Genomic DNA, 55417 nt, shown 5'->3' with positions numbered 1-55417 from the left:
GTGGACTCACCGGTCAACCAGAGTGAGACGTCCACCCCGGCCGCGACCGCCGTCGCGGCGACGGTGAATGCCTGTGCGCACCGCTCCGGGGCGTCAGCCCCCGCGGTGGCCTTGACGACGAGAGTGCGGGCCATGTGGCCCAGCATAGGATGGCCGGGATGGTTACCGAGATCGGGTTTGTCAGCCTGCTGGTCGCTGGCCTGGGCGGGCTCGCCGGTGGCCTGGTTTACCTTGCCGTACGCATTTCGAGAGGACGCTGGTGACGCTGGTGAGCGACGAGAATCCGCTGCAGCCGCCGTGGCTGAACGCGCCGCCGGTCGAGGAGTACCCGTTCGAGGAGAGCCACGACCTGCGGGTCGGGCCGAAGCTGCACCCCGCGCTCGACGCCCTGCTGCCGTACATCGGGCTGTGGCGTGGCCGGGGCAAGGGCGGCTTCCCCACCATCGAGGATTTCGACTACGCGCAGGAGATCCGGATCAGCCACGACGGCCGGCCGTTCCTGCACTACGAGTCCCGTGCCTGGATCCTCGACGAGCAGAGCAGGCCGGTCCGTCCGGCCGGTCGCGAGGTCGGCTGGTGGCGTCCGGTGCTGGTGGACGGGCGGGCGACCGACGAGCTGGAGGCGCTGCTGACCACCCCGACCGGGGTGATGGAGCTGCACCTGGGAAAGCGCACCGGCACGCAGGTCGAGTTCGCCACCGACGCGGTGATCCGGACTCCGACCGCCAAGGAGGTCACCGGCGGCCACCGGCTCTTCGGCATCGTCGAGGGTGCGTTGCTCTACGCCCAGGAGATGGCCGCCATGGGCCACGGGCTCAGCCCGCACCTCTCCGCCCGGCTGGTCCGGGTCGGCGGCTGACGCTCAGTCGACGGGGAAACCGAGCAGGGCGTGCAGGGCGGGGGTGCGCGGGCAGGGCTCCCGGCGCACCCCGTCCAGCATCCGCACCTCGGCGAGCCCGCGCACCGATGAGCTGAACCAGACCCCGTCGGCGGCGTGCAGCTCGGCCGGCGTGACCATCCGTTCGGAACCGTCCAGGCCCAGCTCGTCGGCGTGGGCGAGCAGCCAGGCGGCGGTGGTGCCGGGCAGGATGCCGGTGGTGGCGGCGGGCACGGTGCAGAGCGTGTCGCCGGTGAGCCACACCACGTTGGCGATGGGTCCCTCCAGCGCGTACCCGTCGGACGAGACCCAGAGCACGTCGTCCACGCCGGCCCGGCGGGCCCAGCGGCGGGCGGCGCTGTTGACCGCGTACGAGGTGGATTTGATTCCGGCCGGTAGCCAGTCGAGCCCGGTGCGCGCGCCGGCGGGCACCCCCAGCGGCAGGATCGCCACGGTGATCCCGTTGCGTCGAGCCGCCTGGGAGGACGCCGGCACCGGGTTCACTGTGGCGTAGACGGTCGGCGGGCCGCCGGCTTCCGAGCCTCGGGTGCAGACCAGCCGTAGCGCGCCCTCCACCGTCGCCGGCCAGCCCGCGCGCACGGTGTCGAGCAGGTCGATGAGCGCGTCGACGGGGGGCAGCTCAAGGTCGACGGCGGCTGCCGCCGTGGCCAGCCGGGCCAGGTGCTCGTCGCGCAGCCACGGCCGGCCCTGGCGCAGGTGCATTGACTCGAAGAGGCCGTCGCCGTGCAGGACACCCAGGTCGTCGGCGCGCAGGACGGGTTCGTCGGCCGGGACGAGACCCCGGCCGAGAACAGCGATCCGGGCACTCGCTGCGGTCGGGGCCGTGCCGACGGGTGGCGTCACCATGACCGTCGAGCGTAGCGGCGGGCCGTCGCAGGCAGGAGCGGCCGCGATTGCCGAACTATGATCGGACGGTGTCCGAATCCTCCCTCGCGGAAATGCTGCGGTCCCGTGGACTGCGGCTGACGGCCCAGCGGCAGCTCGTCCTCCAGGCGGTGCTCGATCTGGGCCACGCCACCCCGGAGCAGGTGCACACCGCGGTGCGGGAGGTCGCCGCCGGCGTCAACATCACCACCATCTACCGCACGCTTGAGCTGCTGGAACGGCTCGGCCTGGTCACCCACACGCACCTGTCGCACGGCTCGCCGACCTATCACGCGGCCGGTGAGCACCAACACGTCCATCTGGTCTGCCGGGAGTGTGGCGCGATCGACGAGATCGATCCGGAGCTGCTGCGCCCCCTCGCCGACCAGTTGGCCGCGCAACGGGGGTTCCGGGTGGACATCGGGCACGTGTCACTCTTCGGCGTCTGCGTACGCTGCGAGAACGGGGACGACAAATGATCGACATCGCGGGCGCGGTGGCCGTCGAGAGCATCGACGAGGCCAGCCGCGACCAGCCGGATCCGGCGCACGTCGCGGCCGGCGTGCGGGGAGTGGCCGCGCACTACGGTGACCCGCTGCGTGAGCAGCGCACCCTCGACACCGCTGTCGGTCTGGTCGACCGGTCGCATCGAGGGGCCATCGCGGTGCCCGGGGAGGACCGGGCCGGCTGGCTGCACACGATCACCTCGCAGCACCTGAGCGCCCTCTCCGCCGGTGAGGGCACCGAGTTGCTGGTGCTGTCGCCGCACGGCCACGTCGAGCAGCACGCCATGGTCGCCGAGGACGGCGAGACCACCTGGCTGGACACCGAGCCCGGCGCCACCGAGGGCCTGCTGACCTACCTGGAGAAGATGCGGTTCTTCAGCAAGGTCGAACCACGCGACGCGACGGCCGAGCGGGCGCTGTTGTCGCTGGTCGGGCCGGCGGCTATGGAGGCGCTTGGCACGTTGGGCGTGGCCGGGCTGGCCGCGCCGGACGTGGTCGCGGTGCCGGGTCCGAAGTTCCCGCACGGTGCGGTGCCACAGCGGGCCGGCGCTCGGTACGACGTGAAACCGCTGCCGATCGGCGGCTGGGCCCGACGTGGCCCGCTCGGGGTGGACCTGCTGGTGCCCCGGTCGGCGATGGACCAGGTGGTGGCGGAGTTGCGCGGCGCCGGCGTGCCGGTCGCGGGGCTCTGGGCGTACGAGGCGATCCGGGTGGCCGCCCGGCAGCCGCGGGTCGGGGTGGACACCGACCATCGGACCATCCCGGCCGAGGTCGACCTGATCGCCCCGGCGGTGCACCTGGACAAGGGTTGTTACCGGGGGCAGGAGACGGTGGCGCGGGTGCACAATTTGGGTCGGCCGCCGCGTCGCCTCGTACTGCTACATCTGGACGGGGTGACCACCGATCAGCCGCCGGTGGCCGGTACGCCGGTGACCCTCGACGGCCGGGCCGTCGGCTTCGTCGGCACCGCCGTGCTGCACCACGAGCTGGGTCAGGTCGCCCTCGCGGTGCTGAAGCGCAACGTGCCGGACGACGCCGCGTTGCTGATCGGCGAGACGGCGGCGGCGATCGACCCGTCCTGACCGGGCCGTCTAGGATCGCCGGCATGACAACAGGGACGTTGATCACGGTGGCCCCGACCGGCGCTGAGTCGGCCAAGGCGGAGGTGCCGGCGCTGCCGGTGACCCTCGACGAGTTGCTGCTCACCGCCAAGGAGTGCGAGGCGCTCGGCGCCGCCGTGATCCACGTCCACATCCGCGACGACGAGGCCCGGCCGACGCTGGACCCGGTGCGGCTGGCCGACACGGTGGCGGCGCTGCGGGAGGGCACCGACCTGATCGTGCAGCTCTCCACCGGCGGTGCGGTGACCGACCCGGAGGCCGCCCGGCTCGCCGTCCTCGACGCCCGTCCGGACATGGCCTCCTGCACCATGGGCACTGTCAACTTCGGCGACGACGTCTTCCTCAACCGCTGGGAGTTCATCGTCGACCTGCACACCCGGATGCAGGAACGCGGGATCGTGCCGGAGTACGAGATCTTCGACCTCGGCCACCTGTCGGCGTTGCAGCGGTTGCTCGGCAAGTACGGGCTGCCGGCCGGCGGGCACGTGCACGTCGACTTCGTGATGGGTGTGCCGGGTGGCATGCCGGGCACCACGGAAACCCTGGTCGCGGCCCACCGGATGCTGCGGGACCTGCCCGAGGGCACCACCTTCTCGGCCACCGGTGTCGGCCGGAGCACACTTGCGGTCCTGCTGGCCTCGCTGTCGGCGGGCGGGCACCTGCGGGTCGGTATGGAGGACACCGTGACGTACGCGAAGGGTCGCCCGGTGGAGTCCAACATGCAGCTGGTCGCCCGCGCGGTGGGTTTCGCCCAGCTCGCCCAGCGTCCGCCGCTGACCACCACCGAGGCCCGCGAGCTGCTCGGGCTGTAAGGCCGGGTCTGTCCCGCGCCCCTGTCACCCGGGCGGTGGATGTCCTGGTCACCCCGGTGCCGGGCACCCCCGAACCGTCGGTACCGTCCACCGCGTGACGAAGACGTACGAGGGCGGCGCGCCGCTCGCCGAGGTGGTCCGGTCCGGGTTCGTGGAGGGTGCGCACCGCGGCTCGGTGGTGGTGCTGGACGCCGCCGGTGTCGCGGTGGCGTCCGCCGGGGACGTGGTCTCGCCGATCTTTCCCCGTTCGGCCAGCAAGCCGATGCAGGCGATCGGGATGCTCCGGGCCGGCCTGGCGTTGAGCGACCCGGCCGACGTGGCGCTGGTCTCGGCGAGTCACGCGGGCGAGGAATTCCACCTGGCGCGGGTCGGTGCGCTGCTGGAGCGCGCGGGGCTGGACGAGTCGGCGCTGCACTGCCCGCCCGACCTGCCGGTGGGCGCCGCGGCCCGGGAGGCGGTGCTGCGCGCCGGTGGCGGCCCGAGTCGGGTGCAGATGAACTGCTCCGGCAAGCACAGCGGGATGCTGCTGGCCTGTGAGGCGGCCGGTTGGCCGCGGGACGGCTACTGGCGGCCGGAGCACCCGCTGCAGCAGCGGTTGCGGGCCGCCATCGAGGAGTTCACCGGCGAGCAGGCGGCGGCGGTGGGGGTCGACGGCTGCGGCGCTCCGGTGCTCGCGGTGTCGCTGACCGGCCTGGCCGGGGCGTACCTGCGGCTGGTCGACGCCGAGCCGGGCTCGGTGCCGCGCGCCGTGGCCGACGCGATGCGGGCGTACCCGGAGATCGTGGGTGGCACCCAGGCCGACGACACCCGGCTGATGCGTGGTGTTCCGGGACTGCTGGCCAAGGTCGGCGCGGAGGGTGTGATCGCCGTGGCGGTGCCGGGTGTCGGCGCCGTCGCGTTGAAGATCGACGACGGCGCCGACCGGGCGCGGATGCCGGTGCTGGTCTCCGCGCTGCGCCGACTCGGCGTGGACGCCCCGGTGCTGGCCGAGTACGAAGAGGTGCCGCTCTTCGGCGGCGGGGTGCCGGTCGGAGCGGTCCGCCCGCTCTGGTGAGCGGCACTCCGGCATCGGTGGGGACGGCCGGCGTGGCTCACCGTCGGTGACCGTGCCGGCTGGCGGTGGCCCGAACATCGTGATGCCACAGCGGCATCACGATGCCGCTGTGGCATCACGCTCATTCGCGGGTCGGGCTCCGAACGGCCCGGTGTGCGTGCGGCCCGGCCTGCGTGCGGGGTTGATCAGCTCAGGAAGTCGAGCAGTGCGGCGTTGACCGGCTCCGGACGCTCCAGCGGCAGCAGGTGCGCGGCGTTCGGCACGTCGGGTAGGCGCACCGCGCCGGGGACCTCGGCGGCGATCCGGTCGGCGAGTCGGCTGATGTCCGGTACGTCCGCGGCGCCGGCGGTGACCAGGACGGGGATCGCCAGCTCGCCGAGACGGCCGATCGCCGGCGGGGTCAGCTCGCCCACCTCGACCGCGCCGAGCGCCAGCTCGGCGGCGAGGGCCCGCTGGTCCATCTCCTGCGCGAACGCGACCAGCTCGCTGTCGACGTCCTCCGGCTGCCGTCCCGGGCCGACCACCCAGAAGCGCACCTCACCGGCCGCGCCCGCGACGAAGTCGTCGGGGTCGACCTCGCCGACCAGGTTGTCCCACAGGTCGTTCGCCTCGTCGGACCACTCGTTGCCGGAGACCGCCGTGTCGAACAGCGCGAGCGCGCTCACCCGGTCGGGGTGGGCCAGCGCGGTGTCGATGGCGACCGCTCCGCCGAACGAGCAGCCGACCAGGGCCGCCCGGGGCAGGTCGAGCGCGTCCAGCAGCCCGGCCACGTCGTCGTGGTGCGTGAACGGGGCCGGGGGGAGCTCCGAGTCGCCGTAGCCGCGCAGGTCAGGGACGATCACCCGGTGTCGGGTGGCGAGCGCGGACACCTGCCCCCGCCACATCCGCCGGTCGGCGATGCCGGCGTGCAGCAGGACGACGGGTGAACCGGTGCCGGCCTCGTCGTACGCGATGCTTGCTCCATTGACTGTGATCTTGTGCACGGTCGGACCGTACGGATCGACGGAGCGGCGCGCAAACGGGATGTTGAGACCTTGCTAACTATGGTTAGCATTTTGCTTGCAGGAGCTAGCGCCAGCGATTAGCGTCGCGGTCATGGCCACACCCAAGGACCTTCCCGACGTCGGCGGGTTCATCCGCGATCTGCGGCGCAACGCCAAGATCTCGCTACGGCAGCTCGCCGAGCAGGCCGGGGTCAGCAACCCGTACCTCAGCCAGATCGAGCGCGGCCTGCGCAAGCCCAGCGCCGAGGTGCTCCAGCAACTGGCGAGCGCGCTGCGGGTCTCCACGCCGGCGATGTACCTGCGCGCCGGTCTGCTGGACGACAAGGAGGGCCACGGGGTGCTCGCCGCCATCGCCGTGGACGCAGACCTGACGATGGCGCAGAAGCAGTCGCTCAGTCAGATCTACGAGACGTTCCGCCGGGAGAACACCCGGCTGGCCGAGGCCCAGGCCGAAGCCGACGCGGTCCAGGCCGGAGCCGGGGCGGCCCAGGCCGACCAGGCCGCCGACCAGCCCGCCAGTCAGGCCGCCGATCTGGCCAATGTGGCCGCCACCGGCCCCACCACCGTGGGCGGCACCCCGACCGAGGCCGTGCTCGAGTCGGTCGCCGTCACCGAGGCGGGCACCGCCCCCGCCCCGGGCAGCACCAGCATCCCCCAGAAGAAGAAGGCCGCCGAGGCGGCCGAAGAGGAGACGTCATGAGCGAGCCGAAGACCAACCGCATCCCCGCCCCGATCTACGCCGCAGCCGGTGCCGGCGAGCTGGCCATCGAGCAGCTGCGCAAGCTGCCGGCCGTGGTCGGCGTGCTCAGCACCCGGGTCGTCGCCGACCTGGGTGGTCGGGCTGTGCTGACCGGGTTCGAGCTGAAGCAGAAGGCCACCGAGACGCTGCGTACCGCCAACGAGAGCGCCGACCTGGCCAAGCTGCGCGAGGTGGCCGACATCGACAAGCTGCGCGCCGCCGCGACCCGCAACGCCGCCCTGGTGGTCGCGAGCGCCCAGGTCGCCCAGGAGCGGGCGTTCGCCGCGTACGGCGCGCTGGTCGCCCGGGGCGAGCGGGTCGTCGGCGCCGGCGTGCTGGAGGCAGCCGAGACTGTCAACGCCGACATCGAGGCCACCGAGGCCGTGACGCCGACCGCCACCGCCGCGACCGCCACCGCCACCGCCGCCACCACCACCGCCCCGGCCGCGGCCCCCGTCGACACGCCGACCCCGGCCGACGTGGCCGAGATCGCCGAGGCCAAGCCGGCCGCGGTCAAGAAGGTCGCCCGCGCCCCGAAGGCCGTCAAGCAGGCCGAGACCCCGTCGGCGAAGCTGCCCCGGGCCACCAAGCGGACCCGCCCGGCGGCCGAGTAGCTCATCGGGTCGACGACCCCGGCGGCGTCCTTGTCGGACGTAGCCGGGGTCGTGGACATAAACTTGCCGACATGGCCAACGCCGCGCCGATCTTCGCGTTCGAAGTCCGCTACGTGATCGAGCTGATTCTGCTCGTCTTCGCGCTGATCATCCAGGGTGTCGCGCTGGTGCACGCCGTCACGCAGCGCTCCGACGCGTTCCCCGCTATCGGCACGCTGCCCAAGGGCGGCTGGATCGCCATCCTGGCGGTCTGCCTCGTGCTCACCCTGCTCGGCTTCGGTCCGATCAGCCTCTTCGGACTGATCGGCATCGCCGCCGCGCTCATCTACCTGCTCGACGTCCGGGTCGGTCTGCGCGACCTGAGCGACGGCAAAGGGTTCTGGTGAGAGGTTTTCGCTGGCCGCCCCCACCCGACAGCGGTCCCCGCACCTGGGGGCCGGGGCCGGGTGGGCCGCGTACCGGCCGGCCGGCGCTGCCGGAGCCGGAGACCGAGCTGGTCACCACCCCGCACGGCGTACGGCTGGAGCGGCTGGTCACCGGCACCGGTGACCCGGTCACCGTGTTCGCACACGGTCTGGGCAACGGCATCGCCACCACCCGCCCGTTCGGCAGCGGGGTGAACGGCCGCAAGGTGTTCTTCCAGTTCCGCGGTCACGGCCGTTCCGATTCCCCGGACGGTCCGTGGGACTACCTGGACCTGGCCCGGGATCTGCGGGCGATCGCCGACCTCGGGCGGGCCAGCCGGGCGTTCGGCGCGAGCCTCGGTGCGGGTGCCCTCTGCCGGCTCCTCGCGGAGAGCCCGGAGCGTTTCGACAGGCTGGTCTTCTTCCTGCCGGCGGTCCTCGACGAGCCACGCGGGCCGGCCGCCCGGGAACGCATCACCGACCTGCTGGAGGCGGTGGAGAGCGGGGACGCCTCGGCGGTCGCCGACATCGTCACGCTGGAGTTGCCCCCGGCGGTGCGCAACACCCCGGCCGGCTGGGCGTACCTGCGGCAACGGCTCGACCAACTGCTCCGTGACGGTCTGGCCGACGGTCTGGCCACGCTCACCGATCAGACGCCGCTGCGCCGGATCAGTGACCTGGCGGTCACCGCGCCGGCGCTGGTGATCGGTTGTGCGGGCGACGACCTGCACCCGGTCGAGGTCGCCGAGCGGCTCGCCGCCGCGCTGCCCCAGGCCACCCTGCACGTGTACGACCGGCCCGGGGTGCTCTGGTCGGAGCGCGCCGACCTGCGCGAGCGCATCTCCGGCTTCCTGAACGAGTAACCTGCCCTGTCATGGGCGTCACACAGCATGGCCGTACGCACCGGCTGGATCTTGCCGACCCGACACTGCGCGAATGGACCTGCACGGTGCTGCACGCCGATGCGGAGCAGGGCATCGTGCTGGACCGTTCCGCGTTCTACCCGGGCGGCGGGGGTCAACCACCCGACCACGGCGTGCTGCTCTGGCAGGGCGTGCAGACCCGGATCGTCGGCACCCGCAAGGGCGACGACCCGTACCTGATCCCCGCCGAGGGTGACCCGTTGCCGCCGGTCGGCACCGCTGTCGTGGGCGCTGTGGAGGACGAGCGCCGCACCCGTCTCATGCGCACCCACTCCGGGCTGCACGTGCTCTGCGGTGTGGTGTTCCGCGACTTCGGCGCGCTGGTCACCGGCGGGAACATGGAGCCGGGCGAGGCCCGGATGGACTTCAACCTGCCCGAGGTGCCCCCGGACTTCAAGGCCCGCATCGAGGAGCTGGTCAACGCCGAGGTGGCCGCCGACCGCTCGGTCGCCACGCGGGTGCTGCCGCGCACCGAGGCGCTGGCCCTGCCGGACATCATCCGCACCCAGTCCAACCTCATCCCGCCGGACGAGCAGGAGGTCCGCATCGTCGACATCGTCGGGCTGGACGTGCAGGCCGACGGCGGCACCCATGTCGCCTCCACCGCCCAGATCGGCAAGGTGCAGGTGGTCAAGGTGGAGAGCAAGGGCCGCGCCAACCGTCGGGTCCGCGTCCGGCTCGTTGATTAGACCGGGTAACCGAATTCGGACGTCGGCTGTCAGGTATTCCTGACACCGTCGCAGGCATGACGCAACCGCTAACCGGAAAGATCGCGCTCGTCGCCGGTGCCACCCGGGGTGCCGGGCGGCAGATCGCCGTTCAGCTCGGCGCGGCCGGTGCCACTGTCTACGCCACCGGTCGCAGCACCCGGGCCGGCCGCTCCGAGATGGGCCGACCGGAGACCATCGAGGAGACAGCCGAGCTGGTCAGCGCGGCCGGCGGCACCGGCATCGCCGTTCAGGTCGATCACCTGGTGCCCGAGCAGGTCCGCGACCTGGTCGCCCGGATCGACGCCGACCACGGCCAACTCGACGTGCTGGTGAACGACATCTGGGGCGGTGACCCCCTGGTCACCTGGGACAAGCCGGTCTGGGAGCAGCCGCTCGACGCCGGCTTCCGCACCCTGCGACTGGCCGTCGACACGCACATCATCACCAGCCACTTCGCCCTCCCGCTGCTGATCCGCAAGCCCGGCGGGCTGGTGGTGGAGATGGGCGACGGGACCAAGGCGTACAACGACGAGAACTACCGGCTGTCGGTCTTCTACGACCTGGCCAAGGTCTCGGTCAACCGGCTCGCCTTCAGCCAGGCGCACGAGCTGAAACCGTACGGCTGCACCGCCGTCGCGCTCACCCCCGGCTGGATCCGCTCCGAGGCGATGCTGGAGCACTTCGGCGTGACCGAGGAGAACTGGCGTGACGGCGCCGCCACCGACCCGAATTTCCTCATCTCGGAGACCCCTGCCTTTGTCGGCCGGGCGGTGGCCGCGCTCGCCGCCGACGACGACAAGGCCCGCTGGAGCGGCAGGTCCGTCGACGCCGGCAGCCTGTCCAAGGTGTACGGGTTCACCGACCTCGACGGCAGCCAACCCGAGGGTTTCCGCTACATCACCGAGGTGGTCGACGCGGGCAAACCGGCGGACGTGACCGGCTACCGGTAGAGCGCGGCGAGCCGGTCGGCGCTCTGCGCGAACAACTGCCGCAGCTCGGGTGGGTCGAGGACCTCCACCTCGGGGCCGAGCCCCAGCAGTTGGTGGTACGCCACCGGGACCGACTCGACGGGCAACCGGGCCACCACCCACCCCTGCCCGTCGGGTTCGCTGGCGGTGGCGACCAGTTCGTCGTACACGAAGGGGGCATCGACCAGCTGCCGGAGCTGGCGCAGGCCGGCGGGGCTCAGCCGGACGACGACCTCGGCCCGCAGCATGGTCCGCAGGAACGACCCGGCCTGCTCGCGCCAGTGCCCGGCCAGGTCGAAGCCCTCGTCGCGGCCGAAGTGCTCGTCGCCCACCTCGACCCCGGTGACCCGGTCCACCCGGTAGGTGCGCACGTTCTCGCCGACCCGGCCGACCAGATACCAGACCCCGCTCTTGAGCACCAGGCCGTACGGCTCCACGCGGCGGGTCACCTCCCGGTCGCCGCGTCGGTAGCGCAGCTCCACCACCCGGTCCGCCCAGACCGCCCGGGCCAGCTCGGGCAACCACTGCGGTGCCGCGGTCTCCCGGAACCAGCCCGGCACGTCCAGGTGGAACCGCTGCCCGGCGCGGGCCGGCGCGTCGCGCAGCGCGGGTGGCAGCGCGGCGAGCACCTTCAGCTCGGCGGACGCCACCGCGTCGGCGAGTCCCATCTCGCCCGCCGGCCCGGGCAGCCCGGCGAGGAACAGCGCCTCCGCCTCGTCCCTGGTCAGCCCGGTCAACCGGGTGCGGTACCCACCGAGCAGACGGTAACCGCCGGCCCGCCCCCGGTCGGCGTAGACCGGCACGCCGGCGGCGGAGAGCGCCAGCACGTCCCGGTAGACGGTCCGCTCGGAGACCTCCAACTCCCGGGCCAGCTCGCTCGCGGTCATCGACCCGCGCGCCTGCAGCAGCAACAACAACGAGATCAGTCGGGACGCGCGCACCCGCCCATCCTGCCCGGCCCCGCTCACCGCCCGCCGGGGGTCAGCAACCCCCTGTCGTACGCGGTGGCCACCGCGGCGGCCCGGTCGTTGACCCCGAGCTTGGCGTACACGTGCAGCAGGTGGGTCTTGACGGTGGCCTCGCTGATGAACAGGCGAGCCGCAGCCTCCCGGTTGGAGGCACCGCGCGCCACCATCGTGAGCACCTCCAGCTCACGCTGGCTCAGCGGCTCCTCCACCGGCGCGCGCAGCCGGCCCATCAGCCGGCCGGCGACGCTCGGCGCGAGCACCGAATCACCCCGGGCGGCGGCCCGTACCGCGCGAACCAGTTCCTCGCGAGGCGTGTCCTTGAGCAGGTAGCCGGTGGCACCGGCCTCGATCGCCGGCAGCACGTCCGCGTCCGTGTCGTAGGTGGTGAGCACCAGCACCCGGGCGGTGCTGCCGGCGCGGGTCAGGCGACCGATGGCGGTCACCCCGTCCATCCCGGGCATCCGCAGGTCCATCAGCACCACGTCCGGTAGCAGCGTCGCGACCAGTGCCAACGCCTCCGAGCCGTCCGCGGCCTCGCCGACCACCTCGAAATCGGGGTCGCCGGTGAACATTCCCCGCAGGCCGTCCCGTACCACCGGATGGTCGTCGACGATCAGCAGCCGGATCGAGGTGGTCACCCGGCACCTCCGGGTAGCGCGGGAACGGACGCCGAGATGGCGGTGCCGCCGCCCGGTTCGGACTCGACCGCCAACTCGCCGCCGACCCGGGTGACCCGTTGCCGCATGACGGTCAGCCCGTACCCGCCAGTCGGCTCCCGGGACGTCGGTTGGTCGGTGACCTCGAAGCCGGCCCCGTCGTCGCGCACGTCCAGGGTCACCACGTCGGCCATGTACGACAGGGTCAGCCCGACCCGTGAGGCGGCGGCGTGCCGGGCCACGTTGGCCAGCGCCTCCTGGGCGGCCCGCAGCAGGGTCACCTCGATCTCCGGGTGCAGTGGACGGGGCGTACCGGTGGTGGCGACCTCGGCCCGTATCCCGTGCAGGTCCGACCAGCGCCCGCCCAGCTCGACCAGGGCGTCTGGCAGCCGGGCCGTCTCCAGCGATTCCGGGCGGACCGCCCGCACCGAGCGGCGGGCCTCGGTGAGGCTCTCCCGGGCCAGCGCGAGCCCGTTGTCGACGTGCCGGCGCCAGTCGGCGGACCGGTCGCGGGTCTGCTCGGCCGCCTCCAGTTGGGTGATGATGCCGGCCAACCCCTGGGCGAGGGTGTCGTGGATCTCCCGCGCCATCCGTTGGCGCTCGTCCAGCACGCCGGCCTCCCGTGCCTGGATGAGCAGTTGGGCGTGCAGCCCGGCGTTCTCCCGGACCGTCTCGGTGAGTTGCCGGTTGGCTTCGCCGAGTTCCGCCATCAGTCGTCGGCGTTTGGCGTCCTCCTGTTCGGCGATGATGGCGAACCAGCTCACCGAGCCGGCCACGATCAGGTTGAAGAGCACCAGCAGCAGCCAGAGCGGCCAGTGCGACATCGCTATCACCAGGCCACCGCCCTGAGAGGTGGCGATGATGGCGGCGGTGGCTGTCACCCCGGCGATCCGCCAGCGCCTGGGCAGGACCGGAAAGGCGTGGATGTAACCGATCCAGGCGAAGAAGCCGTACCACGGACTGGCGGCTACCAGTGCGGCGCCGAAGGTGAGCAACCCGGCGTAGTAGACCGCCATCAGCCCGCGCCGGCTCTGCCAGCCGGGGTGCACTGTGACGAACCAGGCGACCCAGCATCCGGCTGCCACGGCGATGGCGAGGGTGGGCAGCGCGCCGAGATGATGGGGTGCCGGTGCGACGATGGCCAGCAGGGTGCCCAAGGCCAGCCCGCCGTAGGGAACCACGCGATAGAGGGTCGCCTCGTTCTTGCGCCACCTGGTCAGACGGTCGTGCTCGCCGCTGCTGGCCATCGAATCCCCGATCACTCCCAGCGGAACAGTTTTGCCGCGCCGGCGCCGGCCGCCATGGCGACCACCGCCATTATCCCGAGGTGCGACAGGTGTGGCGATGCCCCGGTCCACGAGTCGAGCAGCGCCTGGACCCCGGGTGGCGTGTAGTCGCCGATCCGGACCAGGAAGTCCGGCAGGATGAACCGGGGCACGTAGACGCCACCGAAGAACATGACGGCCATGAACAGTGGCACGGCCATCGCCTGCGCCGACTTCGCCGTCCGCGCCACCGCCGCCACGAGCAGGCCGAGTGCCAGCAGGGCCGCCGTGCCGAGGAGGAGGGCCAGTGTGAAGCCCAACGGATGCCGGGGCAACGGCACGTCGAACGCCAACCGGCCCACCGCGATGAGCAGCACGGCGCTGACCAGGATGGTGGCGAGGGAGATGAGCAGTTGGGCGGCCAACAGCGCGGCAGGGCTGGCCGGGGTGGTGGCCAGCCGGCGCAGCACCCCACGTTCCCGGTAGGTGGCCAGCACCGTGGGCAGGATGTTGACAGCCGACATGGCGAGCGTGATCACCAGCAGTGAGGGTGCGAAGTACTGGATGAAGGACAGGTCACCGAACTGGACCTCCGGCTGCCGTGCCGCCGGGACCAGCCCGAACACCACCAGCAGCGCGACCGGTAGGACGACGGTGGTCAGCGGCGAGCCGAAGTCCCGCAGGAAGAGTCGTGTCTCGATCTTCAGGATCTGCCCGAAGGCGTGCATGTCGGTTCTCCCTCAGGCGACGGGCCGGTGCCCGGTCAGCTCGACGAACGCGTCGTCGAGGGTGGACTGTTCCAGCCGCAGGTCGGCGGCGACGATCTGGTTGCGGGCGAGCACCGAGGTGACCGCGTGCAGCAGGTCACCGGTGCCGGTCACCACCACCTGGCTGCCGGTGCGCTGCACCGCGGAGACCTCGGGCAGGTCGGTGAGGAGCCGGTCGTCGATCGGAGCGGAGGGCCGGAACCGGATCCGCTGCTCGGGAGCCACCGACGACACCAGGCCCGCCGGGGTGTCCAGCGCTACCACCCGGCCCTTGTCGATCACCGCGATCCGGTCACAGAGCCGTTCGGCCTCCTCCATGAAGTGCGTGACCAGCACGATCGTCACTCCGCTGCTACGCACCTGCTCGATGAGGCTCCAGGTGTCCCGCCGAGCCTGAGGGTCCAGCCCGGTGGTCAGCTCGTCGAGGATCGCGATCTCCGGGTTGCCGACCAGCGCCAGCGCGATGGAGAGTCGCTGCTTCTGACCACCGGAGAGCTTCTTGTACGCGGTGTTCCGCTTCGCGCCGAGACCCAGCCTCTCGATCAGCTCGGCCGGGTCGGCCGGATCGCGATAGAACGACGCGTACATCTCCAGGGCCTCGGCCACCCGGAGCTGGTCCGGCAGTTGGCTCTCCTGAAGTTGCACACCGACCCGCTGGCGTAGCTGGGCCGCGTCCCGGCGGGGGTCGAGCCCGAGGACCGACACCCCGCCCCCGTCGGGAACGCGCAGCCCGGCGACACACTCCACGGTGGTGGTCTTGCCCGCGCCGTTCGGGCCGAGGACACCGAAGATCTCACCCGCCTCCACAGCGAACGACACCTCGTCCACCGCCACCAGATCGCCGTATCGCTTGTGCAGTCTGGTCACCTCGATGACCGGCATCTCGCCGCCCTTTCGCCGCTTTTCCCGTACCCCTCAAGGGTTGTCGGGGTGGCCCGGCGGCGAATCGACCGGTCGGCGATGATCACCGGCGACCCCGGTTGACCACATCCATCCGTCAACCGGTTGATGTGCGACGCGGGCGTCGTTGCTAGTGCTGCACCCGGCGGATTCGACGGCCGCTCGTTAGGCTGCTCGATCGTGGATGTCAGCAGAGTCGCCAGCCCGGTTACCGGGGCCGCCGGACGTTTCCTCGCCGGGGCCGGCCTGCTCCTGCGTGGCCTGGGCCTCTACGTTCGTAGCCCCGGTCTGATGCTGCTCGGCGTCGTGCCGGCCCTGATCTCCGGCGCGCTCTTCGTGGCGGCGTTCGCCACCCTCGTGTACTTCGTGGACGACCTCGCCGCGCTCGTCACACCGTTCGCCGACGACTGGTCGAGCACCGCCCGCAGCCTGGTCCGGGTGATCGCCGGACTGGCCTTCCTCGGGGTCGGTGGTCTGCTGGCAGTGCTCACCTTCACCGCTGTCACCCTGGTCATCGGAGACCCGTTCTACGAGAAGATCTCCGAGCATGTCGAGCAGCGCTACGGCGGCACACCGGGTGCGGTGGACGTGCCGTTCTGGTCGTCGCTGCGCCGCAGCGTCGCCGACTCGGTACGCCTGGTGGCGCTCACCGCGCTGGTCGGCATCCCCCTCTTCCTCGCCGGTTTCATCCCGGTGGTCGGCCAGACGGTCGTCCCGGTGATCGGGGCGGCGGTGGGCGGCTGGTTCCTCGCCGTGGAGCTTGTCGGGGCGCCGTTCTACCGCCGGGGAATGCGGCTGCCGCAGCGTCGGGCGATCCTGAAGGCCGACCGTCCCACCGCCCTCGGGTTCGGGGTGGCGGTGTTCCTCTGCTTCTTGATCCCGCTCGGTGCCGTGCTGGTCATGCCGGCGGCAGTGGCCGGCGCGGCGTTGCTGGCCCGCCGTTCGCTCGGCCAACCGATCGACGGCCCGCTGGCCGCATCGGCCACCGGTCGGCCGGTCGGGGAGCGCTGACGTGGAGATCGTCCTGGTCGAGGGGGACATCACCGCACAGCGGGTGGACGCCGTCGTGAACGCCGCGAACTCGTCCCTGCTCGGCGGCGGCGGGGTCGACGGTGCCATCCACCGCCGTGGCGGCCCGGCGATCCTGGCCGAGTGCCGGGCCCTGCGGGCGTCCCGCTACGGCCGGGGTCTGCCCACGGGACAGGCCGTGGCGACGACGGCCGGTGAGCTGCCGGCCCGCTGGGTCATCCACACCGTCGGGCCGGTCTGGTCGGCCGACGAGGACCGCTCGGCGCTGCTGCGGGACTGCTACGCCAACAGCCTGCGGGTGGCCGACGAGCTGGGCGCGGTGACGCTCGCCTTCCCGTTGATCTCCGCTGGCATCTACGGCTGGCCGGTCGACGACGCGGTCCGTCAGGCCCTGTCGGTGCTGCGCACGGCCACCCCCGCCACCGTCGCCGAGGCCCGCCTGGTGCTGTTCGGGGCGGACACCCACGCCGTGGCCCGCCGCGTCCTCGACGCCGCCTGAGCACCACGTCGGGCGGCCGTCGCTGCCTGATCACCACCAGTCGGGCGGCCGTCGCCTGATCACCCACGTCGGGCGGTTCCCGCCTGATCGATGCGGGCCTGGATGGCGTCCGTGGTGGGGCCACTTCCGCAGGCTGCGGTGTGGTGGGGTCGACAGCTGCGGTGTGATATTTGCCGACACGCTGTTGATAACATGCCGACATGATGTCGACAATTTACGAGGGCGCGCGCTGATGTTCCTCGCGATTCGTGAACTCAACTTCGCCCGGTTGCGGTTCGCTCTGATGGGCGCGGTGATCGCGCTGATCGCCGTGCTGATGGTGATGCTGTCCGGGCTGTCGGTCGGGCTGGTCCGCGACGGTGTGTCCGGGCTGCAGAACCTGCCGGTCACGTCCTTCGCCTTCGCGCAGGACGTGCAGCGCGACTCCGCGTTCTCCCGCAGCGTGGTGGACATGACGGCGGTGGACGAGTGGGCCGACCAGCCGGGCGTCGCCGACGCGACGCCGTTCGGCAACACGCTCGTGAACACGCGCACCGATCGGGGAACCGAGGTCGACCTGGCGCTGTTCGGCGTCCAGCCCGACTCGTTCCTGTCGCCCCCGGTCAGCCAGGGTGACCGGCTGGGCACCGAGGACGGCATCGTGGTGAGCCCCACGGCGCTGGACGCGGGCCTGCAGATGGGCGACGTCGTCACCATCGACCGGCTGGGCACCCGGCTGCGGGTCGTCGGCGTCACCGAGCAGCAGGACACCTTCGGGCACGTGGACGTGGCGTACGTGCCGCTGGCGGCGTGGCAGGCCATCAAGTCCGGCACCGCCCCCGGCACGGCGCTGCCGCAGCGCGCCGCAACGGAGATCACGGCGGTGGCGGTGCGCGCGGCCGACGGGAAGTCCCTCGACCTGGCGGCGGGGGACACCGCGGCCGGCACCGAGAGCCTGACCCTGAAGGAGTCCTACGGCGCCTCGCCGGGATACACCGCCGAGACGACGACCCTGCAACTGATCCAGGGGTTCCTGTACGCGATCTCCGCGCTGGTCGCCGGAGCGTTCTTCGCGGTGTGGGCGATCCAGCGCAAGCCCGAGGTGGCCGTCCTGCGGGCCCTGGGCGCCTCGACCGGCTGGGTGCTGCGCGACGCGCTGACGCAGGCGTTCGTCCTGTTGGCGGCGGCTGTGGCCATCGGCGTGGGGGTCGGCCTCGCGCTCGGCGCCCTGATCACCGGCAGCGGCATCCCGTTCGCGTTGAGCATGCCGAGCATCTCCGCCGCCGGGGTCGGCCTCGTCGTCCTCGGCCTGGTGGGAGCCGGCGCGGCGGTCATCCGCATCACCTCTGTCGATCCGGCCACCGCTCTGGGAGGAAACCGATGAGCAGCCGTCCCGCTCCGACCGCTTCGACCGCACCCGCCGACGACGCGTCCGACCGGCTCGGGCTGGTGATGCGTGGGGTGTCCCTGCGGCACGGCAACGCCGCCGAGACCGTGCAGGCGCTCGACAACGTCGACCTGACGGTGCGACCCGGCGAACTCGCCGCGGTCGTGGGTCCGTCCGGTGCGGGCAAGTCCAGCCTGCTCGCCGTCGCCGGCGGCCTGGCCCGACCCGACCAGGGCACCGTCACCGTGGCCGGTCAGGACATGACAGTGCCGAGTCGCCGGACCCGGACGGAGCTGCGCCGCCAGCACGTGGGGTTCGTGTTCCAGTCCGGCAACCTGCTGCCGGCGTTGACCGCCGCCGACCAGGTGCGGCTGCCCCTGCGGCTCGGGTCGAGGTCGCAGCGGTCCGGCCGTGACCCGCTGGAACTGCTCGCGGACGTCGGCATGGCGGACAAGTCCGACCGGCGCCCCCACCAGCTGTCGGGCGGTGAGCGCCAGCGCGTCGGGATCGCCCGGGCACTGGTCACCGAGCCCAGCGTGCTGTTGGTCGACGAACCGACGGCGGCGTTGGACCGGGCACGCAGCCACGAGATCGTGCGACTGCTGGCCCACGAGGCCCGGCAGCGGTCGGTCGCGGTGGTCATGGTCACTCACGACCACGATGTGCTGCAGTACTGTGACACCGTTTACGAGATGGTCGACGGCAAGCTCGCGACCAGCAGCTGACCACGACGGTAGGGTGCGGGCGCAGGACCAGGTAGGTCACGCTCGTCCGGAACAAGGGGGGTGGCGTGCCGAAGATCCAGGCCGCGACCGTCGCCGAGCACCGGGCATCCCAACGCGCGGCGCTGCTCGACGCGGCCCGCACCCTGCTGTCGGAACACCCCGAGCAGATCCCTGGCCTGGCCGAGGTCGCCCAGCACGCCGGCCTGGCCCGCTCCAGCGTCTATTCGTACTTCAAGTCCCGCGCCGACATGTTCGACGCCCTCGTCACCGACACGTTCCCCCGCTGGTCGGCCTATGTCGAGAAGCGCATGGAGGCGGCCGGCACACCCGGGCAGAAGATCCAGGCGTACGTGGATTCCAACCTGCAACTGGTTGCCCGAGGCGACCACGCGCTGGCCCGCGCGCTCGCGTCAGCCGGCAGCAGCGAGGCACTCGCCAGCTCCAGCCGACTCATGCACGACCGCCTGGAAGCCCCGCTGCGCGCCGCCCTGACCGACCATGGCTCCTCGGACCCGGTCCGGGTGGCCGAACTGGTGCAGTCGATCGTCTACGCGCTGAGTCGGATGATCGAGGGAGGGCTCGCGCTGGACACGGCGACCAGCCTCGCCCGCGAACTCCTCAGCCCGTACCTCGACCGCGACCGCCCCTGAGGCTCCGGCCCGCCGGTCAGGTCAGCTCCGCGAGGCAGGTCCACTGGGACGCCACCGGGCGGTAGCCGAGCCGGGCGTTGATCGCCAGCATCGGTGCGTTCGCCTCGTCGTTCGAGGTGTACGCGACGCGTACGCCGGTCGCGGCAGCCCGGTGCAGGGCGGCCGTCTTGGCCAGTCGGGCCAGCCCGAGCCCCCGGTACGCCGGGATGCTGCCGGTGTAGTCCGACCACATCCGGTCCCCGTCCCGCTTCACCAGACTGAACGCGACGATCTCGCCGTCGACCTCGGCGGCGACGCTGGCCGTCTTGTCCAGGCCGAGGTTGTCCCAGACGTCGTACTGCCAGCTCTGGTAGCTCTTGCTGTCGACCGGCAGGTCGCCCGGCTCGTCGACGGCCGAGGCCACGTCCGCCGCGTACAGCAGGTGCGGGTCCACCTCGGCGATCGGGTGCAGCCGTACGCCCGACGGTGGCGCGGGCAGCGCGGGCACCTGGTCCAGATCGAGCGCCGAGTAGCGCACCTCGCGGCTGGGCTCGTAGCCGTGCCGACGGGCGAACGGCAGCGCCTCCGGTTGTGCGGTGGCACGCACCCGGCGGATTCCCAGCGGGCGGAGGTAGTCGGTAGCGGCTGTCAGCAGCCCGCCGCCGATGCCGCGTCGCCGATGTTCCGGGTGTACGTGCAGCAGGTTGATGCCGCCGACGTTCGCCATCGACGTCGTACCGATGCGTTCGGCGGACACCCAGCCGACCACCTGGTTGTCGACCTCGGCAACGAAGGCGGTCCAGGCCTCCTCGGGCGGCGGTTCGGCGATCATCTTGCGGGTCGACTCGACCCCGCGCACCAGGTACGGGTAGACCGTCGCCCGTAGCGCCACCACGCCCGGCGCGTCGTCGGGCCGCGCCACCCGGATCCGCATGTCAGGCCCCCGTCCGGACGGCGGCGACGGCCTCGACCTCGACGAGCTGGTCGGTGTAGCCGAGCACCGCCACCCCGAGCAGGGTGCTGGGCGGATCGTGGTCGCCGAAGAAGTCCCGCACCACCTCCCAGACGGTGACCAGGTCCTTCTGCTGCGACGACGCCACGTAGACGGTGGTCTTCACGACGTCGGTCAGCCGCGCGCCGGCCGCGTCGAGAGCGGTCGTCAGGTTCGTCATCACCTGCCGGGCCTGCGCCGCGTGATCGCCCGGCGCGACAGTGCGCCCCTCGGCGTCCAGCGGGCACGCCCCGGCGGTGAACACCAGTCGGGCGGGTGCGTCGACGGTGGCCGCGTAGGCGTACTCGGCGACGTCGGAGAGAGCGGGGACGTGCAACAGCGCGAGAGGTTGCGGCATGCCGCGAGGCTAACCACGATCGCCGACCCGGGCGACGCAATAACGACGCGACCCACCTCCGCCGGAGGCGACAACGTCACGGAAACAGTGGCCTCGGCGCGTCCTGAGGGGACTGTTTCCCTGAAGTTGCGCGGATCTTGCCGCGCGGAGGGCGGGGTCAGGCGGAGGCGCGGCGGATCAGCTCGGTGGGGAGCATGACCGCCGGCTCGATGGTCTCCCCGGCGGCGAGCCGGAGCAGTTGGCGGGTCATCCGGCGGCCGAGTTCCACGATCGGCTGCCGGACGGTGGTCAGCGGCGGCTCGGTGTACGCGGCGGTCTCGATGTCGTCGAAGCCGACCACCGCCACGTCCTCGGGCACCCGCCGACCGGCCTCGCGCAGCGTCCGCAGGGCGGCGTGCGCCATCAGGTCGGAGGCGGCGAAGACGCCGTCCAGGTCGGGATGCTCGGTGAGCAGGTGCCGCATCGCCGCCGAACCGGACTCCCGGGTGAAGTCACCGATGGCGACCAACTCGGGCAGCCCCGCGTCGGCGACAGTGCTGCGGTAGCCACTGAGCCGTTCGATCCCGGCGACCATGTCCTGTGGGCCGGCGATGGTCGCGATCCGTCGGCGACCGCTGTCGATCATGTATCGGACGGCTGCTGTCACCCCGGCCACGTGGTCGACGTCGACGTACGGGACGGGCACGTCGCCGAGGGGCCGGCCGCTGACCACCACCGGGATGCCGAGCCGGGCCAGTGTGCCGGGCAACGGGTCGGCACCGTGCAGCGACGCGAAGAGCACACCGTCGACGTGCCGGCCGGTGGTGTACCGCTCGACCCGTTGGTGCCCGGCCGGCGAGCCGGCGAGCATCAGCACCAGTTGCTTGTCGGCCGCCTCCAGCTCCTGACTGACGCCCCTGATGATGCCGGGGAAGACCTGGTCGTCGGAGAAGACCCGGGTGGCGGCCTCCGGCATGACCAGGGCGACCGAGTCGGTGCGTTGGGTCACCAGGCTGCGGGCGGCCAGGTTGGGGACGTACCCCAACTCGGCGACCGCCCGGGTGACCGCCTCGCGGATCGGCTCGGCGACGGTGGTGGAGCCGTTGACCACCCGCGAGACGGTGGCGCGGGACACCCCGGCCCGCGCCGCCACCGCCTCGAGCGTCGGCCGCTGCGCCGTCGTCATCGCGCCTTCCCCCCGCTCGTCACAGCCCGTTCCGGGAGATCACCTCCTGGTACCACCGGGCGCTGGCCTTCGGTGTGCGCCGCTGGGTCAGGTAGTCGACGTGCACGATCCCGAACCGCTTGCGGTAACCCTCCGCCCACTCGAAGTTGTCCAGGAATGACCATACGAGATAACCGCGCAGGTCCACGCCCCGGGAGATCGCCTCGTGCGCCGCGCGCAGGTGCCCGTCGAGGTAGGCGATGCGATCGGCGTCGATCACCTGCGCCGGGCCGTCGGGCGAGTCGGTGCCGGGTTTGTCGGGGAACGCCGCACCGTTCTCGGTGATCAGCAGCGGCACCCCGGGGTAGTCGGCGGCGAGCCGCTCCAGCAGCCGGGTGAGACCCGCCGGCTCGATCATCCAACCCATGTCGGTGAGCGGGCCGGCCGGTGGCAGGAAGTGCACAGCGCCCTCGGTGCCCGGGTACGCGTCGTTGCCGGCCCCGTCGGGCCGCCCGGCCACGTAACCCGGGGCGTAGTAGTTGATGCCGAGCAGGTCGATCGGGGCGGCGATCAGCTTCTCGTCACCGTCGCGGATGAACGTCGGCTCGACGATCCGGGCCACGTGCTCGCGGACGTCGTCCGGGTAACCGCCGGCCAGCAGCGGGTCCAGGAAGATCCGGTTGTGCAGGCCGTCCACCAGGCGGACCGCCGCGGCGTCGGCAGCGCTCTGCGGGTCCGCCGGGCGCACGTCGGCCGGGTTGACGGTGATGCCCACGCTGCGCGCGCCGGCTGCCCGCAACGCCCGCGCCGCCAGGCCGTGCCCGAGCAGCAGATGGTGTACGGCGGTGAAGGCCGCCGCCGCGTTCCGCTCACCCGGAGCGTGCACGCCGTTGCCGTAACCGAGGTAGGCCGAGCACCACGGCTCGTTGAGCGTGGTCCACACGTCGATCCGGTCACCGAGGCGGGCGTACACCGCCGTGGCGTAGGTGGCGAAGTGCTCGGCGGTGTCCCGGTTGGTCCAGCCACCCCGGTCCTCAAGGGCCTGCGGCAGGTCCCAGTGGTAGAGGGTGACGATCGGGTCGATTCCCCGATCGAGCAGCGTGTCGGTGAGCCGGTCGTAGAAGTCCAGCCCACGGGGATTGGCGGGGCCGGTGCCGTCGGGCTGGATCCGGGGCCAGGCGACCGAGAACCGGTACGCCCGCAGGCCCAGCTCGGCCATCAGCGCCACATCGTCGGCGTACCGGTGGTAGTGGTCGCAGGCGACGTCGCCGGTGTGGCCCTGGTACACCTTGCCCGGCGTACGGCTGAAGGTGTCCCAGATGGACGGACCGCGGCCGTCGTCGCGGGCGGCGCCCTCGATCTGGTACGCGGCGGTGGCCGTCCCCCAGAGGAAGTTCTCCGGGAACCGGATCTCGTTGCCGTGCCTGTTGGGTTGCTCGCTGTGCTCGCTCACGCCTTGACCGCACCTTCCATGATCCCGCCGATGATCTGCCGGCCGAACAACACGAAGACCAGCAGCAGGGGCAGCGTCGCGATGGCAGTTCCGGTGAACACCTGCGACATGTCCTGGTAGTACCCGTCCGACAGGGCTCGTAGGGACAGTTGCACTGTCGGATTCGCCGGATCGTTCAGCACAGCGTACGGCCACAGGAAGTCGTTCCAGGTGGTCATGAACGTGAGCAGGCCGAGCACGGCGGCGGCCGGACGCAACGCGGGAACCACCACGTGCCACCAGATCCGGGCGGTGCCGCAGCCGTCCATCCGGGCGGCCTCGATCAGTTCGTCGCTGATGGCCTGGCCGGCGTACTGCCGCATCATGAACACCCCGAACCCGGTGACCAGCACCGGCACGATGACCGCCGGCAGCCGGTCGTTCCACTGCAGCTTGCTCATCAGCAGGTAGAGCGGGATCAGGCCGAGCTGGGTCGGCACCATCATGGTCGCGATGATCACCAGCAGCAGGGCGTTGCGGCCCCGGAACCGCAGCTTGGCGAAGGCGAACCCGGCCAGGCTGGAGAAGAACACCACGGAGACGGTCACCGTGCTGGCGACGATCACCGAGTTGATCAGGCCGGTCGCGAAGTACGCGTCGGTGTTGTCGAACAGTCGGGCGATGTTCGCGCCCAGGTTGCCGCCGGGGGTGATCGGGGGCGGCAGCTGGCCCATCGCGTCGTTGGAACGGCTGGCGACGACGAGCATCCACCAGATCGGAAAGATCGACAGGCCGGCCGCGACGACCAGGGCCAGGTAGGTGAGCGGGCTGGCCCGCCAGAGCCGGCTCATCGGGCCGCTCCCTTTCGTCCGTCGGGCCCCGACCGGCCGCCGATCCGGCGCAGGATCAGCACGTTGACCAGAGCCACGATCGCGATGAGCGCGAAGAGCAACCAGGCCACTGCCGAGCCGTACCCGAAGTTGTAGTGCGGGGCGAAGGCGTTCTCGAACATGTACATGGTCAGGGTCTGCGACTCCCGCAGCGGTCCGCCGCGGATCGGGTTGGTGCCGGAGTGGAACATCCGGGGCTCGGTGAAGAGCTGCAGGCCGCCGATGGTGGCGATGATGGTGCAGAAGATGATCGTGGGCTTGAGCAGTGGCACGGTGACCGACCAGAACTGTCGGACCCGGCTGGCGCCGTCGATCGCCGCGGCCTCGTACAGGTCGCGGGGGATGGCCTGCATCGCGGCCAGCAGAATCAGCGCGTTGTAGCCGGTCCACCGCCAGTCGACCATGGCGGAGATGGCCACCCAGGAGGCGAACCGGTTGGACTTCCACTCGATCGCGTCCAGCCCCACCAGGTCGAGCAGCCAGTTGACCATCCCGAACTCGCGGCCGAAGAGGACCCCGAACACGATCGCCACCGCGGCCGTGGAGGTCACGTTGGGGACGAGCACCGCCATCCGCCAGCCGGTGCGGGCCCGCAGGCCGCGGTTGAGCAGGTTGGCCAGCCAGAGCGCGGCGAGCAACTGCGGGACGGTCGAGATGACGAAGATTCCGAGCGTGTTGACCAGCGCGTGCCAGAAGTCCGGGTCGGCCAGCAGCCGGGTGTAGTTCTCCGCCCCGATGAAGGGGTGGTCGGCACCGAGCAGGTCCCAGTCGTGCAGCGAGACCCAGAAGGTGTACGCCAGCGGGTAGGCCCCGAAGATCGCGAAGATCAGGAAGAACGGGGCGATGTAGAGGTACGGCGAGAACCGGGTGTCGAGTCGGCTGAGCCGACCCGAGGAGCGGCGGGGGGTGCCGGCCGCCGGTGCGACCGGTGGGCGGGCGTCGAGCTGGACTGTCATGCCCGGAAACTCCTTTCCGCCGTGCGGGCGGGACTCCGGTCGCCGAAGCCCGCCCGCACGCTGGTTGGGCTACTTGGCGGCGGCCTTCTTCGCGTTGGTCACCGCGTCGGTCCAGCCCTGCGCCGGGCTGCGCTGGCCCAACTCCACGGTCCGTACGGCGTTCTCCACCTCGGTCCGGACGGCCTGGTTCTTCGGGCCCATGTAGACCGGCTTCAGGCTCTTCGCGCCGCTGCCGAAGATGGTGCCGACGGGCGCGTCGGAGAAGTACGCGTTCTTCGCGCCGGTGATCGCCGGGTCGTCGAGCGCCTGCGGCGAGGACGGCAGCGGACCCTTCGCCTTGAACGCGCCGATCTGACCCTTGGCGCTGGTGAGGAACTTGGCCAGCTCGATCGCCTCGGCCTGGTGCTTGCTCTGCTTCGGCACGGCGAGGTGCGACCCACCCCAGTTGCCACCGTTGCCGGGCACCTGGGCGATGTCCCACTTGCCCTGGGCGCCGGTGCCGGCGTTGGCCTCGATGACGCCGGTCATCCAGGCGGGGCAGGCGATCGTGGCGAACTTCGACTGCTTGAACGCGGAGACCCACTCCTCGGACCACGATCCGTACTTTCCGGAGAGGCCCGAGTCGATGATGTCCATCGTGGTGTCCCAGGCCTGCCGTACCGACGGGTTGCTGTCGACGACCAGCTTGTCGCTGGTGTCGTAGTAGCTGTAACCGGTCGTGTTTCCAGCGGTCTGCAACAGGATGGTGTTGAAGGTGTTGGTGGCCGCGTCGAGGAAGGACGCCCCGGTCTTGGCCGCGACGAACTTCTCGCCGGTGGCGATGTAGTCCGGCCAGGTGGGCCAGAGCTTGGAGACCGCGTCCCGCTCGGTGGGCAGGCCGGCCTTCTCGAAGAGGTCCTTGCGGTAGCACATGGCGATGCCGCCGACGTCGGTGCCGAGGCCGATGAGCTGCTTGCCGTCGGCGGTCAGGCCGGCGTTCCACTTCCACTCGAGGAAGTTGCCCTTGAGGTCGGCGGCGCCGTGGTCCAGCAGGTTGACGAAGTTGCCGGGGTTGGCCTTGTACTCGACCAGCAGACCCTCCTCGATGGCCACCACGTCGCCGGCGCCCCGGCCGGCGGCGAGCCACTGGGTCAGCTTCGGCGAGTACTCGTCGAGGTTGGTGCCGGTGCCCCGCTCGACGATCTTCACGTTGGGGTTCGCGGCCATGTACTCCTGGTAGAGCTGCTCGTAGCCGAACTGGCCGAAGACGTCGACGGTCAAGGTGATCGGCCCGTCGCCCTGCTCGTCGCCGCCGCCGCAGCCAGCGGTGACGAGCAGGGCGGTGGTGGCGGCGAGGGCCACCGCGGCGAGGCGGCGGCGCGGGAAGACAGCCATGGGTTTCGACCTCTCTCAGGGCGGGCGAGTGGTGGCAGATGAATTCAGAGAGCGCTCTCACGACACTGTGGTAGGTCGCTGACCCGCTGTCAAGAGAGCGCTCTCACGAGGTCGCGAGGTCGGCCCCACACGCCGACGAGGGCGCCACCCCGGATGGGGTGACGCCCTCGTTCGTGACCGGTCGGTCAGCCGGTGCGCAGACCGTCCAACAGGGTGCGGTCGCCGACGACATCAAGCGTCTCGAAACTCACCCGCCCCCACAACGCCAGCAGCAGATCGCTCGCGGTGCCGCTGACCTGGGCACGAGCGTGGTGATCGTCGTGGTCGAAGATGGTCGCGGTGTCGAGCAGTGCCACCCCCTCGCCGCGCAGCCGCAGATACCACTCCTGGGCCGCGTCCGTCGCGCAGAGCTGCACCACCCCGTGCCAGTCACCCGGCACCTGCCGCCGGCCCGCCGGGAGCCAGGTGTCCAGCACCTCGCTCACCCCGTCGGCGGCGAGCTTCGCCTCCACCGGGTCACCGGCCGCGATGGCGAGCTGCGCGTCCCAGCGGTGCACAGCCGTCTCGTGCGCCATTCGACGCGGCCAGAAACCGGCCTTCTTCGGCTGTGGCGCCCAGTTCCACGCCGGTGCCTCCGGGTCGAGCCCGTCGAAGAGGGTCATCACCCGGTCGTAACCCTGCTGCCACAACTGGAGCGCGTCCACGCCCGGGTCGGCCTCGAGCTTCTCCCGCCGAGGCGGCTGGCTGGTCTGGCCGGTGCCGGCGAACGACGAAACCCACTGGTAGATGCCGGCCATGTGCAGGGTCAGGTCGTTCACCGTCCAGCCCGGACAGGACAGCACCGGTGTCTCCGGCGGCGCCTCGGCCACCGCTGCGGCGAAAGCCGGACCCTCCGTCCGGAGCGCTCCGATCCAGAAATCCTTGCTGCCCTGCAGTCTGCTCATCGCCATCCTCCCGGGGGTGCCGGGCGACCAGTGGGTGCCACGGCTAATTGTCAGCCTAAGGTGAAGGGCGTGCCAGACGCCTCCGCCCAGCCGACAACCGACGCCGATCGTGCCATCCCCGGTCCACTCGCCGGCTACACCACCCTGCGAACGGGTGGACCGGCCGCGCGGATCGTGGCCGCCGGCAGCGCCGACGAGATCGTCCGCGCGGTGCGGACCGCGGCAGAGCCGGTCCTGATCCTCGCCGGCGGCAGCAACGTGGTGATCGGCGACGCCGGCTTCCCCGGCACCGTCGTCCTGGTGCGCTCCCGTGGCGTGCGGGTCATCGCGGAGGACGCCACCTCGGTCACCGTACGGGTCGACGCCGGCGAGCCGTGGGACGACCTGGTGGCCACCACTGTCGCCAACGGCTGGTCCGGTCTGGAGTGCCTCTCCGGCATCCCCGGATCGACCGGCGCCACCCCGATCCAGAACGTCGGCGCGTACGGCCAGGAGGTCGCCGAGACGATCACCGGCGTCGAGGTGTACGACCGGATCCAGGGCACCCGCCAGGTCATCCCCGCCGCCGACTGCGGCTTCGCCTACCGGGGCAGCATCTTCAAGTACGTGGACCGCTGGGTGGTGCTCTCAGTCGACTTCCGGCTCACCAGGTCCCCACTGTCCGGGCCGGTGCGCTACGCGGAACTGGCCAGAGCGCTCGGCGTCGAGGTGGGCGACCAGGTGCCGCTGGCGGACGCCCGAGCCACGGTGCTGCGGCTGCGCGCGGGCAAGGGGATGGTGCTCGACGCCAACGATCCGGACACCCGCTCGGTCGGCTCCTTCTTCACCAACCCGGTGCTCGACCGGGCGACGTACGACCAACTGGTGGAACGCGCCACCGAGCTGGGCGACCCGCCCGCCTGGCCCGGCGCGGACGGCCTGGTGAAGGTGAGCGCCGCCTGGCTGATCGACAAGGCCGGCTTCGCCAAGGGCCACCCGGGCGAGGGTGGAGTGGCCATCTCCAGCAAGCACACCCTGGCGCTGACCAATCGCAGCGGCACCGCCCACACCAGCGACCTGCTCGCCCTCGCGGCCACCATCCGCGACCAGGTGCACGCCCGCTTCGGCGTGACCCTGCACCCCGAACCCGTCCTCATCAACTGCACCCTCTGACCACCCCACCCCACCCCACCCCACCCCCGCCCCCGCCCCCGCCCCGCGATCTTGCAGTTTCTGCGGCGACATTAAGGATGCCGAAGGGCAAATCGCCAACCAAAAGTGCAAGATCGGCGGGTGGCGGGGTGGGGCGGGGGTGAGGGCTAGGGGAGGGGCCAGGGGAGGGTCAGCTCGCCCTGACGCCAGCGGGTGCTGCTGTCGAGGACGGGCCAGCCCGTTTCCCGCAGGCGGGTCACCGCTCGCAGCCAGCGTTGGCGGGGGCCGAAGGTGGCGTACGGAGCGGCGGCCTGCCAGGCGTCGTCCAGGGCGCGGATCAGCGCGTGCACCGGCTCACCGGGCACGTTGCGGTGGATCAACGCCTTGGGCAGCCGCTCGGCCAGCTCGGCGGGGCTGCCCAGCGTGGTGAGCTTCGCGGCCAGGGTCAGCGACCGTGGGCCGTCGGCGTCGATCAGCAGCCAGCTGGCGAGCCGCCCCAACTCGTCACACGTGCCCTCGACGAGCACTCCACCGGGGGCGAGCGCGGCGGTCATCGTCCGCCAGGCTTCGGCCACCTCGCTCTCGTCGTACTGTCGCAGCACGTTGAACGCGCGGACCAGCACCGGCCGGAGCCCGGCCAGCTCGAAACCGCCCCGGGCGAACGTCAGCCCGGGTGGATCGGCGGCCGGTGCCGCGGCTGCCACCCGGGCCGCGTCGATCTCCAACCCGACCAGCCGCACGTCCGGGCGCACCCCGGCCGCCAGCCGAGCGCGCAGCTCCACGGCGGTCACCGGGGTGGCGCCGTAACCGAGGTCGACCACCAGCGGGTCGTCCGCCGCCAGCAGCCGGTCGGCGCAGGTGGCGACGATCCAGTTGTCCACCCGGCGGAGCCGGTTAGGGTTCGTCGTGCCGCGCGTGACCACCCCGACCGGTCGCCGCCGCGCTGTAGGGCTCATGTCGACCTCAGGGCCAATCTCCGTTCGCCGCTGCGGGCTCGCAAACCCGGCTCACTCCTCGCGCTTCACTGCGTGGTCTCCGTTCGCGGCTGCGGGGCTCGCAAACCCGGCTCACTCCTCGCGCTTCACTGGCCCACTCGGTGCACCTTGTGCTGGGCGGCCTGCGCCCGTGGCCGGACCACCAGCCGGTCGACGTTGACGTGCTCGGGGCGGGTGGCGCACCAGGCGATGCAGTCGGCGACGTCCTCGGCGACCAGTGGCCCCGGCACCCCGGCGTAGACGGCGGCTGCCCGTTCCGCGTCGCCCTCGAAGCGGACCAGCCCGAACTCGTCGGTCTTCACCATGCCCGGGTCGATCTCGATGACCCGCAGCGGCCGGCCACACAGCTCCAGGCGGAGCGTGCCGGCGATCGCGGTCTGCGCGTGCTTCGCGGCGGTGTAGCCGCCCCCGCCCTCGTACACGGTCAGGCCGGCGGTGGACGAGACCACCACGATGGTGCCGGAACCGGAGGCTTCCAGCGCCGGCAGCAGCGCCTGGGTGACCCGCAGGGTGCCGAGCACGTTCACGTCGTACATCCACTGCCAGTCGGCGACCGAGCCGGACTCCACCGGGTCCAGCCCGCGCGCCCCGCCAGCGTTGTTGACCAGGAGGGTGACCGGCCCGGGTGCCTGCGCGGCGGCCTCGGCCAGCCGGGCCACCGACTCGTCCGAGGTGACGTCGCAGGTCACCGCGGTGGCCTGCCCGCCGGCGGCGGTGATCTCGGCGACCAGGTCGGTGAGCCGTTCGGCGCGGCGGGCGGCGGCGAGCACGTGGAATCCCTCGGCGGCGAGCCGGCGGGCGGTGGCCGCGCCGATCCCGCTGGACGCTCCCGTGACGATGGCGACTGAGGTCATCCCGACATTGTCACAGTGGGCGTGCCACCGGCCCCGACCGGGCGTGCGGCAGGCATCGGCGGGCGTCCGCGTGATGAGGTCCGTCACCCCGGGGGGCCGCGCCCGGGAATTTCCGGAGGCCGATGGGGAAGATGGCACCGGGCGTACAGGTTGACCGAGAAGCGCCGGTCGTGCGAGACGGCATCAACCGTGACGAAGGAGCGGATGTGGCGGAAATGCACACCGGTGTCGGGCGTCAGCGAGGTGCCCAGCCGTGGCCCCGGCCTCGCCGCATCGCCACCCTGTCGGTACACACCTCGCCCCTGCACCAACCCGGCACGGGTGACGCCGGCGGCATGAACGTCTACATCCTCGAAGTCGCCCGGCGTCTCGCCGAGGCCAACGTGGAGGTGGAGATCTTCACCCGGGCCACCTCCGGTGACCTCCCCCCGGTGGTCGAGATGGCACCCGGGGTGCAGGTCCGGCACATCACCTCCGGCCCCCTGGAAGGGCTCACCAAGGAGGAGTTGCCCGGTCAGCTCTGCGCCTTCACCGCCGGTGTGCTGCGCGCGGAGGCATCCCGCCCGCCCGGCCACTACGACCTGATCCACTCGCACTACTGGCTCTCCGGCCAGGTCGGCTGGCTGGCCAAGGAGCGTTGGGGTGTGCCGCTGGTGCACACCGCGCACACGCTCGCCAAGGTCAAGAACGCCCAGCTCGCGGCCGGTGACCGCCCAGAGCCGAAGGCCCGGGTCATCGGCGAGGAGCAGGTCGTCGCCGAGGCCGACCGGCTGGTCGCCAACACCCGGGTCGAGGCCAGCGACCTGCTCGACCGCTACGACGCCGACCCGACCCGGGTTGCCGTCGTGCAACCGGGCGTCGACCTGCACAGGTTCCGGCCCGCGTCGGGCGATCGGTCCGCGGCCGCCCGCAAGGCCCGTCGTCGGCTGGGGCTCCCGGTCGACGGGTACGTGGTCGCCTTCGTCGGCCGGATCCAGCCGCTCAAGGCCCCCGACGTGTTGATCCGCGCGGTGGCTGCCCTGCGGGAGCGCGATCCGGCAGTGGCCGACCAGGTGACAGTGGTGATCTGTGGTGGGCCCAGCGGCAGTGGGCTGGACCGGCCGACCGCCCTGATCGAGTTGACAGCCAAGCTGGGGGTCACCGACGGGGTGCGGTTCCTGCCACCGCTCACCGGCGACGACCTTCCCGCCCTGTACCGGGCGGCGGATCTGGTCGCGGTCCCGTCGCACAACGAATCGTTCGGGCTGGTCGCCCTGGAGGCGCAGGCCTGCGGTACGCCGGTGCTGGCCGCCGCCGTCGGCGGGCTGGTCACCGCCGTACGGGACCAGGTCAGCGGGGTGCTGATCGACGGGCACGACCCCGTCGACTGGGCGCGTGCGCTGGGCAGCCTGCTGCCGAACCGGGCCCTCCGGTCGGTGCTGGCCCGAGGTGCCGAGCAGCACGCCCGGCATTTCTCCTGGGACCGTACGGTCGCGGGTCTGCTCGGGGTCTACGGCGAGGCGATCGCCGCGCACCGTGCCCGGCTCGCCGCCGACCTGGCATGCGACCCGGCGCTCTCCTGCTCCTGGTGACCGGGGGGCGTCGCTCGCCACCCGGTGCGCGGGCCGGGTCGGTCGTAGAGTGGGTCCGGTGAGCCCGAAGAGCGATCTTGCGACCCTGATCGAGTCGGTCTGTGCCGAGCGTGACCTGGCCTGGGAGTCGACCGGCCCCAACTCGTACGCGGTGACGCTGCCGGGCACCCACAAGCTCAAGACGGTCTGCAACCTGATCGTCGGCGAGCACGCGCTGCGGATCGAGGCGTTCGTGATGCGTCAGCCGGACGAGCGCCGCGAGGAGTTGTGGGCCTGGCTGTTGCAGCGCAACGCCCGGATGTACGGCGTCTCCTTTTCCACCGACGCGGTCGGCGACGTGTACCTGACCGGTCGGGTCAACCCGGCCGGCGTGGACGCCGACGAGTTGGATCGGCTGCTCGGCGCTGTCCTCACGTACGCCGACGAGTCGTTCGACACGATGCTGGAGATCGGCTTCGGCAGTTCGATCCGGCGCGAGTACGAGTGGCGGGTCAAGCGGGGCGAGTCGACAGCCAACCTGGCCGCCTTCGCGCACCTCTTCGAGCCCTCCGGCGCCGGCCCCGACCCAACCTGACCCGGGCGCCCGCGTGCCCCGGGCGCCCGCGCGCCCCACGCCCGGCGCGCCCCGCGCCGCCCGCGCTGCGCCCGGCGGGCACCCCTGCAAGATCGTGCTGGAACCAGGAAGTAGTGGTGTCGTTGACGTGGCGATGCCACTCGATCCTGGATCGAGCACGATCATGGCGGACTGTCGGTGGTTCGGAGTGCTCCTGACGGGTATGCCGCACCGCGCGGTGCGGCAAGGGACCCCCGCGCGCCGATGACGGAGTGCCAAGGAGCGGAGCGTCCCATGGCTCAGCGGAACAGCTCAGGTCGCGGCGCGACTGCGACCAGGACAAAGCGACAGGCCGGCAACCAGACGCCGGATACGCCAGGAGTCTCCGAGTCGGAGATCTCCCGGATGCGGGTGGACGACATCCGCGGGCAGCTGCGCAAACGCGGGGTCTCCGGGATCTCCGCACTGCGCAAGCCCGACCTGGTGAAACAGCTGGTGCGCTCGATGCGCGCCGGCGCGGGTCGGAGCAGCACCGGCCCGTCGGGCCGGGCCACCGGCACCCGGGCGTCTGCCGGTCGCGCCGCCACCACCAAGAAGTCGGCGGCCAGGCCGGCATCGAGCCGGGCGAAGGCCGCGCCGGCGAACAAGAGCGCGCCCGCGAAGCGGGCCGCCGCAACGAAGGCGACCGCCGCGCGGAAGTCGACGGCGGCCGCGAAGAGGGCACCGGCGAAGAAGGCGACCGCGAGGAAGACGACGACGGCGGCGACGTCGACGGCCGCGCGTAAGACCGCGACCGCGAGCAGGACGACCGCCGCCCGTAAGACCGCGGCGGCACGCAAGACCGCGGCAGCGCGGAAGACCACGGCGGCCCGTAAGACAGCGACGGCGCGTACGGCGCCCGCGCGGAAGGCGCCGGCGAAAAAGGCACCGGCGCGGCCGGCGGCGAAGCGTGCGGCGCCGGCCAAGAGCGCGGCGGCGAAGCGTGCGGCGCCGGCCAAGAGCGCGACCAAGCGCACGGCAGCGGCCAAGAGCACGGCGGCCAAGCGCACGGCGCCGGCCAGGAGCACGGCGGCCAAGCGCACGTTCACGCAGTCGACCGGTGGCGGCACGGCGGCCGGCGGGATTCGGACCGGACGGGGTACGGGTCGGTCGGTCCGCAGTTCGCAGGTGATCTCGTCGACCATGGACCGGCCGGAGCGGCCGGGGCGGAGTCTGATCACGGCGAACCACGAGGTGATCAAGCGCTGGGCGCGGGACCGCGGGGCGAAGCCGGCGACCATCGCCGGCACGGAGCGGGATGGTCGGGCGGGGGTGTTGACCTTCAACATTCCCGGATACCGGGAAAGCAGCCGGATCCGCGAGATCACCTGGGATGAGTGGTTCTACACCTTTGACCTGCGGCGGCTGAACCTGATTTATCAGGAACAGTTGCGAGACGGCCGGCAGAGCAACTTCTTCCGGACCGAGTCACCCGATCGGGAAGACGGTTGAGGTGTTTGCGGGAATGGCCGGCGGGTAACCGGCTGTTGCCAACGGACGAGGCCGGAGCAGCGGATACTCGCCAGTTGTGACCGGCGAGACAGCCGTTCTGGGTTGAATCCAGAATCCGGGCGAACTAGCTTTATTGCACCGCGCCACGTTTGGAAACGTTCGGGGGAGCGGCGGATCGATCAGATCCGCGCACCAGACGAGGCGCGAGGGGACGGGTGGAATAACCGTTGGGGGACGGTTCCCACCTGTTTGGACCGGCGGCGTGAGCGGGCGATGCTTACGGGGGTGAGTGTTGCCCGCCGCCGCCGGCCCCGCCGGCGGGCGCCCACCACGACCTCAGGGACGTGGTGGGCGCTTTGCGTCGTTATCCGGTCGGTACGCGGTCTGCGGCGTTCTTCGGTTCCGGGTCGGTGACCCGGCGCAGGGCGGCCACGTGCCGTTCCCGGGGTGGTCCGGCGAGCAGGTGCCCGAGCGCTGCCAGCAGGCCCAGTCCACCCACGATCAGCCAGTGCCGGTCGCCGAGGTGCTGAAGGCTCACCCCGCCGAGGGTGGGCGCGACGAACGCCGCGGCCGGGAAGGTCAGGTAGAAGACCGACTGGTAGCGCGCCCGTAGCTGTGGTGGTGCCAGGTCGGCGTTGATCTGCGCGTTGGGCGGGGCGGCGAGCATCGAACCGACCGTCCAGATCACCGCGGCACCCAGGTAAATGGCCAGTTCGTCGGCGATGGCGAGCGCCCCGAAGCCGAGCGCGAGCAGCGCGGTGGAGGCGGCCAGCACGACGTCCTTGCGGTGCCGGTCGATCAGTCGGGGCACGAACAGTTGCCCGACCACGATCAGCGCGCCGCCGAGCGCCACCACCAGCCCGTACGCCGATGGCCCCAGGCCGTCCGCGCGCATCGCCAGCGGCATGATCGTCGACGTCTGCATGGTGAGTACGGCCAGCACGAAGGTGAGCCCGACGAAGACCAGGAAGGTGCGGTCGGTGAGCGCGGTGTGCAGTCCCGGTCGACGGACCCGGACGGACCTCGGTGCCGCGCGGGTGGCGGGCGGAAGGCCGGCCACCGGCTGGGCCAGTCGCAGGGTTTCCGGCACCTTCCAGGCGATCACGGCGGCGGCGGTGAGGGTGGCACCCGCGTCGACCAGGAACAGCGCCGTGAAGCTCGCCTCGGCCAGGATGCCGGCGAGCAGCGAGGCGACCGCCATGCCCAGGTTGAACGCCCAGAACTGGAGGTTGAACGCGCGCGAGCGGCGCTCGGCGGGCACCACGTCGACGATAGCGGCGACGAACGCGGGGCTGGGCATCGAGTGGACCACGCCGATCAGCGCGGAGAGCACAGCGATCAGCAGCAGTGGCCGGGTGAAGGCGAGCGCCACCATCAGACCGACAGTGGCCAGGTGCGCGGCGAGCAGGGTTGCCCGGCGTCCCCAGCGGTCGGCGAGCACCCCGCCGAACAGGACGCCGGCCGCCCCACCGGCCCCGTACGCGCCGACCACGGTGCCGGCCAGACCTTCGCTCGCGCCGCGTACGTCGGTGAGGTAGAGCGACAGGAACAGCATGGCGAACGCGCCGGCCCGGTTGATCAGCAGGCCGGCCCAGAGGTACCAGAAGGTGGCGGGGAGCCCGCCTGCGGTGTCGTCCCACCAGCGCCGCAGGGCGTGCACCAGACCTCCCGACAGTTCAGACTGTTAACTGTTTCCACTGCACAGTAGGAAGTCCGGCCCCGACGCGCCAGCCGTTAAGCCTCGGCGGGCTGCGGCGCCCGGGTCGCGGTGGCCGGCGCCAGTGCCTCGCCGGAACGGCGCAGCGCGGTTGCCCGCCGCTCCCGGGCCGGGCCCGACACCAGGTGGGCGACAGCGGTCAGGAGGCCGAGCGCGGCGCAGCCGTACCAGAGCGTGTCGTTGCCGGCATGCTCGCGGACCAGGCCACCGAGGATCGGCGCGCTGGCCCCGGCGATCTGCCACGAGAGGGAGAACACGCCCTGGTAGCGCCCGCGTAGCTCGGCCGGGGAGAGTTCGGCGATCAGCGTGGAGTTGGAGGGCGAGTTCAGCATCTCGCCGACCGTCCAGATCAGCACTGTCAGCCCGTAGAACCAGGGGGTGCCGGCGAAGGCGGTCAGCCCGAACCCCACACCCATCACCACCGAGGCCAGCGCGAGCACGTGCGAGCGGCTCCGACCCCGGATCAGTCGGGGTACGAAGAGTTGGCCGACCACGATGAGGATGCCGTTGAGCGCGATCACCGAGCCGTAGGTGGCCGGGCTCAGACCGTCGTCGCCCATCGCGATCGGCAGCATCGAGATGTGCTGGAGGAACACCAGCGCGGCGAACAGGTTGAGCGCCACGAAGCCGAGGTAGACCCGGTCGGTGAGAATCGTGCGCAGGGCACCGCGCGGGGCGGCCCTCGTGGCGGTGGCGGGGCCGACCTGGCGGGTCTCCGGCACCTTGCTGAAGATGATCAGCGCGGTGATCAGCATGGTGGCCGCGTCGACCACGAACAGCAACAGGTAGTTGGCCTGCGCGGCGAGACCGGCGAGGACGGCGGCGCAGGCGAAGCCCAGGTTGATCGCCCAGTAGTTGAGCGAGAAGGCGCGCAGTCGGTCCTTCGCCGGCACCACGTCGATCATCATCGCCCCGAACGCGGGCCGGGCCGCCTCGGCGAACATGCCGAGCAGCAGCGCGCCCAGCGCCACCGCCCAGAGGTCCCGGGCCAGTCCGAGCGCGAGCATCATGGCCGCCGCGCCCACGTGCGCGGTGAGCAGCGTCGGTCGGCGGCCCCACCGGTCCGCGAGGGTGCCGCCGGCGGTGGTGCCGAACGCCCCACCGACGCCCCAGAGGCCGATCACCAGCCCGGCCTGGGAGGCCGAGAAGCCACGTTCCTGGGTCAGGTAGATCGCGAGGAAGACGAGGACGAACGAGCCGAGCCGGTTGATCAGGGTGCCCGACCACAGGTACCAGAAGGTGGTCGGTAGGCCGCCGGTGGTGTCCCGGAACCAACTCCGCATCGTCCGCATATGGCGCCCCGCTTGCAAGTAATGACCGATGTGACTGTTGCGCCTTACAACCCTAGTGGCGGGCGGATCTGCTGGTCACCCGCTTTTTCACGTGGTGGTCGTCACGACGGCTGCCCGCGTGTCCCCGCAGCGGTTGAGGCAGGATGATCCGCATGACTGCGAGCGAAGGGCCCACCATCGGGACGCTGGTCCTGCTGCGACACGGTGAGAGCGACTGGAATGCCAAGAACCTCTTCACCGGTTGGGTGGACGTCGACCTGACCGAGAAGGGCGAGGGTGAGGCGCGGCGCGGCGGCGAGCTGCTGCGCGAGCACAGTCTCCTGCCGGACGTCGTGCACACCAGCGTGATGCGTCGTGCGATCCGCACCGCCGAGCTGGCGCTCAACGCCGCCGACCGGCACTGGATCGCGGTGCGCCGGTCGTGGCGGCTCAATGAGCGGCACTACGGCGCCCTGCAGGGCAAGAACAAGAAGCAGACCCTCGACGAGTACGGCGAGGAGCAGTTCATGCTCTGGCGCCGGTCGTACGACACGCCGCCGCCGCCGATCGACGACAACGACGAGTGGTCGCAGGTGGGTGATCCCCGCTACGCGCTGCTGCCGACCGAGCTGATGCCGCGCACCGAGTGCCTCAAGGACGTCGTCGAGCGGATGCTGCCGTACTGGTACGACTCGATCGTGCCGGACATCCTGGCCGGCCGGACGGTGCTGGTGGCAGCGCACGGCAACTCGCTGCGTGCCCTCGTCAAGCACCTCGACCAGATCTCCGACGAGGCGATCGCGAAGCTGAACATCCCGACGGGCATCCCGCTGCGCTACGACCTCGACCCGCAGCTGCGCCCGCTGACCCTGGGCGGCACCTACCTCGACCCGACCGCCGCCAAGGCGGCGGCCGCGGCGGTGGCCAACCAGGGGCGCTGAGCTACCAGAAGGGGCCCCTCGTTCATCGCGCAGAGCGATGGCGAGGGGCCCCTTTCCGGTGCGTCAGTTGCCGCTGGGCGTGCTCTCCCCGGTGATCAGGTAGATCACGTGCTCGCCGGCGTTGACAGCGTGGTCGGCGAAGCGCTCGTAGAAGCGGCCCAGCAGGGTGGCGTCGATGGCCGTCTCCACCCCGTACGGCCAGTCGTCACCGAGCAGCACCGCGAACAGGTTCTTGTGCAGCTCGTCCATGGCGTCGTCGTCGCGGTCCAACTCACCGGCGAGGTCGGCGTCGGGCTTCGCCAGCACCGAACCGATCTTCACGGCCATCCGGTCGGCGATCTCGGACATCTCGGTGAAGACCGTCCGCAGCTCGGCCGGGACGGCCGGGGAGGGGTGCCGGCGCAGCGCGGTCTTCGCCACGTGCTCGGCCAGGTCGCCCATCCGCTCCAGATCGGCGGCCACGTGCAGCGCGGTGATCATCGCCCGGAGGTCGGAGGCGACCGGTGCCTGTCGGGCGAGCAGGTCGCAGACCCGCTCCTCGACGTGCCGGTAGAGGTCGTCGATCTCGGCGTCCCGCTCGATGACCGTCTCGGCGGCCTGCCGGTCGGCGGTGAGCAGGGCCCGGGTGGCCTGGCGCATGGCGGCGCGGACGCCCTCCGCCATGTCCACCAGCAGTTGGCTGACGATCTGGAGGTCGGCCCGGAACTCGTCGCGCATCATCACGTCCTGTGGTCGGTCGCCGCCGACGGGTGCCGGCGCAGGGGTTTGAGCAGGTGCGACGCCAACGGTAGGGCGCGCGGACGGACCCCGGATGAACCACGGTGAACGACGCCAGACGTGGGGGTGAACAGTTGTGTAAGTGAGGGTGTTTCGTCCCGTTCTGTGTGGTAGCCAGGTTAACAATGACCCTACGATCGCCGGGTGGAGTGGGCAGTGGCGGTCGTGGTGGTCGTGGCGTTGGTGGCCGGGATGGTCGCCGGTCTGCTGCTGCCCCGGTTCCTGCCGAGGCGGGACGACCGCTCCGCGTCGACGGGGAGCGTCAGCTTCCGCTGGAACAGGGGGAGGCCCGCGATAGCCGACGAGCAGCAGGCCGGGCTCGGCCGCCGGACGATCGACTCGCTCCGGGCCGGTGTCGTGGTACTGGACAACGACGACGTCCCCGTGTTGATCAACCCGGCCGCCCGCGCGATGGGGTTGCTGCGGACCGGCAGCACCCCCGGCTCGATCGCCGCGCACCCACTGATCCGTACCCTCGCCGGCCAGGTGCGACGCACCGGCGTGCGGCGCGAGATCGAGCTGGACCTGCCCCGGGGTCGCGACAGCGCGGGGGAGAACCCGCTCGGCGTGCACCTGCGGGCGATGGGCCTCGGCAACGGCTTCATCGCGGTCGAGGCGGTCGACGTGACCGAGTCGCACCGGCTGACCCGGGTGCGACGCGACTTCGTGGCCAACGTGAGCCACGAGCTGAAGACCCCGATCGGTGCCCTGCAACTGCTCGCCGAGGCGTTGCTGGACGCCACCGAGCCGGCCGACGCCGCGGCCTCCGACCTTCCCGAGGACCTGGTGGCCGCCCGCCGGTTCGCCGAGCGGATCCAGCACGAGTCGACCCGCCTCGGCCGGCTGGTGCAGGAGTTGCTGGAACTGACCCGGTTGCAGGGCGCTGAGCCGCAGCCGCCACCGGAGCCGGTCGCGCTGGACTGGGTGATCGCCGAGGTGGTCGACCGGACCCGCACCACAGCCTCCGCCCGAGGGGTCACGGTGGCCGTGGACGGTGAGCGTGGTCTCACCGCGTACGGCAGCGACTCCCAACTCGCCACGGCGGTGGCGAACCTGGTGGAGAACGCCATCAACTACTCGGGTGAGGACACCACGGTCCGGGTCACCCTGCGGGGCGACGACGAGCACGTCGAGGTCGCCGTCGCCGACCAGGGCATCGGTATCGCCCCCACCGACGTCGACCGGATCTTCGAACGGTTCTACCGGGCCGACCAGGCCCGCTCGCGTGCCACCGGCGGCACCGGGCTCGGCCTGGCGATCGTGAAACACATTGCGAGCAACCATGGCGGACGGGTCGAGGTGTCGAGCACTCTTGGTGGTGGATCGACGTTCACCCTCCGGCTGCCCGCCAGTCCACCGGATGACCTCCTGGCGACACTGCCGCCGGTTGGGATCGAGTCCGGTCCGACTGGGCTACGGCAGGTCTGACAGCAAATGGAAAGGAAATCCCCGTTGAGCCGCGTTCTCGTGGTCGAGGACGAGGAGTCGTTCTCCGACGCCTTGTCGTACATGCTCCGTAAGGAGGGCTTTGAGGTTTCGGTCGCCGCGACCGGCACCGACGCTCTCACCGAGTTCGACCGGACCGGCGCCGACATCGTGCTGCTCGACCTGATGTTGCCCGAGATGTCGGGCACCGAGGTCTGCCGGCAGTTGCGGCAGCGCTCTGCCGTGCCGATCATCATGGTCACCGCCCGGGACAGCGAGATCGACAAGGTGGTCGGGCTGGAGATCGGTGCCGACGACTACGTGACGAAGCCGTACTCGCCTCGGGAACTGGTCGCCCGGATCCGGGCGGTGCTGCGCCGGCAGAGCCCGGAGGTGGCGGAGGCGGGTGCGCCGACGCTGGCCGCCGGCCCGGTGCGGATGGACATCGAACGGCACGTGGTGACCGTCGACGGCGGTGCGGTGCAGCTGCCGCTGAAGGAGTTCGAACTGCTGGAGCTGCTGCTGCGCAACGCCGGCCGGGTGCTCACCCGAGGCCAGCTCATCGACCGGGTCTGGGGTGCCGACTACGTCGGTGACACCAAGACGCTCGATGTGCACGTCAAGCGGCTGCGCTCGAAGATCGAGCCGGAGCCGTCCGCGCCGCGATTCATCGTGACCGTCCGGGGTCTGGGCTACAAGTTCGAGCCGTGATCGGCGTACCCGAAGGGGGCCCGCGCTCGACGCGGGCCCCCTTCGGCCTGTTTGCGCCTGCTCAGCGAGCCAGTTTCGGGGGCCCAGCCACCTGTGCCCGGGGGATGCGAGTCCGGTGGTGGGGTCCTTTGGAGCTGATGTCACAAACGAGTCATCCGCCGACGCCGGCCGGGCCGACGCCGGCCGGGCCGACGCCGGCCGGGCCGACGCCGGCCGGGCCGATGTCGTAAACGAGTCAGCTCCAAAGGCTTCGCATCCCATATCACTGGCTCCCCCGCTACGGGCGTTGTGGCATCGCTCTTCAGGCGGGCGGGCGGGCAGTGTGGCGAGGCGTCCGATGATCTCGTTCGCGACGCCGCCGAAGCCCGTGGCGTCGCTGTGCCGGGCCGTCGTCAGGCGGAGGCGTCGCAGCCAGGTGAACCGTACCGAGACCGCTAGATCTCGTCGGCGGGGTGCGGGGCGATCATGCCCTGCCTCGTCCTGGTCGCGCACAGCTCGGCCAGCCGCTCGTACGCGGCAGCGCCGATCAGAGCGGTCAGCTCCGGCCCGTACGACAGGTACATGGGCTCGGCGCCGACGTGCGCGTCCGTCGAGGACGTGCACCACCAGTCCAGGTCGTGCCCGCCGGCTCCCCAGCCCCGCCGGTCGAACTCGGACAGCGTGGAGACCAGCACCTTGCTGTTGTCCGGTCGCTTCACCCAGTCCTGGTCACGGCGGATCGGCAGCTGCCAACAGACGTCCGGCTTGTACTCCAAGGGGTGCACCCCGTCGCGCAGCGCCTGCGCGTGCAGCGCGCAACCGCCCCCGCCGGCGAAGTCGGCGTCGTTGAGGAAGACGCACGGACCGTCGGCGCCCTGGGTGGCGGTGCGGCGGGCCGGGTTCTTGCCGTCGATGGTGTCCTCGTCGGTCCAGTTCTTGAACCCGCGCCGGAAGTGCTGCCAGGTCGACGGGGTGAGCCGCCGGACGGCGTTGCGGACCCGCTTCTCGTCGTCCGAGTCGGTGAAGAACGCGCCGTGTGAGCAGCAACCGTCCGCGGCTCGGCCGGCGATGATGCCGTGGCAGCCCTTGCCGAAGATGCAGGTCCAGCGGGAGAGCAACCAGGTCAGGTCGGCCCGGATCAGGTGCGTCTCGTCGGCGGGGTCGGTGAACTCGATCCACTCCCGAGGGAAGTCCAGGGGCACCTCACGGCTACGCGGGTCACCCGGGTCGTCCACCAGCACACGGAGCTCCATCGTCACTCGGCCCAGCGTACGCGCGGTGCCGTCCGCAGGTCGGTGAGCCGCGCAAACGTGTTGCACCTAGGGTCTTCACCATGCGACTGGGTGTCCTTGACGTCGGATCCAACACTGTGCACCTCCTGGTGGTGGACGCGCACCACGGGGCGCACCCGTGGCCGGCGCACTCCGAGAAGGTGGTGCTCCGGCTGGCCGAGCAGATCGGCCCCGACGGCGCACTGACCGAGGCGGGTGCGGACGGCCTGGTCAAGGCGGTGGGCATGGCGAAGGCGGCGGCCACCGGGCTGGCGACCGACGACCTGATCGCGTTCGCCACGTCAGCGGTGCGCGACGCCACCAACGCGGCCGACGTGCTGGCCCGGGTCCGCGACGAGACCGGCGTACGCCTGGCGGTGCTCTCCGGCGCGGACGAGGCGCGGATGACCTTCCTGGCCGTACGGCGGTGGTTCGGTTGGTCCGCGGGCCGGCTGCTGGTGCTGGACATCGGTGGTGGCTCGCTGGAGATCGCCGCCGGCATCGACGAGGACCCGGACGTCGCGGTCTCTCTTCCGCTCGGTGCCGGCCGGCTGACCCGCGAGCGGCTGCGGGTCGATCCGGCCAGTGCGGCCCCGCCGTCGGCGGAGGCCGTCGACAAGCTCCGGGAGTACGTGGACGGCCGGCTCGACAAGGTCGTCGACCAGATGACGGAGGTGGGCTGGGGTCGGGCGGTGGCCACCTCGAAGACGTTCCGGACCCTGGCCCGGCTGGCCGGGGCGGCCCCGTCCGGTGCCGGGCTGTGGGCGCGGCGCAGTCTGACCCGGGCCGGCCTTCGACAGGTCATCGGCTTCATCCGGCACATCCCACCGGCGCAGTTGATGGAGCTGGAGGGGGTCAGCGCGGGTCGGGCCCACCAGTTGCTGGCCGGTGCCGTGGTCGCCGAGGCGGTGATGCGCCGTCTGGATCTGGATTCGCTGGACATCTGCCCGTGGGCGCTGCGGGAGGGTGTCATCCTCCGTCGACTCGATCAACTTGAGCCGATCTGACCCCACGACCGTTTTGGGGCTGTTTGCCGGCGCTCGTCACGATGCCCCCGGCGTCGCCGGGCTACGCTGGCTGATGTGACTTCCCGCGTTCCCGTGCTCCTGTCCAGCTCGTCGGTCTTTCCCGAGCCGACCGCGGCGGCGTTCCAACTGGCCGCGGCGCTCGGCTACGACGGCGTCGAGGTGATGGTCTGGACCGACGTGGTCAGCCAGGACGCGGGCGCGCTGCGCGGCCTCTCCACGCACTACGACGTCCCGGTGCTCTCGGTGCACGCGCCCTGCCTGCTGGTCACCCAGCGGGTGTGGAGCCCGGACCCGTGGGAGCGTCTGCGCAAGGCCGCCGAGCTGGCCGAGACGCTTGGCGCGCCGACCGTCGTGGTGCACCCACCGTTCAGCTGGCAGCGGGACTACGCGCGCAACTTCGCCGAGGGCCTGGCGACCGTCGCGGACCGGTTCACCGGGCTGCGCTTCGCGGTGGAGAACATGTACCCGGTGCGGATGGCGGGTCGACAGTTCGTCCCGTACGTGCCCGGCTGGGATCCGACCGACGCCGGCTACCCGTCGTACACGCTGGATCTGTCGCACTGCGCGGCCTCGCACAGCGACCCCCTGGAGATGGCCGACCGGATGGGTGCCGGGCTGGCGCACGTGCACCTCGGTGACGGCACCGGCGAGGGTCGCGACGAGCACCTGGTGCCCGGGCGCGGCACCCAGCCGTGCGGGGAGCTGCTCTCCTCGCTGGCCGGCCGGGGTTTCACCGGGTCGGTGGCGGTGGAGGTCGCCACCCGCGGCGCGAAGAGCCGCGCGGTGCGCGAGGCGGACCTGCGCGCCGCGCTGGAGTTCGCCCGCCAGCACCTGACTGCCCAGTCACCTGTCGACGTCTGACCCGTCCGCCCCCACGAGAGGGCGGTGGCGGTGTCAGCTGACCGGTGAGAGGGAGTCGACGCCGGCGGTCGGCTGGGCTGCGACAGTCACCTGCTCGCCGACCGCGGCCCGCTTGCGGGCCCGGTGCGCCGCCACGTGCGAGCGGGTGGCGCACCGCTCCGAGCAGAACCGCCGGCAGCAGTTGGACGACGTGTCCAGGTAGACGTTGCCGCACCGCTCGTCGGCGCAGACCCCGAACCGGGCGCTGCCGTACTCGCAGAGCCAGACCGACAGCCCCCAGACCGCGCCGGCCAGGTATTCGGCGCTGACCGAGGCGCCCCGGCTGGTCACGTGCATGTGCCAGTCGCTGGAGTCGTGCCCGGAGATGCGCGGCTGCACCGGGAACGCCTCCAGCAGCGCGTTCAGCTCGGTGACCGCCTGGGCGTCCCGCCCCGAGGTGCCGTACTCGAAGACGTCGCGCAACCGCTTCTGGGCCCGGCGGAAGATCGCGACGTCCCGGTCCGCGACCTCGTCGCGCATCCAGGCGTTCTCGTCGGGGAAGAGGGCCCGCAGGTCGTCGAGGTCGTCCAGGCGGGCGTTGACCAGGTCAACGCCGGTCCGGGCGTACGCGTCGAAGTTCACGCCCCAACGGTAGACGACTCAGCGGGTGCGTGGCGCGTCGATGTAGTGCGGCAGGAACCGCGCGTAGCCGTCGGTGATCAGACTGGCGCTCTCCCGCACCCCCACTCCGGCCGACTCGCCGTCGACGATCCAGCTGCCCAGCACCATCCGGTTGCCGGCGAACTGGGGCAACGCCCGGAACTCCTGGTAGCACCAGCCCTCGTCGCCGTAGATGCCCGGGTTGGTGATCTCCTCGCCGGCGGTGACGATGCGCACCGAACCGCCCTCGCGGCCGAGCAGGGGCTTGGCGACGTACTCCGGCATGCCGCGCGGCGAGTCGAGATACGCCGGGAGCAGGTACTCGTGGCCGGGGTACAGCTCCCAGAGGACCGCGAGCAGCGCCTTGTTGGAGAGCAGCAGTTTCCATGCCGGCTCGATCCAGGTGGTCGGGGTGCCCGGGGCCAGGGCCGCCGGCCCGTACGGCTCGGCCAGCATCCACTCCCACGGGTAGAGCTTGAAGCAGGTGGTCACCGGGCGGTCGTCGGCGTCGACGAAACGTCGGCCGTCCCAGCCGATCTCCTGGATGGGCTGCAACTCGACGTTCAGGCCGGCCTGCCGGGCGGTCTCGGCGAGGTAGCCGGCGGTCATGTGGTCCTCTCCGGACTCCTCCTCGTTCGACCAGAGCACGTGCACCAGCGGGTCGTGCAGCCCCGCCCCGATCTTGGCCCAGGCGCCGACCAGCCGTTCGTGCAGGCTGTTCCACTGGTCCAGATCCGGCTGGGTGTCCTCCAGCCAGTACCACTGGATGATGCTCGCCTCGACCAGCGCGGTGGGGGTGTCGGCGTTGTACTCCAACATCTTCGGGGGCCAGGTGCCGTCGTACGCGAGGTCGAAGCGCCCGTAGAGGGTCGGTGGCGCCTCCCGCAGCGACCGGGCCACCGCCTCGGCCGCCCACTGCGGGATGCCGAACTCGGCGTACCGGCGCTGCGCCACCACGTGCTCGGCGGCGGCCACCGACATCCGGTGCAGTTCCTCGGTGGCCTCCTCCAGCCGCAGCACCTCGTCCAGGTCGAAGGCGTACGCGGCGGTCTCGTCCCAGTACGACATGATCCCGCCGTCGGGCAGTTCGGTGTCGACGTAGACCAGCCCCTGGGAGCGGATGGTGGCGTCCCAGTCGGTGCGCGGGGTGACCGTCTCGCGGCGCACGTCAGCCGCCGCAGGCGGCGAGGTGGGTGCCGAACCCGCCGCGCTCGGGCAGGGCCGTCGTGGCCGGTTCCGGGGCGGTGCGGCCGGCGGCCGGGTCGCTGACCCGCATCGCCAGCGCGACGGTTTCGCCGCCGCCGACCGGCCCGAGGGCGCAGTCGTCGTCATCGTCGTCGTCCGAGGTCATGTTGCAGCCGGAGAGGGCGAGCGCGAGAGCGGTGAGCGCGCCGAGTTGCACGGAGGCCGATCGGAGCCGGCGGCGGGGGCGTTGGTCCACGGCATCGTTGTAGCCGATCGACGCCACCGCCGCCGCCCCGCCCCGGGTCGAAGTGCCCCCGCCGCCCCTCGGCGGGGGCCCTGGCAGGGGCGTTACGCTCGGCTCATGCTCCGTTCCGTCATCCTCGCCGCCTCCCGGTCATCCCAGGTCGAGCGGCTCGTCGCGACCGCCCCGTACACCCGGGACGTCGTACGCCGGTTCGTCGCCGGCGCCGCCACCGACGACGCGTTGCGCGCGACCCGCGGGCTCGTCGACGACGGCCTCGCGGTCACCCTCGACCACCTCGGTGAGGACACCGTCACCCCCGAGCAGGCCACCGCCACCCGCGACGAGTACCTGAAGTTGCTGAAGATGCTCGCCGGTGCGGGGCTCACCCCGGCCGCCGAGGTCAGCGTGAAGCTCTCCGCCCTCGGCCAGATGTTCGACGAGCAGTTGGCGTACGACAACGCGCGGGCGATCTGCGCGGCTGCCGACGCGGCGGGCACCACAGTCACCCTGGACATGGAGGACCACACCACCACCGACTCGACGTTGGAGGTGCTGAGCCGGCTGCGCAAGGATTTCCCGTCGACCGGCGCGGTGCTCCAGGCGTACCTGCGCCGGACCGAGTCGGACTGCCGGGAGCTCTCCTCGGCCGGGTCGCGGGTGCGGCTGTGCAAGGGCGCCTACAAGGAGCCGGAGTCGGTGGCGTACCAGTCGGCCCGCGAGGTGGACAAGTCGTACGTGCGCTGCATGAACATCCTGATGTCCGGCGACGGGTACCCGATGCTGGCCACCCACGACCCGCGGATGATCGCCATCGGTGAGGACCGGGCCCGGTGGTTCGACAGAGGGCCGGAGCGCTTCGAGTTCCAGATGCTCTACGGCATCCGCCCCGAGGAGCAGGCCCGGCTGGCCGGCGAGGGCTACACGGTGCGCACCTACGTCCCGTACGGCGACGAGTGGTACGGCTACCTGATGCGTCGGCTCGCCGAGCGCCCCGCCAACCTGGTCTTCTTCGGCCGCGCCCTGATCTCCAAGAAGTAACTTCTCCGATTCGGCCGACGGGCCGGCGGCGACCGCTCGGGTCACCGCCGGCCCGTTCGGCTATCCGGCTTGCCAAACTCGGCTAAGTGGCTTAGCTTTAAGGCTATGACAGCTAGCCAGGTGTGGCGGGACGGTGGACACATCGCGTACGAGGTGCAGGGCGAGGGGCCGCTTGTCGTCCTCGCGCACGGCATGGGAGAGAACAGGGCGAGCTTCCGGCACCTCGTGCCCCTGCTGGTGGCCGCCGGTCACCGGGTCGCCTCGGTCGACGTCCGGGGCCACGGGCAGTCCAGTGCCGGCTGGCCCACGTACGCCCCGGCGGAGGTCGGCGCGGACCTGCTCGCCGTGGTCCGCGACCTCGACGCCGGCCCGGCCGTGCTGGTCGGCAGCTCGTCCGCCGCGGCGGCGGTGGTCTTCGCCGCCACCGATGCGCCCGAGCTGGTCACCGGCATCGTGCAGATCGGCGCGTTCGTTGGCCAACCGAAGCTCAACCCGTTGCTGCGGATGGCGATGTGGTCCGTGCTGCACAGCCCCCGACTGTTCGGGATGTTCCACAACACCCTGTTCCCGGTGCGCCGACCCGCCGACGACGCGGCCTACCGTCGTTCGATGGTGGCCAACCTCCGCGAGCCCGGCCGGATGGCCGCGACCCGCGGCGTGATCGCACCGGCCGAGCCACACTGGACCAGCCGCGCCCCGCAGGTGCGGCAACCGGTGCTGGTGCTGATGGGGTCCAAGGACCCGGACTTCCCCGACCCGGGAGCCGAGGCACGAGCCGCCCGGCGGCTCTTCGGCACCGCCGAAGCCCGGATGATCGGGGAGTCCGGCCACTACCCGCACGCCGACCAGCCGCAGCGCACCGCCGAGGAGCTGCTCGGTTTCCTGGCGGTGTGCGCCGGTGCCTAGGGTCGGCCTCAACCAGCAGACAGTGGTGCGGGAGGCCGCCCGGCTGGCCGACGAGGTCGGCTTCTCACAGCTCACCCTCGCCGCGCTCGCCAACCGGCTCGGTGTCGCGCTGCCCAGCCTCTACAAGCACGTGCGGGGGGCGGACGCGCTGGCCCAGAAGCTTGCCGCACTGGCCACCGCCGAGCTGGCCACCGAGATGACCACCGCCGCCGTCGGCCGCTCCGGTGGCGACGCGCTCCGGGCCATGGCGAACGCCTACCGTGGCTACGCCCACCGACACCCCGGTCGCTACCCGGCCACCCAGCGGGTGCCCGATCCGGCCGACCCGGAGCACGTCGAGGCCGGCGAACGCGCCGTCGGTGCCGTCGTCGCGGTCCTTCGGGGCTACGGGCTCACCGGTGACGACGCGGTGGACGCCACCCGCGCGCTGCGCAGCGCCCTGCACGGCTTCGTGACCCTGGAGGCCGCCGGTGGGTTCGGTCTGCCCCGCGACGTCGACCGCTCGTACCAGCAGTTGATCGCGAGCATGGACATCTCCTTCCGCTCCTGGCCGGGCACCGGCGCGTGAGCCGGCGGCCGGGGCGGCCTCGCCGCGTCCAGGTATTGGTCGTACCCTTCGGCGGGTGACTGACGAGGTGCAGCGGCCAGCACCACGGCGGCTCTGGCCGCTGTGGACGGTGCTCGTGGTGGTGTTCCTGCTGCTGGGCTGCGGCCTGCCGGCGGCGCTCGTCGTCGGAGTGATCCGGGAGACAGGCGCGCGCCCCACCGTCAGCCGGGTCGGTGCCTCGGCTGCCGACGATCCGGCCACCGCCGTGGCCCGCGGGTTGTCCGACCGGATCACCGCCCAGCTGCACCGTCAGTCCGCGGCGCTCCTCGGTGGCGACCGCGCCGGTTTTCTCGCCGTCGCCGACCCCGTCGCCCACAACGACCTGCGCCGACGCTTCGCCGCACTCCGCGAGCTGAAGGTGACCGGGTGGCGGGCCGAGCCCAGTGGTCTGCCCGTGCCGATCATCGGCAAGCCCGGCGAGTGGCGGCTGCTGGTGCGCTTCCAGTACTGCTTCGTCACGCCGAACTGTCGACCCAGCCCGGTGCTGATCGGCACCCGGTGGCGGGAGAACGGTGACCAGCCCCTGATGGTCGCCATGGAGGAATCCAAGTCGGTGGAGACCGGCACCCGACCGTGGGAGATCAGCGACCTGGCGGTCGCCGTCGGCGCGCGGACCATCGTCGCCACCACCCCGGCGCTGCGCGGCAAACTACCCGGCCTGCTCGCCCAGGCCGAGGCGGCGGCCAAGGTCGCCGACGGGTACGCGGTGACCGGGTCACCGCCGGACCGCTACCGGATCTTCTACGCCGGGCGCACCGAGTGGCAGCGCTGGTACGGCGGGGAACGCCCAGAATGGACCGGCGGTTACGCGGTGACAGTGGGCGGCGGCCACCACGAGGTGGTGCTCAACGCCGAAGGGCTCACCAACAGCGGCACCGACGATCTCCTGCGGCACGAGCTGACCCACGCGGCGTCGTTGCCGGAGCGTGGCTACCCCGGCAAGCTCACCTGGTGGTTGGTGGAGGGGCTGGCCGAGTTCGCCGGTGCCGGCGGCCAGGCGGTCGACAGGTACGAAGGAGTCGCCGACGTCCGCAAGATGGTCCGGGGCGGCTGGGACGGCAAGTTGGAGGGCGTCAACCCCGCTGACGATGCCCCGGCCGAACGGGTCGCCGGCAGCTACGGCATCGGCTACCTGGCCGTCCGGCACCTCGTCGACAGGTACGGGCCGCTGCGGCTGCTCACCTTCTTCAAGACCGTGGTGCACGACGGCAGAACCCTCGACGTGGCGTCCGAGAAAGCGTTCGGCGAGCAGTGGTCGACACTGCACGACGAGTGCGTCGCCTACGTCCGCGCCACCGCCGGCTGACGCAGCTCAGAGGTGGTGCGAGGGCACGCCGTACCATCGATGGGGTGCGCCGCCCTCAGTCGTCACGGCCCGCCGGCACCACGCGGCCCCGCCTGCTCGTCGCCCTGACCGCCGTCGTCGTTCTCACCGCCACCACCGCCGCGTCCTGCGGCGACGAAGGCCCCGACCTCGCGTTGGCGTCGGCCGAACGTAACCCGGTCACCGAGGTGATCGACGCCCCGGCCACCGTGACGGCCCGTGCCGCCGCCACCCTCACCGCTCCCGCCGACGGCACCCTGTCCAGCCTGCGCGTCCAGCCTGGACAGCGGGTCAAGCGCGGTCAGGTGCTGGCCGTTGTCGACTCGCCGAGCGCGCAGCAGCGCCTGCGGCAGGCGAAGGAGGCCCTGTCCGCCGCGAAGCGCGCCGGCCGGGGCGTCGGAGCAGGAAACCTGACCAGCAGCCGGCGCGGCACCGACAAGGCCGCCAACGAGGCGTTCGATGCCGCCCGCAAGGCCGCCGACAAGATCGCCGACCCGCAGCTGCGGGATGCGCTGTTGACCCAGGTGACGTCCGCGCAGAAGCAGTACACCGCCGCCGCGCGCAGCGCCGACCAGGCGGTCCGCGCGGTCCAGCGGGGGATCAACGGGTTGAGCTCCGCCGTCGGCGCGCTCTCCGCGGCGCAACGGCTCCAGGCCCAGCAGGCGTACGACCTGGCGAAGGCGACTGTCGACGCGCTGACCCTGCGCGCCCCGATCGCCGGTGTGGTGCAGCCGGGCGGCACCCGGGCCGGCGCTGGTGCGAACGCCGGTCTGGCCGGGCTGTTGGAGCAGGCCGGGGGCGCTGGCCTCGACCCGTCCGTGCTGACTCCCAACCAGGGCGGCCCGCCGGCCGGGGTGGACGACGCGGTCGCGGTTGGCGGGCTGGTCACCGCCGGAGCGCCGGTGCTGACAGTGGTGGACACCGGGCAGTTGGGTCTGCTCGCCGAGGTGGACGAGACCGACGTGCTGCTGGTCAAGGCCGGCGTGCCGGCAACCGTCGAGTTGGACGCCGTCACCGGCGCCAGCTACGACGCCACAGTCCGGTCGGTCGACGTGCTGCCCACCAACTCCGCGCAGGGCGGGGTCACCTATCGGGTACGCCTGGCGTTGGGTGCCGGAAAGCTGGCCGAGGACGAGCCGGCCCCGACGCCCCGCCCCGGCATGAACGCGATCGTTCGCCTGCGGGTACGCGAGGCTGTCGACGCGGTGACCGTCCCCGCCTCGGCGGTGTTCTCCGCCGACGGCCGGGACGCGGTCTGGGTGGTCCGCGACGGCAAGGCCGGCCGGGCGTCGGTGACGGTGGGCGTCCAGGGGTCCGACCTGGTGCAGATCCTCGACGGGGTGCAACCCGGCGACCGGATCGTGGTGCGCGGTGCTGACCAGGTCCGCGACGGCCAGGAAGTCCGGTGACCGAACCCGCCGCTTCAGGTCCGCACGGCGGGGAGCGTGCCCCGGCGATCGAGGCGGTGGACGTCTCCCGGACGTACCAGCTCGACGGGGTGTCGGTGGCGGCGCTGCGTGGGGTGTCGTTGACCGTGCAGCCGGGGGACTACGTGGCCCTGGTCGGGCCGTCCGGCTCGGGCAAGTCCACCCTCATGCACCTGCTCGGTGGGCTGGACCGGCCCACCGGTGGCCGCCTGGTGATCGGCGGGCGGGACGTCAACGCCCTCGCCCCGCCGGAGATGGCGACCCTGCGCAACGAGACGATCGGCTTCGTCTTCCAGGCGTTCCACCTGTTGCCGCGTACCTCGGCGGTGGAGAACGTGGCCCTGCCCCTGGTCTACCGGGGGGTGTCGGCCCGGCAGCGGCGGGAACGGGCGGCGGCGATGCTCGGCCGGGTCGGTCTCGGGCACCGGCTGGACCACCGGCCCAACCAGATGTCCGGCGGTGAGCAGCAGCGGGTGGCCATCGCCCGCGCGTTGGTCACCGAGCCGACGGTGCTGCTGGCCGACGAACCCACCGGCAACCTGGACAGCGTCACCGGTGCCGCCGTGCTGGAGCTGTTGGAGCAGTTGAACGAGGAGTCCGGGGTGGCGCTGGTGATGGTCACCCACGACCAGGAGGTGGCGGCCCGCGCCCACCGTCGGATCACCATGCGCGACGGGGTGGTCGTGGCGGACAGCGCACGCCCGCCGGGCGCGGACACCGACCCGCACTCCGCCCATGATCGACCGCCGTCCGTTGATCACGGTCGACCTGCGACACTGGTCCCCGCTCCCAGCGCGGAGCCCCGGTCCGCGTCCGGAAGCGGCCCGGGGCACCCGTCCGGTGGCTCCGGTGGCGCCGCCGGAGCCACCGGGCGCCTTCCGCGCGAGGCCGAGCGGCCACAGGCCGACCCGCGCGACGCCGACCCGCGTGAGGCACGCGATGCGGCTGTCGGTGAGCGCGCAGCCGAGCGTCCCGGGGGTACGACGTGAGGGTCGCCGAGGCGTGGCGGGTGGCGCTGGACGCCCTGCGGGCCAACCGGCTGCGCAGCGCGCTGACCATGCTCGGGGTCATCATCGGGGTGGCCTCGGTGGTGCTGCTGGTGGCCATCGGCACCGGCACGAAACAGAAGGTCGAGCAACAGGTCGAGGGCCTCGGCTCCAACCTGCTGCTGGTCGTACCCGGTCGGATCGAGGTGGGCAACGCGCCGGTCGTGTCGCCGCTGACCCTCAAGGACGTGGACGCCGTCAACCGGGTCGTCGGTGACCCCGACCGGGTGGCGGTCACCGTCGCGTCCGGGGCGACAGCGCGGGCCGGCGGCCGTTCCGACTTCACCACCGTGCAGGGCGTCCTGGAGACCACCCCGGCGGTGTTCACCAGGTCGCTGGCCCGGGGACGCTACCTCACCGGCACCGACGTGGACACCAGTCGACGGGTGGCGGTGCTCGGCGACTCGGTCGCCCGCGCGCTCTTCCCCGACCGGGACCCGCTCGGCCAGCAGGTGGCACTCGCCGGGGTGCGGTTCCGGGTGATCGGGGTGTTCGCGCCGCTCGGGCAGAGCCTCGGCGTCGACCGGGACGACGAGGTGCACGTGCCGGTGACCGCCGCGCAGCGACTCTGGGGCACCCAGCGGATCGACGGCATCGCGGTGAAGGCACCGGACCGGGAGCGCATCGACGAGCTGGGCGAACGGATCGTCGCCGAGCTGAACCGCCGCCACCCGGACACCGAGTTCAGCGCCGTCACCCAGCAGCAGATCCTCGGCGTGCTCGGCGACATCCTCGGTGTCCTCACCGGTGTGCTGGCCGCCATCGCCGGCATCTCACTGCTCGTCGGCGGCGTCGGCGTCTCCAACATCATGCTGGTCAGCGTCCGGGAGCGGACCCGGGAGATCGGGTTGCGCAAGGCCGTCGGCGCGCGTCCCCGCGACATCGGCGTGCAGTTCCTGCTGGAAGCGGTGCTGCTCACCACGATCGGCGGGGTCACCGGAATGGCGCTGGGCGTGGGAACCGCTCTGCTGGTCGACGCGCTGTCGCCGATCCCGGCCGCGATCACCTGGTGGTCGCTGGCGCTCGCCTTCGGCGTGTCGGCGGTGGTGGGCATCGTCTTCGGGGTGGTTCCCGCGCAGCGCGCCGGCCGCCTCGACCCGGTCGTCGCGCTGCGCACCGAATGAGCACCGCCGGAACAACCGGACGGTGCACGCGCACGGGCGGATACCGGGAGCACGGATCGGGTGAACCGGCCACCGAAACATGATCAGTTGCACGAAGGGATCGCGCCGGTCACAACCGCCCCGCTACCGTACTGGTAACACGCGCGTCGCCGGCCCGGCCCGGAGCATCCGTCGGGTTGGCACGCGCCGGGCATGGGATGGGTCGGTGAGCCATGGCCGGGTCACAGTCCGACGGACGGCTGTCGGAGGTCAAGTTCCTGACCGTCGCGGAGGTGGCGACGGTCATGCGGGTGTCGAAGATGACTGTCTATCGCCTGGTGCACAGCGGTGAGCTCACCGCCGTCCGGGTCGGCCGGTCGTTCCGGGTGCCCGAGCACGCGGTGCACGAATATCTCCGGGGTGCGTTTCAGGAAACCGCCTGAGCCACCACCACACCGCCCGCCACCGCCGGCTGACCGGCATCGGTGAGCGTACGGAGTGAGATCGCGAGCCGCGCAGTCGTGGACCTGAGGCGGCCGCGACGGGGGCGCGTTGGTCCGGCTGACGCCCTCCGGCTACCCTGGAGCCCGACCGAGACCCCACAGGTGCGCCCCGCCGCCCAGACTGGTCCGGTCCGTTGTCCGCAAGCGGTCGCCGTCGCCACCTGCGTGGTGTCATCCGGTCCGCCCCGCACGTTGTATCGAAAGGCTGTCGTATGGGCTCGGTGGTCAAGAAGCGCCGTAAGCGCATGGCTAAGAAGAAGCACCGCAAGCTGCTGCGCAAGACCCGCGTCCAGCGTCGCCGTCTCGGCAAGTGATCGCCGCCGGGCTCAGCGCCCGGCGTGCGTCGCTTGCCAAACTGTCGACCTCCGGAGGCTCAGGTGATCAGGCCGTGGTCGTCCCGGCTCGGTCCATCCTGCCGGCGTAGGTGCGTCAGATGACCCCCGGTGGCACCTCAGGTGCTCCGGGGGTCGTCGTCGTCACCGGAGTGGGCCGTTACCTGGGTGCCCACGTGGCGGCCCGACTGGCCGCCGACCCCCGCATCGAACGGGTCATCGGGGTGGACGCACCGGACGCCGGCACCGAGTTCCCCGACCTGCTGGACCGGGTCGAACGGATCCGCGTCGACAGCGGAGCGCTCGGTGGCCTCCTCGCCGACCTGGACGTCGACGCGGTGGTGCACCTCGCGCTGGTCACCTCACCCGACCCGCAGCACGGCGGCCGGTCCGCGATGAAGGACCAGAACGTCATCGGCAGCATGCAGATGCTCGCCGCCTGCCAGCGGGCACCCCGGCTGCGCAAGCTCGTGGTCCGCTCGTCGACCGCCGCGTACGGGGTGTCGTTCCGGGATCCTGCGGTCTTCACCGAGGAGACCGAGCCCCGCGAGGTGCCGCGCGGCGGTTTCGGCCGCGACATCCTCGACCTGGAGGGGTACGTCCGTGGCTTCCGGCGCCGCCGGCCCGACGTCACCGCCACGGTGCTGCGCTTCGCCCCGTTCATCGGCTCGACCGCCGACACCACGCTGACCCGTTACTTCTCGCAGCCGTTCGTGCCGACGGTCTTCGGCCGCGACCCCCGCCTGCAGTTCCTGCACTTCGACGACGCATTGGAGGTGCTGCACCGGTCAATCGTGGAGGACCATCCGGGCACGTACAACGTCGCTGGTCCGGGGGTGCTGTCGCTGTCCCAGGCGATCCGGCGGGCCGGCCGGGTCGCCGTGCCGGTGCTGGAGCCGGGTCTGTCGGGGGCCGCCGCGCTGGCCCGCACCATGGGCTTCGGCCGCTACGGCCTGGACCAGGTCGACCTCTTCGTG

60 protein-coding genes and 2 pseudogenes (2 of these 62 only partly in view) are annotated in these 55417 nt (G+C 71.8%); 37 read left to right on the top strand and 25 right to left on the bottom strand.

Annotated elements, in window-relative coordinates; genetic code table 11:
* On the bottom strand, nt 1-146 hold the start of the coding sequence (locus tag AB0C03_RS09820; protein ID WP_030327765.1) for a DsrE family protein. Its footprint begins 229 nt before the window's first position; only the first 146 of its 375 coding nucleotides appear in the window; the start codon lies at nt 144-146; its stop codon lies off the left edge, out of view.
* A gap of 12 nt (nt 147-158) precedes the next feature.
* Here AB0C03_RS09820 and mtfM point away from each other — a divergent pair, with 12 nt between their 5' ends.
* Together mtfM and AB0C03_RS09810 are read left to right on the top strand one after the other, a co-directional pair.
* Entirely contained in the window at nt 159-263 is a 105-nt protein-coding gene (mtfM, locus tag AB0C03_RS09815; RefSeq protein ID WP_030327764.1) for a small membrane protein MtfM, read from the top strand.
* A 5-nt stretch (nt 264-268) separates the two neighbouring features.
* A complete protein-coding gene (locus AB0C03_RS09810; protein WP_030327763.1) occupies nt 269-859 on the top strand; it encodes a heme-binding beta-barrel domain-containing protein in 591 nt (196 codons plus the stop codon).
* Nucleotides 860-862: 3 nt separating this feature from the next.
* On the opposite strand, the gene AB0C03_RS09805 is transcribed toward AB0C03_RS09810, so the two are convergent.
* Nucleotides 863-1744, bottom strand: a complete 882-nt coding sequence (locus AB0C03_RS09805; protein ID WP_357635846.1) for an aminotransferase class IV — start codon at nt 1742-1744, stop codon at nt 863-865.
* 68 nt (nt 1745-1812) lie between these two features.
* Between AB0C03_RS09805 and AB0C03_RS09800 the strand changes: the two genes are divergently transcribed.
* The 4 genes from AB0C03_RS09800 (at nt 1813) to AB0C03_RS09785 (ending at nt 5255) form a co-directional block, all read left to right on the top strand.
* Complete coding sequence (locus tag AB0C03_RS09800) at nt 1813-2241, top strand: Fur family transcriptional regulator (protein WP_030327761.1); 429 nt, start codon at nt 1813-1815, stop codon at nt 2239-2241.
* On the top strand, nt 2238-3350 hold the full coding sequence (ygfZ, locus tag AB0C03_RS09795; protein ID WP_357635843.1) for a CAF17-like 4Fe-4S cluster assembly/insertion protein YgfZ: 1113 nt from the start codon (nt 2238-2240) through the stop codon (nt 3348-3350). The genes AB0C03_RS09800 and ygfZ overlap by 4 nt, the downstream gene beginning before the upstream one ends.
* Nucleotides 3351-3373: 23 nt before the next feature.
* Nucleotides 3374-4201 (top strand): beta-keto acid cleavage family enzyme, encoded by an 828-nt coding sequence (locus AB0C03_RS09790; protein ID WP_210859728.1) that lies wholly within the window; start codon nt 3374-3376, stop codon nt 4199-4201.
* Between the two features lie 94 nt (nt 4202-4295).
* Nucleotides 4296-5255 (top strand): asparaginase, encoded by a 960-nt coding sequence (locus AB0C03_RS09785; protein ID WP_357635839.1) that lies wholly within the window; start codon nt 4296-4298, stop codon nt 5253-5255.
* A gap of 185 nt (nt 5256-5440) precedes the next feature.
* On the opposite strand, the gene AB0C03_RS09780 is transcribed toward AB0C03_RS09785, so the two are convergent.
* Nucleotides 5441-6238, bottom strand: a complete 798-nt coding sequence (locus AB0C03_RS09780) for an alpha/beta fold hydrolase (protein WP_030327757.1) — start codon at nt 6236-6238, stop codon at nt 5441-5443.
* Between the two features lie 112 nt (nt 6239-6350).
* Here AB0C03_RS09780 and AB0C03_RS09775 point away from each other — a divergent pair, with 112 nt between their 5' ends.
* The 6 genes from AB0C03_RS09775 to AB0C03_RS09750 all read left to right on the top strand — a co-directional run bounded on the left by AB0C03_RS09775 (nt 6351) and on the right by AB0C03_RS09750 (nt 10599).
* On the top strand, nt 6351-6959 hold the full coding sequence (locus tag AB0C03_RS09775; RefSeq protein ID WP_030327756.1) for a helix-turn-helix domain-containing protein: 609 nt from the start codon (nt 6351-6353) through the stop codon (nt 6957-6959).
* Nucleotides 6956-7612, top strand: a complete 657-nt coding sequence (locus AB0C03_RS09770; RefSeq protein WP_357635836.1) for a hypothetical protein — start codon at nt 6956-6958, stop codon at nt 7610-7612. The genes AB0C03_RS09775 and AB0C03_RS09770 overlap by 4 nt, the downstream gene beginning before the upstream one ends.
* Nucleotides 7613-7683: 71 nt before the next feature.
* A complete protein-coding gene (locus tag AB0C03_RS09765) occupies nt 7684-7998 on the top strand; it encodes a DUF2516 family protein (protein WP_030327754.1) in 315 nt (104 codons plus the stop codon).
* Complete coding sequence (locus AB0C03_RS09760) at nt 7995-8879, top strand: alpha/beta fold hydrolase (protein ID WP_357635833.1); 885 nt, start codon at nt 7995-7997, stop codon at nt 8877-8879. Before AB0C03_RS09765 ends, AB0C03_RS09760 begins: the two co-directional genes overlap by 4 nt.
* An 11-nt stretch (nt 8880-8890) precedes the next feature.
* Nucleotides 8891-9628, top strand: a complete 738-nt coding sequence (locus tag AB0C03_RS09755; RefSeq protein ID WP_030327752.1) for an alanyl-tRNA editing protein — start codon at nt 8891-8893, stop codon at nt 9626-9628.
* A gap of 56 nt (nt 9629-9684) precedes the next feature.
* Nucleotides 9685-10599, top strand: coding sequence for an SDR family oxidoreductase (locus AB0C03_RS09750; RefSeq protein ID WP_210858940.1), 915 nt, complete (start codon nt 9685-9687; stop codon nt 10597-10599).
* Here AB0C03_RS09750 and AB0C03_RS09745 read toward each other — a convergent pair.
* Genes AB0C03_RS09745 through AB0C03_RS09725 form a run of 5 tightly spaced genes read right to left on the bottom strand, consistent with a single transcriptional unit; the run spans nt 10590 to nt 15155 of the window.
* A complete protein-coding gene (locus AB0C03_RS09745) occupies nt 10590-11558 on the bottom strand; it encodes a helix-turn-helix transcriptional regulator (RefSeq protein ID WP_357635830.1) in 969 nt (322 codons plus the stop codon). The two genes, AB0C03_RS09750 and AB0C03_RS09745, sit on opposite strands and share 10 nt — an antisense overlap.
* 23 nt (nt 11559-11581) lie before the next feature.
* Nucleotides 11582-12223: a response regulator gene (locus AB0C03_RS09740; protein WP_030327749.1), complete on the bottom strand. Its 642-nt coding sequence runs from the start codon at nt 12221-12223 to the stop codon at nt 11582-11584.
* Entirely contained in the window at nt 12220-13488 is a 1269-nt protein-coding gene (locus AB0C03_RS09735; protein ID WP_030327748.1) for a sensor histidine kinase, read from the bottom strand. The genes AB0C03_RS09740 and AB0C03_RS09735 overlap by 4 nt, the downstream gene beginning before the upstream one ends.
* A gap of 11 nt (nt 13489-13499) precedes the next feature.
* Nucleotides 13500-14234: an ABC transporter permease gene (locus AB0C03_RS09730; protein ID WP_030327747.1), complete on the bottom strand. Its 735-nt coding sequence runs from the start codon at nt 14232-14234 to the stop codon at nt 13500-13502.
* Between the two features lie 12 nt (nt 14235-14246).
* Nucleotides 14247-15155, bottom strand: a complete 909-nt coding sequence (locus tag AB0C03_RS09725) for an ABC transporter ATP-binding protein (RefSeq protein WP_030327746.1) — start codon at nt 15153-15155, stop codon at nt 14247-14249.
* 198 nt (nt 15156-15353) lie between these two features.
* Here AB0C03_RS09725 and AB0C03_RS09720 point away from each other — a divergent pair, with 198 nt between their 5' ends.
* The 5 genes from AB0C03_RS09720 to AB0C03_RS09700 all read left to right on the top strand — a co-directional run bounded on the left by AB0C03_RS09720 (nt 15354) and on the right by AB0C03_RS09700 (nt 19442).
* Nucleotides 15354-16184: an EI24 domain-containing protein gene (locus AB0C03_RS09720; RefSeq protein ID WP_051708107.1), complete on the top strand. Its 831-nt coding sequence runs from the start codon at nt 15354-15356 to the stop codon at nt 16182-16184.
* 1 nt (nt 16185) lies between these two features.
* Nucleotides 16186-16701, top strand: coding sequence for an O-acetyl-ADP-ribose deacetylase (locus tag AB0C03_RS09715; protein ID WP_030327744.1), 516 nt, complete (start codon nt 16186-16188; stop codon nt 16699-16701).
* Nucleotides 16702-16933: 232 nt separating this feature from the next.
* Nucleotides 16934-18064 carry an ABC transporter permease gene (locus AB0C03_RS09710; protein WP_357635822.1) on the top strand — a complete coding sequence of 377 codons (1131 nt, stop codon included), beginning with the start codon at nt 16934-16936 and terminating at the stop codon, nt 18062-18064.
* Nucleotides 18061-18792 carry an ABC transporter ATP-binding protein gene (locus AB0C03_RS09705; protein WP_357635819.1) on the top strand — a complete coding sequence of 244 codons (732 nt, stop codon included), beginning with the start codon at nt 18061-18063 and terminating at the stop codon, nt 18790-18792. The genes AB0C03_RS09710 and AB0C03_RS09705 overlap by 4 nt, the downstream gene beginning before the upstream one ends.
* A 65-nt stretch (nt 18793-18857) precedes the next feature.
* Entirely contained in the window at nt 18858-19442 is a 585-nt protein-coding gene (locus AB0C03_RS09700; protein WP_030327741.1) for a TetR/AcrR family transcriptional regulator, read from the top strand.
* Nucleotides 19443-19458: 16 nt separating this feature from the next.
* On the opposite strand, the gene AB0C03_RS09695 is transcribed toward AB0C03_RS09700, so the two are convergent.
* From AB0C03_RS09695 to AB0C03_RS09660, 8 genes are all read right to left on the bottom strand, one after another.
* Complete coding sequence (locus tag AB0C03_RS09695; protein WP_357635816.1) at nt 19459-20355, bottom strand: GNAT family N-acetyltransferase; 897 nt, start codon at nt 20353-20355, stop codon at nt 19459-19461.
* A 1-nt stretch (nt 20356) separates the two neighbouring features.
* Entirely contained in the window at nt 20357-20770 is a 414-nt protein-coding gene (locus AB0C03_RS09690; protein ID WP_030327739.1) for a RidA family protein, read from the bottom strand.
* 157 nt (nt 20771-20927) lie between these two features.
* A complete protein-coding gene (locus AB0C03_RS09685) occupies nt 20928-21935 on the bottom strand; it encodes a LacI family DNA-binding transcriptional regulator (RefSeq protein WP_030327738.1) in 1008 nt (335 codons plus the stop codon).
* Nucleotides 21936-21954: 19 nt separating this feature from the next.
* Nucleotides 21955-23367: a GH1 family beta-glucosidase gene (locus AB0C03_RS09680; RefSeq protein ID WP_357635811.1), complete on the bottom strand. Its 1413-nt coding sequence runs from the start codon at nt 23365-23367 to the stop codon at nt 21955-21957.
* Nucleotides 23364-24197, bottom strand: coding sequence for a carbohydrate ABC transporter permease (locus AB0C03_RS09675; protein ID WP_030327736.1), 834 nt, complete (start codon nt 24195-24197; stop codon nt 23364-23366). The genes AB0C03_RS09680 and AB0C03_RS09675 overlap by 4 nt, the downstream gene beginning before the upstream one ends.
* A complete protein-coding gene (locus tag AB0C03_RS09670) occupies nt 24194-25192 on the bottom strand; it encodes a carbohydrate ABC transporter permease (RefSeq protein ID WP_030327735.1) in 999 nt (332 codons plus the stop codon). The genes AB0C03_RS09675 and AB0C03_RS09670 overlap by 4 nt, the downstream gene beginning before the upstream one ends.
* Nucleotides 25193-25261: 69 nt before the next feature.
* Nucleotides 25262-26566 carry an ABC transporter substrate-binding protein gene (locus AB0C03_RS09665; RefSeq protein WP_030327734.1) on the bottom strand — a complete coding sequence of 435 codons (1305 nt, stop codon included), beginning with the start codon at nt 26564-26566 and terminating at the stop codon, nt 25262-25264.
* Nucleotides 26567-26751: 185 nt separating this feature from the next.
* Nucleotides 26752-27510, bottom strand: a complete 759-nt coding sequence (locus AB0C03_RS09660; RefSeq protein WP_285796882.1) for a maleylpyruvate isomerase family mycothiol-dependent enzyme — start codon at nt 27508-27510, stop codon at nt 26752-26754.
* 114 nt (nt 27511-27624) lie between these two features.
* On the opposite strand from AB0C03_RS09660, the gene AB0C03_RS09655 reads away from it, so the two are divergent.
* Nucleotides 27625-28662 (top strand): UDP-N-acetylmuramate dehydrogenase, encoded by a 1038-nt coding sequence (locus AB0C03_RS09655; protein WP_245233501.1) that lies wholly within the window; start codon nt 27625-27627, stop codon nt 28660-28662.
* Nucleotides 28663-28808: 146 nt separating this feature from the next.
* Here the strand turns inward: AB0C03_RS09655 and AB0C03_RS09650 are convergent, their stop codons facing one another.
* A complete protein-coding gene (locus tag AB0C03_RS09650; protein ID WP_210864809.1) occupies nt 28809-29597 on the bottom strand; it encodes a class I SAM-dependent methyltransferase in 789 nt (262 codons plus the stop codon).
* Between the two features lie 125 nt (nt 29598-29722).
* Nucleotides 29723-30490: an SDR family oxidoreductase gene (locus AB0C03_RS09645; protein WP_210862890.1), complete on the bottom strand. Its 768-nt coding sequence runs from the start codon at nt 30488-30490 to the stop codon at nt 29723-29725.
* Nucleotides 30491-30696: 206 nt separating this feature from the next.
* Here AB0C03_RS09645 and mshA point away from each other — a divergent pair, with 206 nt between their 5' ends.
* From mshA to AB0C03_RS32300, 4 genes and pseudogenes are all read left to right on the top strand, one after another.
* Nucleotides 30697-32061, top strand: a complete 1365-nt coding sequence (mshA, locus tag AB0C03_RS09640; RefSeq protein WP_357635804.1) for a D-inositol-3-phosphate glycosyltransferase — start codon at nt 30697-30699, stop codon at nt 32059-32061.
* Nucleotides 32062-32119: 58 nt separating this feature from the next.
* Entirely contained in the window at nt 32120-32635 is a 516-nt protein-coding gene (locus tag AB0C03_RS09635) for a type III secretion system chaperone family protein (protein WP_030329687.1), read from the top strand.
* A 273-nt stretch (nt 32636-32908) separates the two neighbouring features.
* A pseudogene (locus AB0C03_RS32305) lies at nt 32909-33190 on the top strand (hypothetical protein); the annotation flags it as partial.
* Nucleotides 33191-33709: 519 nt separating this feature from the next.
* A pseudogene (locus AB0C03_RS32300) lies at nt 33710-34105 on the top strand (hypothetical protein); the annotation flags it as partial.
* Between the two features lie 364 nt (nt 34106-34469).
* Here AB0C03_RS32300 and AB0C03_RS09625 read toward each other — a convergent pair.
* A complete protein-coding gene (locus tag AB0C03_RS09625; protein WP_030329689.1) occupies nt 34470-35765 on the bottom strand; it encodes an MFS transporter in 1296 nt (431 codons plus the stop codon).
* Between the two features lie 74 nt (nt 35766-35839).
* The gene (locus tag AB0C03_RS09620) at nt 35840-37114 is read right to left on the bottom strand and encodes an MDR family MFS transporter (protein WP_030329690.1); all 1275 of its coding nucleotides are present in this window, start codon (nt 37112-37114) and stop codon (nt 35840-35842) included.
* Between the two features lie 152 nt (nt 37115-37266).
* Between AB0C03_RS09620 and AB0C03_RS09615 the strand changes: the two genes are divergently transcribed.
* On the top strand, nt 37267-38034 hold the full coding sequence (locus tag AB0C03_RS09615; RefSeq protein ID WP_030329691.1) for a phosphoglyceromutase: 768 nt from the start codon (nt 37267-37269) through the stop codon (nt 38032-38034).
* Nucleotides 38035-38097: 63 nt separating this feature from the next.
* Here the strand turns inward: AB0C03_RS09615 and phoU are convergent, their stop codons facing one another.
* Nucleotides 38098-38751 carry a phosphate signaling complex protein PhoU gene (gene phoU / locus AB0C03_RS09610; protein ID WP_030329692.1) on the bottom strand — a complete coding sequence of 218 codons (654 nt, stop codon included), beginning with the start codon at nt 38749-38751 and terminating at the stop codon, nt 38098-38100.
* A 204-nt stretch (nt 38752-38955) separates the two neighbouring features.
* Between phoU and AB0C03_RS09605 the strand changes: the two genes are divergently transcribed.
* Both AB0C03_RS09605 and AB0C03_RS09600 read left to right on the top strand, forming a co-directional pair.
* Entirely contained in the window at nt 38956-40239 is a 1284-nt protein-coding gene (locus AB0C03_RS09605; RefSeq protein WP_030329694.1) for a sensor histidine kinase, read from the top strand.
* A gap of 24 nt (nt 40240-40263) precedes the next feature.
* On the top strand, nt 40264-40947 hold the full coding sequence (locus AB0C03_RS09600) for a response regulator (RefSeq protein WP_030329696.1): 684 nt from the start codon (nt 40264-40266) through the stop codon (nt 40945-40947).
* Between the two features lie 434 nt (nt 40948-41381).
* Here AB0C03_RS09600 and AB0C03_RS09595 read toward each other — a convergent pair whose 3' ends face one another.
* Nucleotides 41382-42179, bottom strand: coding sequence for a DUF3109 family protein (locus AB0C03_RS09595; protein WP_030329698.1), 798 nt, complete (start codon nt 42177-42179; stop codon nt 41382-41384).
* An 80-nt stretch (nt 42180-42259) separates the two neighbouring features.
* Here AB0C03_RS09595 and AB0C03_RS09590 point away from each other — a divergent pair, with 80 nt between their 5' ends.
* Nucleotides 42260-43204: a Ppx/GppA phosphatase family protein gene (locus AB0C03_RS09590; protein ID WP_030329700.1), complete on the top strand. Its 945-nt coding sequence runs from the start codon at nt 42260-42262 to the stop codon at nt 43202-43204.
* Between the two features lie 75 nt (nt 43205-43279).
* Nucleotides 43280-44086 carry a sugar phosphate isomerase/epimerase family protein gene (locus AB0C03_RS09585; RefSeq protein WP_081883736.1) on the top strand — a complete coding sequence of 269 codons (807 nt, stop codon included), beginning with the start codon at nt 43280-43282 and terminating at the stop codon, nt 44084-44086.
* Nucleotides 44087-44119: 33 nt separating this feature from the next.
* Here the strand turns inward: AB0C03_RS09585 and AB0C03_RS09580 are convergent, their stop codons facing one another.
* Genes AB0C03_RS09580 through AB0C03_RS09570 form a run of 3 tightly spaced genes read right to left on the bottom strand, consistent with a single transcriptional unit; the run spans nt 44120 to nt 46166 of the window.
* Nucleotides 44120-44707, bottom strand: coding sequence for a CGNR zinc finger domain-containing protein (locus AB0C03_RS09580; RefSeq protein WP_030329704.1), 588 nt, complete (start codon nt 44705-44707; stop codon nt 44120-44122).
* An 18-nt stretch (nt 44708-44725) separates the two neighbouring features.
* On the bottom strand, nt 44726-45892 hold the full coding sequence (locus AB0C03_RS09575) for a glutathionylspermidine synthase family protein (RefSeq protein ID WP_030329705.1): 1167 nt from the start codon (nt 45890-45892) through the stop codon (nt 44726-44728).
* Between the two features lies 1 nt (nt 45893).
* Nucleotides 45894-46166, bottom strand: coding sequence for a hypothetical protein (locus AB0C03_RS09570; protein WP_245233557.1), 273 nt, complete (start codon nt 46164-46166; stop codon nt 45894-45896).
* 105 nt (nt 46167-46271) lie between these two features.
* Here AB0C03_RS09570 and AB0C03_RS09565 point away from each other — a divergent pair, with 105 nt between their 5' ends.
* The 10 genes from AB0C03_RS09565 to AB0C03_RS09520 form a co-directional block, all read left to right on the top strand.
* A complete protein-coding gene (locus tag AB0C03_RS09565) occupies nt 46272-47192 on the top strand; it encodes a proline dehydrogenase family protein (RefSeq protein WP_030329709.1) in 921 nt (306 codons plus the stop codon).
* A gap of 105 nt (nt 47193-47297) precedes the next feature.
* A complete protein-coding gene (locus AB0C03_RS09560) occupies nt 47298-48098 on the top strand; it encodes an alpha/beta fold hydrolase (RefSeq protein WP_030329711.1) in 801 nt (266 codons plus the stop codon).
* Nucleotides 48091-48666: a TetR/AcrR family transcriptional regulator gene (locus AB0C03_RS09555; RefSeq protein ID WP_030329713.1), complete on the top strand. Its 576-nt coding sequence runs from the start codon at nt 48091-48093 to the stop codon at nt 48664-48666. Before AB0C03_RS09560 ends, AB0C03_RS09555 begins: the two co-directional genes overlap by 8 nt.
* A gap of 55 nt (nt 48667-48721) precedes the next feature.
* Nucleotides 48722-50011: a hypothetical protein gene (locus tag AB0C03_RS09550; RefSeq protein WP_030329715.1), complete on the top strand. Its 1290-nt coding sequence runs from the start codon at nt 48722-48724 to the stop codon at nt 50009-50011.
* A 44-nt stretch (nt 50012-50055) separates the two neighbouring features.
* Complete coding sequence (locus tag AB0C03_RS09545) at nt 50056-51438, top strand: efflux RND transporter periplasmic adaptor subunit (RefSeq protein WP_357635794.1); 1383 nt, start codon at nt 50056-50058, stop codon at nt 51436-51438.
* The gene (locus AB0C03_RS09540) at nt 51435-52445 is read left to right on the top strand and encodes an ABC transporter ATP-binding protein (protein WP_357635791.1); all 1011 of its coding nucleotides are present in this window, start codon (nt 51435-51437) and stop codon (nt 52443-52445) included. Before AB0C03_RS09545 ends, AB0C03_RS09540 begins: the two co-directional genes overlap by 4 nt.
* Complete coding sequence (locus tag AB0C03_RS09535) at nt 52442-53626, top strand: ABC transporter permease (RefSeq protein WP_357635788.1); 1185 nt, start codon at nt 52442-52444, stop codon at nt 53624-53626. The genes AB0C03_RS09540 and AB0C03_RS09535 overlap by 4 nt, the downstream gene beginning before the upstream one ends.
* Nucleotides 53627-53838: 212 nt before the next feature.
* On the top strand, nt 53839-54048 hold the full coding sequence (locus tag AB0C03_RS09530) for a helix-turn-helix domain-containing protein (protein WP_007465625.1): 210 nt from the start codon (nt 53839-53841) through the stop codon (nt 54046-54048).
* 272 nt (nt 54049-54320) lie between these two features.
* Nucleotides 54321-54422, top strand: a complete 102-nt coding sequence (locus AB0C03_RS09525; protein WP_007465623.1) for a 30S ribosomal protein bS22 — start codon at nt 54321-54323, stop codon at nt 54420-54422.
* A 119-nt stretch (nt 54423-54541) separates the two neighbouring features.
* A protein-coding gene (locus AB0C03_RS09520; protein WP_030329729.1) for an NAD-dependent epimerase/dehydratase family protein crosses the window boundary here: on the top strand, nt 54542-55417 show its 5' portion. The gene runs 201 nt beyond the window's last position; only the first 876 of its 1077 coding nucleotides appear in the window; its start codon is at nt 54542-54544; its stop codon lies off the right edge, out of view.

The sequence above is a fragment of the Micromonospora parva genome, from assembly GCF_040649675.1.
Lineage (GTDB): Bacteria > Actinomycetota > Actinomycetes > Mycobacteriales > Micromonosporaceae > Micromonospora > Micromonospora parva.
The sequence above is the reverse complement of the archived record's forward strand: the minus strand, read 5'-3'. Positions and strand labels throughout refer to the sequence as shown.

Coding starts and splice junctions, on each gene's coding strand:
- mtfM (WP_030327764.1), top strand. CDS start 159: ATGGTTACCGAGATCGGGTTTGTCAGCCTGCTGGTCGCTGGCCTGGGC.
- AB0C03_RS09805 (WP_357635846.1), bottom strand. CDS start 1,744: ATGGTGACGCCACCCGTCGGCACGGCCCCGACCGCAGCGAGTGCCCGG.
- ygfZ (WP_357635843.1), top strand. CDS start 2,238: ATGATCGACATCGCGGGCGCGGTGGCCGTCGAGAGCATCGACGAGGCC.
- AB0C03_RS09790 (WP_210859728.1), top strand. CDS start 3,374: ATGACAACAGGGACGTTGATCACGGTGGCCCCGACCGGCGCTGAGTCG.
- AB0C03_RS09775 (WP_030327756.1), top strand. CDS start 6,351: ATGGCCACACCCAAGGACCTTCCCGACGTCGGCGGGTTCATCCGCGAT.
- AB0C03_RS09770 (WP_357635836.1), top strand. CDS start 6,956: ATGAGCGAGCCGAAGACCAACCGCATCCCCGCCCCGATCTACGCCGCA.
- AB0C03_RS09765 (WP_030327754.1), top strand. CDS start 7,684: ATGGCCAACGCCGCGCCGATCTTCGCGTTCGAAGTCCGCTACGTGATC.
- AB0C03_RS09755 (WP_030327752.1), top strand. CDS start 8,891: ATGGGCGTCACACAGCATGGCCGTACGCACCGGCTGGATCTTGCCGAC.
- AB0C03_RS09750 (WP_210858940.1), top strand. CDS start 9,685: ATGACGCAACCGCTAACCGGAAAGATCGCGCTCGTCGCCGGTGCCACC.
- AB0C03_RS09735 (WP_030327748.1), bottom strand. CDS start 13,488: ATGGCCAGCAGCGGCGAGCACGACCGTCTGACCAGGTGGCGCAAGAAC.
- AB0C03_RS09730 (WP_030327747.1), bottom strand. CDS start 14,234: ATGCACGCCTTCGGGCAGATCCTGAAGATCGAGACACGACTCTTCCTG.
- AB0C03_RS09725 (WP_030327746.1), bottom strand. CDS start 15,155: ATGCCGGTCATCGAGGTGACCAGACTGCACAAGCGATACGGCGATCTG.
- AB0C03_RS09710 (WP_357635822.1), top strand. CDS start 16,934: ATGTTCCTCGCGATTCGTGAACTCAACTTCGCCCGGTTGCGGTTCGCT.
- AB0C03_RS09705 (WP_357635819.1), top strand. CDS start 18,061: ATGAGCAGCCGTCCCGCTCCGACCGCTTCGACCGCACCCGCCGACGAC.
- AB0C03_RS09695 (WP_357635816.1), bottom strand. CDS start 20,355: ATGCGGATCCGGGTGGCGCGGCCCGACGACGCGCCGGGCGTGGTGGCG.
- AB0C03_RS09690 (WP_030327739.1), bottom strand. CDS start 20,770: ATGCCGCAACCTCTCGCGCTGTTGCACGTCCCCGCTCTCTCCGACGTC.
- AB0C03_RS09685 (WP_030327738.1), bottom strand. CDS start 21,935: ATGACGACGGCGCAGCGGCCGACGCTCGAGGCGGTGGCGGCGCGGGCC.
- AB0C03_RS09675 (WP_030327736.1), bottom strand. CDS start 24,197: ATGAGCCGGCTCTGGCGGGCCAGCCCGCTCACCTACCTGGCCCTGGTC.
- AB0C03_RS09670 (WP_030327735.1), bottom strand. CDS start 25,192: ATGACAGTCCAGCTCGACGCCCGCCCACCGGTCGCACCGGCGGCCGGC.
- AB0C03_RS09665 (WP_030327734.1), bottom strand. CDS start 26,566: ATGGCTGTCTTCCCGCGCCGCCGCCTCGCCGCGGTGGCCCTCGCCGCC.
- AB0C03_RS09660 (WP_285796882.1), bottom strand. CDS start 27,510: ATGAGCAGACTGCAGGGCAGCAAGGATTTCTGGATCGGAGCGCTCCGG.
- AB0C03_RS09650 (WP_210864809.1), bottom strand. CDS start 29,597: ATGAGCCCTACAGCGCGGCGGCGACCGGTCGGGGTGGTCACGCGCGGC.
- AB0C03_RS09645 (WP_210862890.1), bottom strand. CDS start 30,490: ATGACCTCAGTCGCCATCGTCACGGGAGCGTCCAGCGGGATCGGCGCG.
- AB0C03_RS09620 (WP_030329690.1), bottom strand. CDS start 37,114: ATGCGGACGATGCGGAGTTGGTTCCGGGACACCACCGGCGGCCTACCG.
- AB0C03_RS09615 (WP_030329691.1), top strand. CDS start 37,267: ATGACTGCGAGCGAAGGGCCCACCATCGGGACGCTGGTCCTGCTGCGA.
- phoU (WP_030329692.1), bottom strand. CDS start 38,751: ATGCGCGACGAGTTCCGGGCCGACCTCCAGATCGTCAGCCAACTGCTG.
- AB0C03_RS09595 (WP_030329698.1), bottom strand. CDS start 42,179: ATGGAGCTCCGTGTGCTGGTGGACGACCCGGGTGACCCGCGTAGCCGT.
- AB0C03_RS09590 (WP_030329700.1), top strand. CDS start 42,260: ATGCGACTGGGTGTCCTTGACGTCGGATCCAACACTGTGCACCTCCTG.
- AB0C03_RS09565 (WP_030329709.1), top strand. CDS start 46,272: ATGCTCCGTTCCGTCATCCTCGCCGCCTCCCGGTCATCCCAGGTCGAG.
- AB0C03_RS09560 (WP_030329711.1), top strand. CDS start 47,298: ATGACAGCTAGCCAGGTGTGGCGGGACGGTGGACACATCGCGTACGAG.
- AB0C03_RS09530 (WP_007465625.1), top strand. CDS start 53,839: ATGGCCGGGTCACAGTCCGACGGACGGCTGTCGGAGGTCAAGTTCCTG.
- AB0C03_RS09525 (WP_007465623.1), top strand. CDS start 54,321: ATGGGCTCGGTGGTCAAGAAGCGCCGTAAGCGCATGGCTAAGAAGAAG.